Origin of the sequence: Stutzerimonas chloritidismutans (assembly GCF_038562055.1) — a bacterium.
GTDB lineage: Bacteria > Pseudomonadota > Gammaproteobacteria > Pseudomonadales > Pseudomonadaceae > Stutzerimonas > Stutzerimonas chloritidismutans_A.
In genome coordinates this window covers 685,563-742,006 of record NZ_JBCFXD010000001.1, presented here as the reverse complement: position 1 = coordinate 742,006, position 56,444 = coordinate 685,563, and the positions used below count along the sequence as shown (strand labels likewise).

Genomic DNA, 56,444 nt, shown 5'->3' with positions numbered 1-56,444 from the left:
AGTTCGGCGCAAGCAGCGCGCAATGCCGTGCGCTCCCTTCAGGGTGATTTCTCCCGGCGCGTGCATCACCTCACTGAAAGCCTGGTGCAGCTGCGCATCTACGTCGAAGCCGCGATCGATTTTCCAGAAGAGGAAATCGATTTTCTCGCAGACGGCAGAGTGCTAGCGCTGCTGGAGCAAGTTCGCGACGAGTTATCCACAGTTCTTCGGGAGGCAGGGCAGGGCGCACTGCTGCGTGAGGGTATGAACGTGGTCATTGCAGGCCGACCCAACGCCGGCAAATCGAGCTTGCTCAATGCTCTGGCAGGGCGTGAGGCGGCAATCGTGACCGACATTGCCGGCACCACAAGAGATCTACTCAAAGAGCATATCCAGATTGATGGGATGCCGTTGCACGTCGTCGATACCGCCGGGCTGCGTGATACGCAGGACCAGGTGGAACGAATCGGCGTGGATCGGGCCATCAAAGCCATAGAGGATGCCGACCGGGTACTGCTGGTTGTCGATGCAAGTGCGGCGTCTACTGACGATAATGAAGCGCTGTGGCCGGGTCTGCTTCTAACCAGACCAGACCCAGCGAAGACAACAGTGATTCGCAACAAGGCCGATATAACGGGTGACGCCGTCAGTATCTCAGTCGCCCCAGATGGGCATACCACGCTCAGCCTGTCGGCTCGCTCAGGTGACGGGCTTGAATTGCTCCGTGGGCATCTCAAGCACTGTATGGGCTATGACCAAACCGCGGAGAGCGCATTTAGCGCAAGACGCAGGCACCTGGACGCGCTGCGCAAGGCTGCCGAGCACCTTGACCATGGTCATGCTCAGTTAACGCTGGCAGGCGCAGGTGAGCTCCTGGCTGAAGACCTTCGTCAAACTCAGCAGGCACTTGGCGAGATCACCGGGGCATTCAGTTCCGACGATCTGCTTGGCCGTATCTTCTCCAGCTTCTGCATCGGCAAATAGTCGGTCTCTAGCCACGCTGTGGCGTTCAAACCTTACCTGAACGCTATCCGGTCCTGAGGGGGCGACCTCCCACAGCCACCCCCAGCATTCCAGTTCGACATCAGCCCTTCAGTTGGAGGGCATGTCCGCCTGCTCCCCTAAAATCCTCCCCATCCCTGCCATTTTGTTGTTTTCAGCGCAGCGTGTCTGGCAGTTTGCACAAAGAGACGATGCTTAAGCTCTGTGGAAAACCCTGCCTAAGCTCGGTCAATAAGCAGTGCGTAAAGCGACTGCTACAGGCGCCTGTGGATAAAGTCTTATTCCATACACAGGGTGTCAACCGGGGTTCCACCGCTTGTACGGCTGCTGAACACAGCATTTCTTCCGGCTGTAACCCTCGTCACATAGGCGTTTCAGCGTTCTATCCACAGATATGCGCTGCGTATTTATAAACATAAAAATAAGCTTTAAATCATTTCTCTTTTTTATCTATTAAGGCCGTCTCTTGAGCAAGGGGCGCTGCAACTGATCATTTTTTGTTCAGAGGCCTTCTTTCGCGCTCTCCTAGTGCCTATACTGGCGAGCTTCCTGAGACTCAACCAAACAGGCACGAGGTGCGTGGTGGATTTCCCTTCCCGTTTTGACGTCATCGTTATCGGCGGCGGCCATGCCGGTACCGAAGCTGCGCTCGCAGCAGCTCGAATCGGCGTAAAAACACTCTTGCTGACCCACAATGTCGAAACGCTGGGACAGATGAGCTGCAATCCAGCCATTGGTGGCATCGGCAAGAGTCATTTGGTGAAGGAAATCGACGCTCTCGGTGGCGTCATGGCAACTGCAACCGACCTGAGCGGCATTCAATTCCGGGTGCTCAACAGCCGCAAAGGGCCGGCCGTACGGGCGACGCGCGCTCAAGCTGATCGGGTGTTGTACAAGGCTGCTGTGCGCGAAGTGTTGGAAAACCAGCCGAACCTGTGGATATTTCAACAGGCAGCCGACGACCTGATCGTTGAGTCCGATCAGGTCAAGGGTGTCGTTACCCAGATGGGACTGCGCTTCCTAGCTGAATCGGTTGTCCTCACAACCGGCACCTTCCTTAGTGGACTTATCCACATTGGTTTGCAGAATTACTCTGGCGGTAGGGCCGGCGATCCCCCTTCGATAGCCTTGGCCAAACGTTTACGCGAGTTGCCCCTGCGGGTAGGCCGTCTTAAGACCGGAACGCCTCCGCGAATCGATGGCCGCAGCGTCGATTTTTCAGTAATGACCGAGCAACCAGGCGATACGCCGATTCCTCCCATGTCGTTTCTGGGTGAGGCAGCGCAGCATCCACGGCAGGTGAGTTGCTGGATCACGCACACCAATGCCCGCACTCACGAAATAATCGCCGCCAACCTTGATCGATCACCGATGTATTCTGGTCTTATCGAGGGTGTCGGCCCGCGCTACTGCCCGTCGATTGAGGACAAGATTCATCGTTTCGCCGACAAGGACAGCCATCAGGTCTTTATCGAGCCGGAAGGCCTGACGACCCATGAACTCTATCCAAACGGCATCTCGACGTCGTTGCCTTTTGACGTGCAGTTGCAGATCGTTCAAAGCATTCGTGGCATGGAGCAGGCGCACATCGTGCGGCCCGGCTACGCCATCGAATACGACTATTTCGATCCACGTGATTTGAAATACAGCCTGGAAACCAAAGTGATTGGTGGGCTGTTCTTCGCAGGGCAGATCAACGGCACCACCGGTTACGAAGAAGCTGGTGCCCAGGGGCTGCTCGCTGGCGCCAACGCTGCGCTGCGCGCGAAAGGGTTGGACAGCTGGTGTCCTCGTCGGGACGAAGCGTATCTCGGCGTGCTGGTCGATGACCTGATCACGCTCGGGACGCAGGAGCCGTATCGGATGTTCACCTCACGCGCCGAATACCGGCTGATTCTGCGGGAGGACAACGCTGATTTGCGGTTGACCGAAAAAGGCCGCGAGTTGGGCTTGGTCGACGACGTGCGTTGGGCTGCATTCGAACGCAAGCGCGAGAGTATCGTGCAGGAAGAACAACGTTTGAAGGGCACCTGGGTTCGCCCGGGAACCGAGCAGGGCGATGCGATTGCCGAGCGATTCGGGACCCCGCTTACCCATGAGTACAACCTGCTGAACCTCTTGGCGCGGCCGGAAATCGATTATCGGGGCCTCATGCAGCTCACCGGCGGCGGAGCCGAAGATCCTCAAGTCGCCGAACAGGTTGAGATCAAGACCAAGTACGCCGGCTACATCGACCGCCAGCAGGACGAGATTCTCCGCATACGGGCCAGCGAATCCATCGCGCTGCCAGCTGAGCTGGATTACTCAGGTATTTCCGGACTTTCCAAAGAGATCCAGCACAAGCTTTCGCAGGCACGGCCTGAAACCCTTGGGCAAGCCTCTCGGATTCCTGGCGTCACGCCGGCAGCGGTGTCGCTACTCATGATTCATCTGAAAAAGCGCAGCGCTGGGCAAAAGCTGGAGCAGAGCGCTTGATGGCTATGGATCTGGTTGATCATGCCGATGAGCTCAGACTAGGGGCGTTGCAGCTGGGGCTCGACCTGAGCAGCGCTCAGCAACAGCAGCTAATGGCTTATCTGGCACTGCTGAACAAGTGGAACAAAGCTTACAACCTGACCGCCGTGCGCGACCCGGCCGAGATGGTCTCTCGCCACCTGCTCGACAGCCTGAGCGTTGTGCCCCACGCCGAACAGGGCGGCGCCCGCTGGCTCGATGTCGGAAGCGGGGGCGGTATGCCTGGAATTCCTCTGGCGATCATGTTTCCCGAGCGCAACTTCACCCTGCTTGACTCCAACGGCAAGAAGACCCGCTTTCTCACCCAGGTGAAGCTGGAGTTGAAACTCGCCAATGTCGATGTTGTCCACAGCCGCGTCGAGCAGTTCAGACCGCCGCAGCCGTTCACTGATATCACCTCGCGGGCGTTCAGCTCCCTAGAGGATTTTGCCAACTGGACTCGCCATCTCGGCGATAAAGATTCCCGCTGGCTCGCCATGAAAGGCGTGCAACCGGACGATGAGCTGCAGGCGCTTCCGACGGACTTCCAGCTGCAGAGCTGTGTAGTACTGAAGGTTCCAGGTTGCCAAGGGCAACGCCATCTGCTGATACTGCGGCGCACTTCATGACCCGGACAGACACTGACCATGGCTAAAGTATTTGCCATCGCCAACCAGAAAGGCGGTGTCGCCAAGACCACCACTTGTATCAACCTGGCGGCTTCGCTCGTGGCAACGCGTCGTCGCGTGCTGCTGATCGATCTTGATCCACAGGGAAACGCCACCACCGGCAGCGGTGTGGATAAGTTGGCATTGGAGTATTCGATTTACGACGTGTTGATTGGTGAGTGCAGCTTGGTCGATGCCATGCAGTTCTCTGAGCACGGCGGTTATCAGTTGCTACCAGCCAACCGCGACCTGACGGCTGCTGAAGTTGCCTTGTTGAACCTCCCGGCCAAAGAGCACCGCTTGCGCGAAGCGCTGGCCCCGGTGCGCGAGAATTACGACTACATCCTCATCGATTGCCCACCCTCGCTCTCGATGCTGACGATCAACGCGCTGACGGCCGCCGATGGTGTGATCATTCCCATGCAATGCGAGTACTACGCGCTCGAAGGCCTGTCAGATCTGGTCAATTCGATTCAGCGTATTGGTCAGGCGCTGAACCCGTCGCTGAAGATTGAGGGTTTGCTCCGCACCATGTATGACCCCCGCAGCAGCCTGACCAACGATGTCACCGAGCAGCTGAAAGCGCACTTCGGTGAGAAGCTCTATGACACCGTGATTCCACGCAATGTACGCCTGGCAGAAGCCCCCAGCCATGGCATGCCGGCGCTGGTCTATGACAAGCAATCCAAGGGCGCCTTGGCTTACCTGGCGCTGGCGGGCGAGTTGTCGCGCCGTCAGCGTCGAGCCGCCCGCAGCGCAACCGCATAAGGAAACTTCATGGCGACCAAAAAACGAGGCCTAGGACGGGGTCTGGATGCCCTGCTCGGTGGCGCCAATGTGGCGGCCATACAAGAGGATGCTGCTCAAGCTGATGTGCATGAGCTGCAACATTTGCCGCTCGACGTTATCCAGCGGGGCAAGTATCAGCCTCGCCGCGACATCGACCCGGTCACCCTCGACGAACTGGCGAACTCGATCCGTACCCAGGGTGTAATGCAACCCATCGTGGTTCGCTCGATTGGCTCTGGCCGCTACGAAATTATCGCTGGAGAACGGCGCTGGCGTGCGAGTCAGCAGGCTGGCCTGGACAAAATACCTGCCATGGTTCGGGAAGTCTCCGACGAAGCAGCCATCGCCATGGCACTGATCGAGAACATTCAGCGCGAGGACCTCAGCCCTATCGAGGAAGCCGTTGCGCTTCAGCGACTGCAGCAGGAGTTTCAGCTGACACAGCAGCAGGTCGCGGACGCGGTGGGTAAATCCCGTGTGACCATTAGCAACTTGCTGCGTCTGATTGCACTGCCGGAGGAAATCAAGACGCTCCTCGCGCATGGCGATCTGGAAATGGGGCATGCCCGGGCTTTGCTTGGACTGCCTGCCGACCAGCAGGTCGAAGGCGCGCGGCATGTTGTCGCACGCGGTCTGACCGTACGCCAGACCGAAGCGCTGGTAAGGCAGTGGCTGAGCAAGCCGGAAAGCACCAAAACCGAGCCAAAAAGCGATCCCGATATTGTCCGTTTGGAACAGCGCCTGGCTGAACGTCTGGGCTCACCGGTGCAAATCAAGCACGGTGAGAAGGGCAAGGGGCAGCTGGTAATCCGTTACAGTTCGCTGGATGAGTTGCAGGGCGTACTTGCGCACATTCGCTGATACAAAGTTTATGTAGTGCCGGTCAGAAAGTGCTACCTGAAGGTTGAACGCGGAATGGGCTGCTCCTATACTCGCGGCGCTTTTTTGACCGCGGTCGAGCTGAACAGCTAACGATCTTTTTCGATGGATGCACGGTGAATATACGCAACAAGACACCTCTCCATCGGTTGCCTGTAGTACGTGTGTTAGCCGTACAGGCGTTCGTTGCGTTAGGCGCAGGCGTAGCATGCGGTCTGTTTTTTGGTATGGTTGCCGGCTATTCGGGATTGTTGGGTGGCCTGATTGCATTACTGGCCAACCTGTACTTTGCGTTTAAGGCGTTTCGCTATTTTGGCGCGCGCTCGACCACAGCCATTGTTCAGTCCCTGTGGGCTGGAGAAATGGGTAAGCAGATTCTGGCAGCAGCGTTGTTTGCGCTGGTGTTTGTAGGAGTGAAACCGCTGCAACCGGGGGCATTGTTCGTCGGTTACCTGATGGTTCTGGGCGCTGGAGCGAGCGCCCTCCTGCTGATGAAAAATAATCCGAAGCATTGAGCACTGAGGCGTTTATGGCGAGTACCCCGGCGGAATACATCCAGCATCACCTGCAGAATCTGACCTACGGAAAACTGCCGGAAGGTTACGTACGCGCAGACGGCTCGGTCGTCGACCAGGCTACTTGGACCATCGCTCATTCGGGCGTGGAAGCGCGTGATATGGGCTTCATGGCCGTCCATCTCGATACGCTCGGATGGTCGCTGTTCATGGGACTCATCTTCGTGCTGGTGTTTCGTATGGCGGCCAAGGGTGCTACTGCGGGTACCCCAGGCCGTTTGCAGAACTTCGTCGAGATGTGCGTGGAGTTTGTCGAAGGCGTGGTGAAAGATACCTTCCATGGTCGCAACGCGCTGATCGCGCCGCTGGCCCTGACCATCTTCGTTTGGGTGTTCCTGATGAACAGCCTGAAATGGATTCCGGTCGACTACATTCCGGGTCTGGCGAGCATGTTGGGCCTGCCGTATTTCAAGATCGTTCCGACTGCGGACCCGAATGGTACGTTCGGTCTGTCGCTTGGCGTGTTCATCCTCATCCTGTTCTATAGCTTCAAGGTCAAGGGCTTCGGTGGCTTTACCAAGGAACTGGCTTTCACGCCGTTCAATCACTGGTCGCTTGTGCCGTTCAACCTGTTCCTCGAAATCCTCGGTCTGCTGACCAAGCCGTTGAGCCTGGCTCTGCGACTGTTCGGCAACATGTATGCCGGTGAGGTGGTATTCATCCTTATCGCGCTGCTGCCGTTCTACGTGCAGTGGACCCTGAATGTACCCTGGGCGATCTTCCACATTCTGGTGATCCCGCTGCAGGCGTTCATCTTCATGGTTCTGACCGTGGTGTACCTGAGCTCTGCGCATGAAGACCACAGTCATGCCGAACTCACGCCGTAACAGTTAAAACCGGTTCTACGCGTTTCGTTTTACCAAGAAAACCTTAACCCTTAGCTTCAGGAGCTTTACATGGAACTCGTCTACATCGCCGCCTCTCTCATGATCGGTCTGGGTGCCCTGGGCACTGGCATTGGCTTCGCTCTGCTGGGCGGTAAGCTGCTGGAATCCACTGCTCGTCAACCCGAGCTGGCTCCTCAGCTACAAACCAAGACCTTCCTGATGGCAGGTCTGCTCGACGCCGTACCGATGATCGGTGTTGGTATCGCGATGTACCTCATCTTCGTTGTCGCTGCTTAAGACTTTTCCGGTTCCTGATGGGGTTCGCTTGGCGAGCCCCGTTGCCGTGGAATTGACAACCGCGTCGAACGAGATAGCACGAGGTATATCGCTGTGAACATTAACTTGACGCTGTTCGGTCAAACGTTCGCCTTCGCTATTTTCGTCTGGTTCTGCATGAAGTACGTATGGCCGCCGATCACCAAGGCCATGCAAGAACGCCAGAAGAAAATTGCCGAAGGACTGGACGCCGCAGGCCGTGCGCAGCAAGACCTAAAGTTGGCTCAGGAAAAGGTTTCCAACACTCTCCGTGAGACCAAGGGGCAAGCTGCCCAGATTCTTGAGCAAGCCAATAAGCAAGCCAACGCCATCGTTGAGGATGCCAAGCAACAGGCGCGCGCCGAAGGCGAGCGACTGGTAGCCGGCGCCCGCGCCGAGATCGAGCAGGAAGTGAATCGTGCCAAGGAGCAACTGCGTAACCAGGTAGCCGTGTTGGCTGTCATGGGTGCGGAGAAGATTCTGGAGTCCCAGGTGGACGCCAAGGCACACAACGATCTGGTCGAAAAACTGGCCTCCCAACTCTAAGCGAGGCAAGCGATGATCAATACCCAGACGCTTGCTCGGCCATATGCAAAGGCCGCTTTCGAGTTTGCCAGCGCGACTGGCCGGATTGATGCCTGGTCGGGCATGTTGAGCCTGGCTGCGGTCGCTGTTGACGTTCCCCAAGTTACCGAACTGCTTAAGAACCCACGTCTGACCAGCGAAAGCAAGGTCCAAACATTGGTTCAGCTGTTCGGTAGCGATATCGATGAAGCATTCCGAAACTTCGTCTCCACACTCGGCGATAACGATCGTCTGGATGTGTTGCCGACTATTCGGGAGCTGTTCGAGGAACTCAAGGCTGAGGCCGAAAAGACACTCGACGTTGAAGTGCAGACGGCCTTCGAGCTGACCTCTGTGCAACTCCAAACTTTGGCTGCCGCCTTGTCGAAGCGGCTAGATCGTACCGTCAACCCCCAGCAGGTCGTGAACCCTGCGCTGATCGGCGGCGTTGTTATCCGCGCCGGCGATGTGGTTGTCGACGGTTCGGTCCGCGGCAAACTGAGCCAGTTGGCCGAATCGTTGAAATCCTGATTTGAGGGTCGTGGCATGCAGCAACTGAATCCTTCCGAGATTAGTGAAATCATAAAGCAGCGCATCGGCAGCTCCGATGTGTCTGCTCAAGCACGCAATGAGGGTACCGTCGTCAGCGTTTCCGACGGTATCGTGCGCATTTACGGCCTGGCCGACGTGATGTACGGGGAGATGATCGAATTCCCCGGTGGCGTATTCGGCATGGCCCTGAACCTGGAGCAGGACTCTGTAGGTGCCGTTGTATTGGGCGCGTACCAGAGCCTGACCGAAGGCATGAGCGCCAAGTGCACAGGTCGCGTGCTGGAAGTTCCGGTTGGTCCGGAACTGCTGGGTCGCGTCGTTGACGCTCTGGGCAACCCCGTTGACGGCAAGGGCCCGGTCAATGCTCAGGCAACTGACGCTGTCGAGAAAGTCGCACCGGGCGTGATCTGGCGTAAGTCGGTCGACCAGCCGGTTCAAACCGGCTACAAGTCGGTCGATGCGATGATCCCGGTCGGTCGTGGTCAGCGCGAGCTGATCATCGGCGACCGTCAGATCGGTAAAACCGCTCTGGCCATCGACGCGATCATCAACCAGCGCAACAGCGGCATCAAGTGCGTCTACGTGGCCATCGGTCAGAAGCAGTCGACCATCGCTAACGTGGTGCGCAAGCTGGAACAGCACGGTGCACTGGCCAACACCATCATCGTCGCCGCTTCGGCTTCCGAATCCGCTGCGCTGCAGTTCCTGGCACCTTACGCCGGCTGCACCATGGGCGAATACTTCCGCGATCGCGGCGAAGACGCACTGATCGTTTATGACGATCTGTCCAAGCAGGCTGTCGCCTATCGTCAGATATCCCTGCTGCTGCGTCGTCCGCCAGGACGCGAAGCCTATCCAGGTGACGTTTTCTATCTCCACAGCCGTCTGCTGGAGCGTGCTTCGCGCGTTTCCGAAGAGTACGTCGAGAAGTTCACCAATGGCGCCGTGACTGGCAAGACAGGTTCCTTGACCGCTCTGCCTATCATCGAAACCCAGGCTGGTGACGTATCTGCGTTCGTTCCGACCAACGTGATTTCGATCACCGACGGCCAGATCTTCCTCGAGTCGTCGATGTTCAACGCTGGTATCCGTCCGGCCGTTAACGCCGGTATCTCGGTATCCCGCGTCGGTGGCGCCGCTCAGACCAAGATCATCAAGAAGCTGTCCGGTGGTATTCGTACCGCACTGGCTCAGTACCGTGAACTGGCGGCCTTCGCCCAGTTTGCCTCTGACCTGGACGAAGCGACCCGCAAGCAGCTCGAGCATGGTCAGCGTGTCACCGAGCTGATGAAGCAGAAGCAGTACGCGCCGATGTCCATTGCCGACATGGCGGTGTCCCTGTACGCAGCCGAGCGTGGCTTCCTGCAGGACATCGAAGTAGCCAAGGTTGGTGCCTTCGAGCAGGCGTTGATTGCCTATTTCCATCATGAGCATGCTGCTCTGCTGGACAAGATCAACGTGAAGGGCGACTTCAACGACGAAATCGATGCAGGCATCAAAGCCGGTATTGAGTCGTTCAAGGCCACCCAATCCTGGTAAGCCGCAGCGGGAGCCGCGAGGCTCCCGCTTGCTAACCCGATAGGTGTCAAATGGCAGGCGCAAAAGAGATTCGCAGCAAGATTGCGAGCATCAAAAGCACGCAGAAGATCACCAGCGCCATGGAAAAGGTGGCGGTCAGCAAGATGCGCAAGGCACAGATGCGCATGGCTGCCAGCCGTCCCTATGCGGAGCGGATCCAGCAGGTTATTGGCCACCTGGCCAATACCAACCCTGAATACCGTCATCCGTTCATGGTTGAGCGCCCGGTCAAGCGTGTCGGCTACATCGTTGTGTCGTCCGATCGTGGCCTATGCGGCGGCTTGAACACTAACCTGTTCAAGGCGCTGATCAAGAACATGAAGGAATGGCACGACAGTAAAGTCGAAGCTGACCTGTGTGTGATCGGTAACAAGGGTGCGAGCTTCTTCCGCAGCTTTGGCGGCAACGTGGTCGCGGCAGTCAACGGACTTGGCGAAGAGCCGTCGATCAATGATCTGATCGGCAGCGTCAAAGTCATGTTGGATGCTTTCGATCAAGGCCGTCTGGACCGTCTCTACCTGGTGTCGAACAAGTTCATCAACACCATGACGCAGAAGCCGACCGTAGCTCAGTTGCTGCCGTTGGCCGCGAGCGACGATCAGACCGCGCCGAAAGGTAAGTGGGACTATCTGTACGAACCCGACGCTCGCGTGTTGTTGGACGCGCTGCTGGTTCGCTATGTCGAATCCCAGGTCTACCAGGCCGTGGTCGAAAACGGTGCCGCCGAACAGGCTGCCCGGATGATCGCCATGAAGAACGCAACCGACAACGCCGGTGAGCTGATCAGCGACCTGCAACTGGTCTACAACAAGGCCCGTCAGGCTGCGATCACGCAAGAAATTTCGGAAATCGTCGGCGGCGCTGCCGCGGTTTAAGAACGGTTCAAATATTCAGAGGAACCAAACATGAGTAGCGGACGTATCGTTCAAATCATCGGCGCCGTTATCGACGTGGAATTTCCGCGCGATCTGGTACCGAACATCTATGACGCGCTGAAAGTCACTGGCGCCGAAACCACCCTGGAAGTCCAGCAGCAGCTGGGCGACGGCATTGTCCGTACCATCGCCATGGGTTCGACTGAAGGCCTCAAGCGTGGCCTGGACGTCAGCAACACAGGCGCTGCCATCTCCGTACCGGTGGGCACAGCCACACTCGGCCGGATTATGGACGTGCTGGGCAACCCCATCGACGAAGCCGGTCCGATCGGTGAGGAAGAGCGCTGGGGTATCCATCGCGCGGCGCCGAGCTATGCCGAGCAGGCTGGCGGTAACGAGTTGCTGGAAACAGGCATCAAGGTTATCGACCTGGTTTGCCCGTTCGCCAAAGGCGGTAAGGTCGGTCTGTTCGGTGGTGCCGGTGTGGGCAAGACCGTAAACATGATGGAACTGATCCGTAATATCGCGATGGAGCACAGCGGTTACTCCGTGTTCGCCGGTGTGGGTGAACGTACTCGTGAAGGTAACGACTTCTATCACGAGATGAAGGACTCCAACGTTCTGGACAAGGTTGCACTGGTCTACGGCCAGATGAACGAGCCACCAGGAAACCGTCTGCGCGTGGCACTGACCGGCCTGACCATGGCCGAGAAGTTCCGTGACGAAGGTAAGGACGTTCTGCTGTTCGTCGACAACATCTATCGCTACACCCTGGCCGGTACCGAAGTGTCCGCGCTGCTGGGTCGTATGCCGTCCGCGGTGGGCTATCAGCCAACTTTGGCCGAGGAAATGGGCGTTCTGCAAGAGCGCATCACCTCTACCAAGAGCGGTTCTATCACGTCCGTTCAGGCCGTCTACGTACCTGCGGACGACCTGACCGACCCGTCCCCGGCGACCACCTTCGCCCACTTGGACGCCACCGTGGTTCTGTCGCGTGACATCGCCTCTCTGGGTATCTATCCGGCGGTAGATCCGCTCGACTCCACGTCGCGCCAGCTCGATGCCAACGTGATTGGCCAGGAGCACTACGACACCGCTCGCGGCGTCCAGTACGTGCTGCAGCGCTACAAGGAGCTGAAGGACATCATCGCGATTCTCGGTATGGACGAACTGTCCGAAGCCGACAAGCAGCTGGTATCCCGCGCTCGTAAGATCCAGCGCTTCCTGTCCCAGCCGTTCTTCGTTGCCGAAGTCTTCACCGGTTCGCCAGGCAAGTACGTTTCGCTGAAAGAAACCATCCGTGGCTTCGCCGGCATCCTCAACGGTGACTACGATCACCTGCCGGAGCAGGCGTTCTACATGGTTGGCGGTATCGACGAAGCCATCGAGAAAGCCAAGAAACTGTAACTGGCGCGCCCGCTTGCGGGCGCCAATAAGCTCTGCTCGCGGCGAAGGCTTCCAGCAGAGCTCATTACCGAGGCATAAGTATGGCTATGACAGTCCACTGTGACATCGTCAGCGCGGAAGAAGAGCTGTTCTCGGGGCTGGTAGAGATGGTCATCGCCCATGGTCACCTGGGTGACCTGGGCATTCTGCCGGGCCACGCTCCTTTGCTGACTGATCTCAAGCCCGGTCCGGTGCGTGTGATCAAGCAGGGCGGCGAAGAAGACATCTTCTACATTTCTGGCGGCTTCATTGAAGTCCAGCCGAATATGGTGAAGGTGCTTGCCGATACTGCGACTCGCGCCAAGGATCTGGACGAGGCGGCGGCGAAAGCTGCAGTTACAGCCGCTGAAAAAGCGTTGCACGAGAAGGGTGCCGAGTTTGACTACGGCTCCGCTGCTGCGCGTCTCGCCGAGGCTGCAGCCCAGCTGCGGACCATCGAAGCGATGCGTAAGAAGTACGGTCGCGGTTGATCCGGTAACGGCTTCATCGCGAACGAGTAAAAGGGTAGCCTTGGCTACCCTTTTTCTTTTTCTGCCACTTGGAAATAACCCAGCGTTGGCCTGCGGCTACGTTTGTTCAGGATCTGCCATGTCTCTCGATATCGTCATTCTCGCGGCTGGTCAGGGTACGCGCATGCGCTCGGCCCTACCGAAAGTTCTCCATCCCGTAGCTGGTCGTTCCATGCTTGGGCATGTCATCGATACCGCTCGCTCACTCGCGCCAAAGGCCATCCACGTGGTCATCGGCCACGGCGCCGAGCGGGTTCGCGAACAGCTGGCCGCGGATGATCTGAATTTTGTGGTGCAGGCTGAGCAGCTGGGAACAGGACATGCATTGGCGCAAGCGCTCCCGGCACTTTCGGCCGAACGTGTGCTGATCCTTTATGGTGATGTGCCGCTGATCGAGGCGGCGACGCTGGAACGTCTCCTGCAGCAGGTCACCCCACAACAGCTAGCACTTCTCACTGTCAACCTGGCCGATCCCAGCGGCTATGGACGGATCGTTCGCGATGGGCAAGGGGTGGTGCAGGCGATCATCGAACACAAGGATGCATCCGCTGCGCAGAGGCTCATCACTGAAGGCAATACCGGCATCTTGGCCGTGCCTGGTGAGCGGCTTGCCGACTGGCTGTGCCGGCTGTCGAACAGCAACGCCCAAGGTGAGTACTACCTGACCGATGTGATCGCCATGGCGGTCGCCGATGGGCTGGTGGTCGCCACCGAGCAGCCGCTGCATGCAATGGAAGTTCAGGGCGCCAATGACCGCATTCAACTGGCTGAGCTTGAGCGACATTATCAGCAGCGCGCCGCTCGCCATTTAATGGCACAGGGCGTGACTTTGAGAGATCCGGCGCGTTTTGATCTGCGCGGCGAGGTTACTGCGGGTCGCGATGTGCTTATTGATGTGAACGTGATTCTCGAAGGCAAGGTTGTGATCGAGGACGGTGTGGAGATCGGCCCGAATTGCGTGATCCGCAACAGCACGCTACGCCGCGGTTCGGTGGTCAAGGCCAACAGTCATCTTGAAGGCGCGGAATTGGGTGAAGGCGCTGATTGCGGGCCGTTTGCCCGTTTGCGTCCCGGCGCGGTGTTGGGCGCCAAAGCGCATGTTGGCAACTTCGTTGAGGTAAAGAACTCCAGCCTGGGTGAGGGCGCCAAGGCCGGGCACCTCGCCTATCTGGGCGATGCGGATATAGGTGCACGGACCAACATCGGGGCCGGCACCATCACCTGCAATTACGACGGTGCAAACAAGTTCCGCACAGTCATGGGCAAGGACGTCTTCATTGGCTCCAACAGTTCGTTGGTGGCTCCGGTGACCTTGGGCGATGGCGCAACCACCGGCGCGGGCTCGGTGATCACCGCTGACGTCCCGGCTGAAACTCTGGCCCTGGGACGAGCGCGACAAGCAGTGATCACAGGCTGGCGGCGGCCTCAGAAAGGCCAGAAGTAGCAGCGAAAGACGTCGTCGTGGGTCTGCGGCTCTGGCTCTCCTGTACCAGTGGCGTCAGAGCGTCGCGCTGGTGAGCTGCTCAATCACGACCCTTTACCGCGATTTGGACTCGAAGGATTGGGGAGTGGAGCTGTAAGCCAGGTGCTAAACAGTTGACCAGTCAATCCTTATGGTCTGGCGCGCTATTTACGCTTTTATGCGTCTCCTCAGTTGACCGTTGCGCAGATATAGGTTTTGATTCGCCAGCTCTTCTTTCGAACCGAAACTTAAATATGTCGAAACGCAACACCCCGCAGCGACGTCACGCGATACTTGCCCTGCTAAACGAGCAGGGCGAGGTCAGCGTCGACGAGCTGTCCAGGCGTTTCGAGACCTCTGAGGTGACCATCCGCAAGGACCTCGCCGCGCTGGAGAAAAACGGTCTGCTGTTGCGTCGCTACGGCGGTGCGGTGCCCCTGCCACAGGAGCTGATTGGTGATAATGCGCAGCCGGTATCGCTTTGCAAGCAAGCCATCGCCCGTGCCGCTGTGGCATGCATTCGTGAACATGCGCGAATCATCATCGACAGCGGCACCACCACCGCAGCCATGATCCCGCAGCTGGGCCACAAGCATGGTCTGTTGGTCATGACCAATTCGCTGAGTGTGGCCAATGCGTTGCGCGAGCTGGAACACGAGCCGACACTGTTGATGACAGGGGGTACCTGGGACCCGCATTCCGAGTCGTTCCAGGGACAGGTGGCCGAACAGGTGCTGCGTTCTTACGATTTCGATCAGCTGTTCATCGGTGCAGATGGTATCGATCTGCAGCGTGGCACCACCACCTTCAACGAGCTGCTCGGCTTGTCGCGGGTGATGGCCGAAGTCGCGCGAGAAGTCATCGTGCTGGCCGAGTCCGACAAGATCGGCCGACGTATTCCCAACCTGGAGTTGCCCTGGGGCGACATCCAGACCCTTATCACGGACGACCGCCTCACCTCCGAGGCGCGTTCAAGCATTCAGGCCCGCGGTATCAAGCTGATCTGCGCGCCCGTCGAAACCCATCAGGAGTCCTGACCATGTGTGGCATCGTTGGCGCCGTCGCTGAACGTAACATCACCGCAATCCTGCTCGAAGGGCTCAAGCGCCTGGAGTACCGGGGCTACGACAGCGCCGGTGTCGCCGTGCTGGATGCCAGCGGCAGCCTGCATCGCCTGCGCCGTTCCGGCAAGGTCGCCGAGCTGGAACAGGCGCAACAGGACGAGCAACTTACCGGTCGCCTTGGCATTGCGCACACCCGCTGGGCCACTCACGGAGCACCTTGCGAGCGCAACGCTCATCCACATTTTTCGGGCGACGACCTCGCCGTGGTGCACAACGGCATCATCGAAAATCATGAAGCGCTGCGCCAGCAGCTGAAAGGGATGGGTTATGTTTTCGTGTCCGATACCGACACCGAAGTCATCGTTCATCTGTTGCATCACAAACTCGGCGAGGTTGGCGACCTGACCGTCGCGCTCAAGTCAGCGGTAAAGGAGTTGCACGGAGCTTACGGCCTGGCGGTAGTCAGCGCGCAGCAGCCAGATCGTCTCCTCGCGGCTCGCAGCGGTAGCCCGTTGGTGATAGGCCTGGGCCTGGGTGAGAACTTCCTCGCCTCCGATCAGCTGGCACTGCGTCAGGTCACTGATCGCTTCATGTACCTGGAAGAAGGTGACATTGCCGAGATCCGCCGCGACAGCGTGAAGATCTGGAACGTCGATGGCGAGCCTGTCGAGCGCGAAAGCGTGCAATACCATGAAGGCGCCGAAGCAGCGGACAAGGGCGAATATCGCCATTTCATGCTCAAGGAAATTCATGAGCAGCCCAAGGTCGTGCAACGTACCCTCGAAGGCCGTCTTGGCGACCATCAGGTACTGGTGCAGGCGTTCGGCCCGCAGGCCGCCGAGCTGTTCGCCAAGGTGCGCAATGTGCAGATCGTCGCCTGTGGCACCAGCTATCATGCCGGGATGGTCGCCCGTTACTGGCTGGAAGAGCTGGCCGGCATTCCGTGTCAGGTAGAGGTGGCCAGCGAGTTTCGCTACCGCAAGGTGGTGGTGCAGCCGGATACGCTGTTCGTCACCATTTCTCAGTCTGGCGAAACGGCCGACTCTCTCGCCGCGCTGCGCAACGCCAAGGCGCGGACGGAAGGGGAAGGGCGATATCTTGCCAGCCTGGCTATTTGCAACGTCGGCATCAGCTCGTTGGTGCGTGAGTCCGATCTCACCCTGCTGACGCAGGCCGGGCCTGAAATCGGCGTGGCTTCGACCAAGGCCTTCACCACGCAACTGGTCGGCCTGTTGCTGCTGACCCTGTCACTGGGACAGGTACGCGGCACCTTGACGCCAGCCCTGGAAGCGGAGCTGATCGACGAACTACGTCGTCTGCCGACACGTCTCGGCGAGGCGCTGGCTATGGACACCACGGTAGAAAAGATTTCCGAACACTTCGCCGAGAAGCACCACACACTGTTCCTCGGCCGTGGCGCGCAATACCCGGTGGCTATGGAAGGGGCGCTGAAGCTAAAGGAAATTTCCTACATCCACGCCGAGGCTTATCCGGCCGGTGAGCTCAAGCATGGCCCGTTGGCGCTGGTCGACGCTGACATGCCGGTGGTCACGGTAGCACCGAACAACGAATTGCTGGAAAAGCTCAAATCCAACCTGCAGGAAGTACGCGCGCGTGGCGGTGAGCTGATCGTCTTCGCTGATCGTGAAGCAGGCATCGAGAACGGGGAGGGCACCTTTATCGTCAGCATGCCGCACATCCACGATGTGCTGGCGCCGATCCTCTACACGATTCCCCTGCAGCTGCTTTCCTATTACGTTGCCGTGCTGCGCGGTACCGACGTTGACCAACCACGTAACCTGGCTAAATCAGTCACCGTCGAATAGGACGTTCGATGTTCCTAAGCGCGCGTGGCTTCTCGGAATAAAGATTGACACAAAATAATAAAGTCTGACACAAGCTATTAAAGTCTGACACAATACGTAAACCCCTGTATCTACAGGGGTTTTCTGTTTATGGGCTAGGCCGTTTGTCAGGGGCCGCCGCCTTGATTTTTAGCAGGAGTAATCTGGAAGGCCCTTTAACATGGCTGCTTGGCAGCCTGTGTTTTCCTAGAACTATTTTCTTGCCGATAGAGGGGAGTGGTCCGGACGTACTGAGGAGGGAGTGTGCGAGGTCGTAGGTTTGCTTCATCTGAGGACATTGAGCGGCACATCGCCAATGGTTTTGGTGCAGGTGCCGGAGCTGACTACGTGCCTTGGCTGCGTGTTCAGGATGTCCCTTCAATGGGGCGTTCCTGGAAAATCCAGGGCGTTAAGATTGATCGAATTCATCACCTCCTATCCGATCTTGAACGAGCGTACTTTCTACTCTGTGAGTTTTCAGAGGATGTAGTCGACATCCGCGAGCAGTATCCCCTACTGCCGGTGGAAAGCACCCAGGCGATCGCCAGAGCTACCGGTGTTCGGTACCCAAGGTACAAATCCACCTCTGTCCCTCTGGTAATGACCACTGACTTCTTGCTGACTGTTAAGCAGCCAAACGGGGATCTCAAGTCGATTGCTAGGACGATCAAATATCAACAAGATCTTCAAGGCAAAGACTGTACTCGTACTTTGGAGAAATTAGCGGTCGAGAGACGATTCTGGATGAGTCAAGGAGTAGATTGGACCATCGTAACGGAGGAGCTATTTACGCCCGACTTGGTCCAGAATCTAGTATTCCTTCGCAAGCATGCAAAATTGCCTCGCGCCCTAATGGATGTCTCGTTGCAATCGGAATTTATCGAAATTCTTGAATCCATAAAGGTTTATCCTTGGTCGACCTCAGAGGTTTTGAGAAGAGTTGGCAATCGGTTATCTATACCGTATAGCGAGGCCCGCGACATTTTCTTTAATTTGATCTGGCGAAAAATTATTAGGCTTGTTGTGGTCAACGAAAACTGGACACTGGTTTAGGTTTATCCGGCCAGTGATTCGGTTTCCGCTGGCGTTCTGTATCCGTTGTAGCTGTGTGGTCGTTGATGGTTGTAGTAATTCGTCAGGTAGCGCAGCACATCAGCCTCAGCTTGCCCCTGGTTGGCATAGCCATGCTCCGGCATCCATTCCGTTTTCAGGCTTCTGAAAAAACGCTCCATCGGCGCGTTGTCCCAACAGTTGCCGCGGCGGCTCATGCTCTGCTTGATACGGTAGCGCCAGAGCATCTGGCGGAATTCAATGCTGGTGTAGTGGCAACCCTGGTCAGAGTGAAACATCAGCTGTTCCGGGCAACCTCGGGACTCGTAGGCCACGCGTAACGCGCGTGTCGTGAGCTGCGAGTCAGGTCGATTGGACAGTGCCCAACCGACGATGCGGCGCGCATACAAATCCATGACTGCTGCCAGGTAGATCCAGCGATTACCCACCCAGATGTATGTCACATCACCGCACCACACTTGGTTGGGGCCGCTCACTGTGAATTGCCGATCCAGTGTGTTGGCCGCAATGGCGCTTTCACCATCAGCCTTGCGGTAGCGATGCTTACGACATTGCGAGCTGAATAGCCTGGCTTCTTTCATCAGGCGTCCAGCCAGAAAGCGACCAACCTGCACACCCTGTATTCGCAGCGCTGCCGATAATGTTCTGGCTCCTGCGGAGCCACGACTTTGTGCATGAAGCTCGGCAGCTAGCTGACGCAAGGCAATTCGCCTGTGATCAACTCGGCGACGGCGTTTGCATGCTTCGTAAACGCTACTGCGCTGCACATCAAACACTCGGCACAGTTCGGCTCGTGGATACCGCTCACCCAATGCCTCAATCAGCGCTACTGATCGAGGGAGTCCGACATCAAGAGAGCGGTAGCCTTTTTTAGGATCTCTTTCTCCCGCTCCAGGCGCCGAACCTGGGCTTCCAGTTCCTGCATGCGCCTTTGTTCAGGAGTCAGGGCTTTGCTGCGTGGCGGTGTCGTGCCGCCACGCTCGCTGCGCAGTTGTTCTACCCAACGACGCAATGCAGTCGGGCCTACACCTATCGATTTGCAGGCTTCAGGAATGGTGTACCCCTGATCCAAAACCAGGCCGGCTGCTTCGAGCTTGAAATCTGTACTGAATGATCTTCTGGTCACGCAAACACCTCATGGCTGGGCGAAGCTTAACGCCCTATCGGGGTGTCCAGAATCATTGAGCCACAACACACTGCGGGTTCTGGGTGGCGGATGAGGATGAGATGCGCGTCCTTCGCAGGCAAAACCATGAGAGAACCCAACATCGAAGAAATTGATCCCTTGGAGGAATAGATACCCAAACTCGCTGCAGGCGCCACTAAGGTTGGGGCTGGAAGCATCCTTCATGTCAGGCCTCCATCCAGCAGCAAGGACCAATACACATGGCACGCGCCTGATGACAACGCTGACGCGGTCGCACCCGATAGCAGCTGCTCTACAGACCTCATCCGTAGCAGCCTTATGTGGTCCAATCGACCTTTGTTGAATCAAGCGGCTCGATCTTCGGATAATCGAACAGTCGCTCTGCGTAGGATCTAGCGTTTCCAGCTCGACCCCGAATTTGTGGAAGGGCCGCACCTACGAGCATGACTGGCAAAGCCAGTTGCGACACTCGGTGTAGCGCCGAGATCAACGCACCCAACTGGGTCTGTTCGATGTACTGCATGTCGTCCACAAAAATGATCAACGCTGTATCCGCAGCTTTGGCTGCTGCTCCTATCTGAATAAACAGTGCCGTCAGATCACCATCGAGATCACCATTGTCAGCCAGTCCGGCTTCAGGCTCGTAGTTCACTTCGATCTCAATGTCGGAAAACTTAGCCTTCAGACCCTTGGCAAAGCTAGACAGCGCTCGTAGAGCTCGACCAGCGGACGCCTTTGCTGCATCCACCGCGCTCATACGTAGCAAGGCGAGATGTAAGGCCGGGATAAGTATCGATGGCAGCGAGCGTGACTCCGCCGCATCTACTCGCACACAGTGGGCATGGGATTGATCCGTCTCGTGAAAAAACATGTTGAGCAGCGATGTTTTGCCGACACCATGTTGGCCGATGATGATCAAGCCTTTAGCAGGCCGTCCGGTGCGAAGGCGCTCAATCGCAGAGTGAACACGCTTGCGTAGGTCATTACGGCAAGAGAGTCCTGGTGCCTGTACCTGGTTTCTCATTGATAAAGCCCACTATGTTGGCTTCGCCCTAAGCTCGGCACGGCACCTGTTCGGGTGATACCGCAACAATTAGCTCGCCTTACTACGAGTCTTCTCGATCTGGGATGTAGCGTGCTCGAGCTTCTCTGGGAAATCATGCTCCCCTCAGCCATGATGTCCAGCGGTTTCATCCGCTGAAGATCTTGTGAATTTTATTATCGAGGCCGTAGCGATTTCTGATGCTGTCGAAACCTATGCACAGCGCGGGCAGGATGCTCAGCACGAGAACCTAGGCCAACGGCCCATCCCGAGCCGCATGGAACCTGAGACTAACGGGCATGAGCGAGCCCTCTAGAAATTAGTGAAATTGATACTAGTCTTTAAACATCAGATTCGTGCCTCGGGGGCTATTACATGAAAAAACTCAGCATCGAAGAGATTGACCCTCTCGAAGGACTGATACCCCAGCTCGCAGCAGACGCCACTCATGCTGCGTACCTGCGTGCGGTTGCGGCGGGCTATACGCTGGTTGTGGCGAGGGGTGGCTCGCTCGTTCGAATTGATCCGGACGGCTCGGAGACACCGCTTCGCGCCTTACGCGGCAAGCACAACGTTAAAGTTGGAGACGTCTTTCCTCTAAGGTCGCTACCTCTCAGCTAGGCTCTTCGGAGCTTGAGTTACCGGAAGAATTTGCTATACGACAGTCAGAATAACTTGGTTCGGGCTGTTCACTGTGAGCTGCCGATCCTGTGTATTCGCCGCAATAGCGCTACACCATCGGCTTGCGATAGCGAGTTTGCAATACTGCGAGCTGAACAGCCGAGCCTCTCTCACCAAGCGCCCAGCCAGAAAGCGACCAACCTGCACTCCCTGCTTCGCAGCGCTGCCGATAATGCCTGGCTCCTGCGGAACCGCGACTTTTACATGAAGCGGGGTAGCAAGCTGACGCAGGGCGAGTCGCCTGTGATCAACTCGGCGACGGCGTTTACAGGCCTCGTAAACGCTGATGCGCTGCAAATCAAACACGCGGAACAATTCGGCTCGTGGATACTGCTCGCCCAATGCCTTGATCAGCGCTACTGATTGAGAGAGTCCGACATCAAGAGAGCGGTAGCCTTTTTAGAATCTCTTTCTCCCGCTCCAGGCGCCGAACTTGAGCTTCCAGTTCCTGTATACGCGTTTGCTTTAGGAATCAGGGCTTTGCTCCGTGGTGTATCGTGCCGCCACGCTGTCCCGTTCAACGGGCAGTTCCGGGTCGGTAGCGGCCGGAACCAGCCCAGGCTGTGAAAAAAATCGAGCACTGGGCTTTGATCGTTTGGCGATCAATTTCGGCGTCTCCTAACTAATTCTTAGCACTCCACTCGGCCAGTACTCATGCCGCCGGGCAGGCGGTATTCTGGGCAGAGCAGAATGTTTGGAGCATGGGGATATCTCGCCGATTGGGGTGAATGGTGGTTGTGGGGTAGGTTGCTATCGAAGCGGCTCGCAAAGGGCTCTGGACATGACGACAGAGGGAGTCGAAGAGTGTGGGTGGTTAACGATTATCCCGACACCAGTAATGATGGTCTGGTGTATGGCCATGTCGTTGAGATATCTGGTGACGCTCCACCGGATTTGGGCGAGCGGCTAGGTGGAACGTCGCTGAACATAGGGCCTATCGACGCCGACGAAGAATAACGCTCATTGGGGCGGGGCATCTGTCTCGTAATGTTGAGAGACATAATTTATCTAGGAGAACAAGAAAGGGATCGACAGATGCCTGTATTTATCAGTTATTCCCACGCTGACAAACAGAAGATTGACCTTATTGCTGGCATGCTTGTGAGAAAAAGAGCAAGTGTTTGAGTTGAACGCTGGGAGTTAAAGCCTGGTGATTCAATACTTAATCGAGTGCAAGAGGCAGTCGAGGGCTCTAGCGCAATGCTCGTGATGCTCTCGCCGGCCTCCGTTGAGTCTGAGTGGTGTAAGAAGGAACTGACTGCGGGGCTTATGCGTGAACTTGATGAAAAGAGAGTGGTTGTAGTCCCGGTTCTGTTAGAGGATTGCAAGATACCTATGTACTTGCGGGATAAAATGTACGCCGATTTCCGGACTGACTTTGATGAGGGTATGCATTCTCTGATTGAGGCCGTCGCCGGTCATACAAACCCCAATCAATCTCGCATTGAAGATGTGGATGGTTTTCTAGACCAGGCAACCGATTGGGGCGAGATCGGTGACAAAATATTCATTAATTACACAATAGTGCAGGCTTCGTCGCCCTACGTCCGAAACGCGTGGTGGTTTCGCTTGCCGCTGAGAGGCGGCGCTTACTAGGTGCCTTGCTCTACAGTGACTGTCCCATCTTCCTTGATACCAATATCTTGCTTTGGAGTTTCGGGCTAAATGAGGCCACCTCTGAGGTCTGGCAAAAATGGCTGCGAACGTTGGATGAGCGCCTTGTCATTCCAGCGGACAGTGTGGCGGGCATTCGAACATGACTAGAACTATACGTATTGATGTAAAGGAGGACACGTATTCGCACTGGCGAAGGTCTTGCAGCAGCATCCCTGGCGCAGGCACAGCGTAAGTAACCAGCTTTAAATCTGCTCGAGCGTTTCCCTGCCATCATAGCGGCTGTTCTCTCCCACGACTTCGAAGCAAGCATAATGGGCATTTGCTATCGGTAGTTACCCGCTTTCTTGAAGCCAGCGGCGATCGCATCTGATTCTGTTTCGAATGAAACACGATTCTTGGACGAAACCTGGTTGTAACCCGCGGGACAAGAAATCGATCATTGGATACAGGTGCGATTTCGCCCTTCGTTTTTGGCTCGGTACAGCTGCTCGTCCGCCCATTTCAGGTGTTGTTCAAGGCTGGCCGTCGAGCTGGGTAAGCGAACTGCCGCACCGATGGACAAGGTTACGATCTTGGCTGCGTCGGAGGCGTGATGTTCGATACTGAGCTGTGCTATCGCTGCGTGCAGCTTTTGGGCCACCTTCAAAGCCCCGGCTTCATCGGTATCCGGTAACAACACGGCGAACTCTTCGCCACCGAAGCGGCAGGCCTGGTCATGGGGGCGACACACTGCCGCTTTGATGGCCTGTGCTACATCACGCAGGCACTGATCGCCTTGTTGATGACCGTAGAGGTCGTTGTACTTCTTGAAGTAGTCGATATCGATCATCAGCAGTGATAGCGGGCGCTGCTCACGTCTGGCGTGGGCGCGTGCGGCTTCGAAGCGCTCGTCGAAACCGCGGCGGTTGGTAATACCGGTCAGCCCGTCGACCATGGCCATTTCACGCAGCAAGTCGCTCTGCAGCTTCAGCTTGAGGTGATTCATCACTCGGGCGCGCACAACCACTGAATTGAAAGGCTTGCGAATGTAATCCACTGCGCCCAGTTCGAAGCCGATAGCTTCGTCATCCACGTGGTCCTTGCCGGTGACGAAAATTACCGGGGTATCTTTTGTTTCAGGCGCCGCTTTCAGGCGGCGGCAGACTTCGTGGCCATCCATGTCCGCCATGATCACATCGAGCAGAATAAGATCCGGGGCGAGGTCGCGGCTCAGCTGCAGCGCCTGCTCGCCACTGGTGGCCATGTAGACCTCGCAGTCGCTGCGAAAGAGTTCGCGCAGCACGCGGATGTTCAGTGGTTGGTCGTCAACGATCAGCAGCTTCGGATGAGCTTTCAGAAAATGTTGCATGTGCTCCAATTCAGTCCCCTTTTACAGCGTGCTGTAGTGCATGAAGCAGATGCTGTGCGCGTTGGAAGTCCAGCGCATTGACTGCCTGATGGATCGCGTCGAAGTCGCTGCGCAGCTCATCCGGTAGCTGCGTGATCAGGGTCTGCACCGATTCGAGAGCGCTCAGGTTGCCCTCGTGAAGTTGCACGTTAAGAGTTTGGAAGGTCTTCGTCCACTGTATGGAAGGGGGGGCTGTGATCGTTGTCTGTTTGTTGTCGGCACTCGAGGGCGCAAACATCGCTTGCAGGCGCTCGCAACTGTCAATGAGTTGCTGGCGCACGGCATCCAGCCAGCTACTATCTTCGAGCAGCGGGCCAGCCTCTTCGCTCATCTGTTTCTCCAGTTCGGCAAGGCGCAACGAGACCTGGCGAGCGCCAATGGTGCCGGCACTGCCCTTGAGAGTGTGCAGAATTCTGAGCATGGCTTGGCTATCACCTCGCTGCAGGTGCACTCGCAACTGTTCCAGTTGCAAGTGCAGGTCGGCTGGGGAGGCCTGCAGAATCGAGCGCAGTAGCGTCAAGTTGCCGCCGAAGCGTTTGAGGATGGCAGTCTGATCTTCGAGGCGCTCATCCTGATTCGTGCTGGCGCGCTGTGCAGTAGCCAGGCCGCACCATTGGCGCAGCACCGCGACAAGCTTTTCGAGGTCGATAGGTTTGCCGACATGCTCGCTCATTCCGGCGGCCAGGCACAGATCGCGGTCGGTGTGGGAGGCGTTGGCGGTCATGGCAATGATCGGTAGTTTCTGGTGTGCCGGGCTTTGGCGAATGCGCCGTGTGGCTTCCAGGCCGTCGATATCCGGCATCTGGATATCCATCAGGATGGCGTCGAAGGGGGGCAGCGTGGCCAGCGCCAGTTTTACGCCTTCCAGCCCGCCCTCAGCCAGGCTGACCTCGGCACCTTCCCCGGCCAGCAGTTCGCGGGCGACCTGACGGTTGAGAGCGTTGTCCTCGACTACCAACAGGCGTAGCCCCTGCAGTCGTTGTCCCAGCTGGTAGCCTGGCACTGGTACTGGTGCTTCGCCGCTGTCGCCATGATGCGCCTTGCGGATGCAGGCAACCAGTTGGCGTGGTGTGACTGGCTTAGTGAGGAAACCCGCGAAGGGGGCGTCGGCTTCGCTATCGCGATCGGCCAATACTTCGCGGCCGTGGGCGGTGATCATGACGACTGTCGGCGCAGTGCGGCCCTGCGTGGCACTCTCTTTTATTCGTTGCGCCACCTCCAGCCCGTCCATCCCGGGCATGCGCCAATCAAGCAGTACGATGTCGTAGGGTTGTTGTGCCTGGCGCACGTGCAGCAGCGCGCCCTCGCCACTGTCTGCCGTTTCGGCATGCCAGCCAAGGTCGAGGAGGGTCTGCTGTAACAGCTGTCGTGCGACCGGATTGTCATCGACTACCAGCAGGCGCAGGTGCCGCGGCTCGTTGTCGACAGGTATCAGCGCGGCGGTACCATCGTCCGTTACCAGTTCGATCTCGAACCAGAAGCGGCTACCCGCGCCGATCTCGCTCTCCACATGCAGCGTGCCACCCATCGACTCCACGAGGCGCTTGCAGATCACCAAGCCCAGTCCGGTGCCGCCGTAGCGACGGGTCGTGGAGGCTTCCGCCTGGGTGAAACCGTCGAAGATACGCTGCAACTGTTGCTCGCTGATCCCTATGCCGGTATCGCTTACGGCAATACGCAGTCTGACGTGTTCGCCTGTGCGTTGCAGTTGACGCAGGCTGACCACCACCTGGCCGCTGTGGGTGAACTTCAGGGCATTGCCCGCCAGGTTGATCAGTACCTGTTGCAGGCGCAGACTGTCGCCGTGCAGCGAGGCGGGCAGGGCGGTGTCGACGTCGAACATGACCTCGATGTCCTTGTCGCCCTGGTTGCCGGCCAGCACCACGGCGAGGCTGCGCAGCAAGGGCTCAAGCTCGAAGTCGTGAAGGTCCAGTTGCAGTTTGCCGGCTTCGATCTTCGAGTAGTCGAGAATGTCGTTCAGCAGGCCGAGCAGGGAGTGCGCGGCGCCTTGCGCCTTTTGAATGTAGTCGAGCTGCCGGGCGCTAAGCTCCGTGCCTTGTACCAGTTGCAGCATGCCCAGCACCGCATTCATCGGGGTGCGAATCTCATGGCTCATGTTGGCCAGGAAAGCGCTCTTGGCCGTGCTGGCGGCATCGGCCTGCTCCTTGGCATGGCGCAGGCTGGTTTCGAGCTGCAGTTGCGCGGTGATGTCACGGTTGATCCCGGTGATCTTGATGGGGTTGCCCTGCTGATCGCGCTCGACGTAGGCACCAGGCTGGATGTGCAGCACCTGCCCGTCGGGCCTAACGATGCGGAATACCTGGTCGAAGCTGGCCTTGCCAACCATGAAGTCGCGCAGATTCGCTTCGGTGGCTGGCAAGTCGTCGGGGTGTAAGCGAACCCGCCAGCTGCGGTAATCGATGCTCTGCTCACCCATCTCGGGCGGATAGCCGTAGAGCTCGAACATCCGTTCGTTCCACTGCAAGCGATTATCCGTGGGGCTCCAGGACCAGATGCCGAGCTCCGCGACCCTGGCAGCCAGCGCTGCCTGGTCACGGGCTGCCAGCGCTTCGCGGCGCAGCCGTACTTCTTGGGACAGGTCCAGGGCAATGCCCAGATAGCCGATGACAGCCCCTTCCATATCGCGCATCGCCGTGACCAGCAGCGTTACCGAGAGGTGCGAGCCGTCCTTGCGCACGTAGGTCCATTCACGGCTTTCAGCGCCTTCGAGCTCTGATTTGTGGACGAATACTCGAAAGCCTGTGATGGGCTGGCCGTATTCCTGGCTGAGCTCCTCGCTACGGGCTTGAACCTCTTCGGGGAGGTGGATGAGCGCTGGTGTTTGCACGCCGAGCATCTCTTCGGCGCCATAACCCAGCAGGCGTTCGGCACCTCGGTTGAACACCCGGATCATGCCGTCGAGGTCGGTGGCGATGATCGAAACTTCGGATGCGGACTGCAGCACGTTGTTAAGCAGTACGTTGAGCTCGCGCAGTTCCAGCGTGCGCTCGCTGACTTGCTCTTCGAGGCTGGCATTGAGTTCCAGAATGCGGGCTTCGGCTGCCTTCTGCGCGGAAATATCGCGCACGGTTTTCGACAGGCCGATCAGGGCACCGGCATCGTCGAGCAGTGGCGATACCGAGATGGAGACGTGAACTAAATGGCCATCCTTGCGGCGACGCAGAGTGTCGAAGTTCTCCACCGTCTCGTGCGTGGCGATACGCTGCAAGGCCGTGTGTTCTTCGTGAGCCAGGTGTTCGGGGATGGTCTGGTTGAACAGCGTGTGGCCGATGGTTTCGGTCGCGTTGTAGCCGAAGATACACTCGGCACCTCGGTTCCAGCTCAGCACTCTACCCTCGAGGTCTTGCCCGATTATACCGTCGCTCGAGCTTTCCACGATGGCGGCCGAACGGGCTTGCTCGACCACGATCTGGCGATGGCGCTGGCGGTTGATCAGGATTACTGCCGTCAGCGCGGCCAGCAACAGGCTGAGCAGCGTACCGACCAATGCAGTCAGGCGTGGCGAGAGCAGGTTCAACTGGTTGACGAATGCCTGCTGGGCATGCAACTCGACTTGCCAGGTTCGCCCGTATACGTGCCGTGACAGTGCATATTGCAAAAGATCTGGATTGGTGGCCGAATCGGTGTGCTGGCCCATGAAAACCACTGGCTCGTGGGCATCGGTGATGTCGGAAAGTTGCAGGTGCAGGCCTTCCCGGTCGAGCTTCAAGCCTTTCAGCACTTCTTCCGTGAGCAGGGGGGCGTAGCTCCAGCCTATGGCCTGCGCCATGCGCGCCTCTGGGGAGTCTGGGGTGACCGCGCCATGGTAGATAGGCAACAGGATCAGAAACGACTGTAGCGGGCTGCCAGTGGCCTGAACCAGAGTTATCGGGCCAGTGATACGCACCTCACCGCTGGTCATGGCCGCAATGGCCGCGCTACGCCGGTTATATTCCGAGGCGATGTCCAGGCCTACGGCCTGGCGGTTACTCTCCACAGGCTCGATGTACTGGATGACAAAACGCTCGCCGTCGTGCGGCGCCAACTGGCGAATCTGGAAGTCCGGCATGCCATCGGCACGAGCAAGAGCGAGAAAGCTGTCCTGCCGATTGGCCGGCACCCTGCGAATGAAGCCGAAGCCGCGTGCGCCGGGGAATTCCTGGGTGACGTCGCGTGTCTTGCTGTAGTTGAGAAAGCCCTCGCGGGAGATGGCGTTCTCCCCGCTGGCCAGCACGGCGCCACGTGCGCCACGTAAACCGTATTGGTACATTTCGATGCGTTTGACGACGGCGTCCGCCGCACGCTCAGTCGCGTTGGCTAATGCGCTTTGCACCCGCTCTTGATTACTGTGGTGCTGCACACCGGTTATCAGGGCCGTTGCGGCCATGCTGGCGATGAAGGTGAGCAGAACGATCAATTGCACCGTGGTTGCTTCCTTTGTTTTATTGGTGTTCTGTGATGGTCAGGCCCATGCCGGCGCACAGTTGTTTGAAGGGCATAGGGTGACAATAGTGGAAGCCTTGCATCAACTCGCAGCCCAGGTTGAGCAGGCCGTTTGACTGTTCCTGGCTTTCTACCCCTTCGGCCACTAGCTCCAGCCCCAATGCCTGGCCCATGCGCACAATGGCTTCGATGATCGCTGCATCGCTAGGGTCGCTCAGCATGTCCCGTACAAAGCTCTGATCGATCTTCAGTATGTCAATCGGCAGTGTCTTGAGATAAGAGAGGCTCGAATAACCAGTACCGAAATCATCAATGGCGATGCGTACCCCCATCTGTTTGAGCGATTCGAGCAGGCAACGTGCCTGATCAACGTCGCGTGCCAGTACGCCTTCGGTTATCTCCAGTTCGAGCAGGTCGGCGGGCAGGCCCGTTTCGCGCAGTGCCTCCTTGACCATATCCAGAAAGGATTCCTCGCGAAATTGCACCACCGAGATATTCACCCCTACGCACAGGCGCTTGCCCATGTCGAACAGGGCCTTGGCATCGCGGCAGGCCTTGTGCAGAACCTGCTTACCAATCGGCACGATCAGGCCGGTTTCTTCGGCCAACGGAATGAAGTCAGCCGGGCTGACCAGCTCGCCATCGGCGCGGCGCCAGCGGATCAAGGCTTCCATGCCAAAGGCTTGTGCTTGGCGAACATCAACGCGCAATTGGTAGAACACCTCGAAAACGCTGGCCTCCAAGGCGCTGCGCATATGACTTTCCAGCATATGCCGGGCGTTTGCATCGCTTTCGAGGTTTTGGGAGAAGGAGCGGTAGCGATTGCGGCCGTCCTGCTTGGCCTTGTGCATGGCCGCGTCGACCTGGCGATAGAGGGTTTCGATATCTTCGCCGTCGTCGGGGAACACGCTGACGCCAATGCAGGCGGTAAGGTCGTAGCGATTTCCTGCAACGGTCATGGGGCGCGAGATGATTTCCAGCAGCCTTTGCGCAAAATCGCTGATGGCTTCGAAGTGCTGGATGTCGGTCATCAGGATCACGAACTCATCGCCGCCCTGACGGCTGACGGTATCGCCATTGTTTGCGCCTTCGCTCAGACGCCGGCTTACTTCCTGGAGGATCAGATCGCCTGTTGAGTGTCCCTGCGAATCATTGATCCCCTTGAAGTTATCCAAGTCCAGCAGCAATAGGGCAAGGCGGGAGCCTTCGCGACGCGCTTTCTGCAACATCTGTTCGGCTCGGTCGCGCAGCAGCATACGGTTGGGCAGGCCGGTCAGCGCATCGAAATAGGCCAGGCGCTTGGCTTCGGCACGAAGATTTAGGTGTGCACGCACATGGGCACGAGTCACCGGAATGCTCAGGGGTTTCTGGAGGAAATTGATGCCGCCGTGCTCCAGAGCCTGTATCTCATTTTCTGGATGTGTGTGGGCAGTCACAAACAGGATCGCCGTATCGCACAGCTTGGCGTCGGCCTTGATCCGGCGGCACAGTTCGAACCCGCCCATGCCGGGCATTTCGATATCAAGCAATATCATGTCGGGTCTGCAGAAGCGCGCGCGCTCCAAAGCCATCTTGCCGTCGCAGGCGATGTAAACCTGCGCCAGATCGCCTACGGCTTCTTGCAGAATCATCACGTCCGCGGGGTGGTCATCGACGATCAGGACCACGGGTGTGGGATCGAATAGGTTTTCAGGCATTTCTACCTCGGACATCTTATTTCCTGAAGTTGAGAGTAGCTCAGTGTGACGGTTGCTGACCTCGACAACGAAGATGCTCAGCGCTACACCCAGATCCAGGCCGTGATTGCACAGCAGACTGAGATTCGGGAGCGGCAACAGGCTGAGCGTCTGCAGGTCCGACGGTAGTCACGATGGAGCGTCATGACTGCTGGAACAAGCGGCTCCAATCCCTCGTGGCGAGCTCGCGACACGCCTCTGGCGCGCCGCCAAAGCAAGGCGAGCAAACCTCCCTCATCCGGTCTTCGGATTCATAAGAGACCGGTTCACCATCCTGATTAAGTAGCACGCCATCCGCACCGATTAGCAACGCGTGTCCTCCGACCACATCGTGGGCGGACACGGGGACTAAAGATGTACCAACTAAAGCATCACCTGCAGTAGCGCGGGCAAGACGATAGGCTCCGCTGGGCATCGGTATGAAATCTGCTGGGGCACAGAACTCTGCGTTGAGCTCTGGTTTGCCGGCGGCGGCAGTGCTCACTAGCACTGCATTACCAGGCTCCAGCGTTAATCGGCCGAGTGGAGCGTGAACTGATTGCCCGTTACGCATCAGCCCCCTTTGCCCCTTTGCTCAATAGATACAGTCCTCACAGAGATCTGGCGTTATCGGCGCGTAAACGACCCCGAGAACTGGTTTTGCATTATGGAGGAGCCCAACTGAGATCGCGAACCAGGGATCTTCAGCAAGAAATCTCGCGTTCCATCATTTGGATCGACTACCCAGCAAAACTCATGGCCCGCCATGTGGGAACCGGTTTCCTCGCTCCGGAAGTCACAATTTAGGAGGTTGAGTAGGTCCAAACGTAGCTAAACTTCAATCTGGGAATCGATAACTGCCTTGTCCCCGTGTCCTCTAGGGCCACCGGTGCGATGCCATTCAGCGGACAGCAGTTCGCCGGCGCGATGAACCCTGTCAACAGCAGGGGTGAGCAAGTCCAAGACGTTCATGAAGGACCCCTTGCGTTTGTCGATCAACCCCTGAAGATTAATCGCTTTTGCCAAAAATGCTTTTGGAGCGGAGTCTGATAGTCGGAAGACAAAAACTTGATTGCTCTTGGTAGCTGAGCGATCAGTCGAGCGGTCGCTGGCAAGCTTGTGTCAATCTTTATTGTTTGCATGATCTGCTCGTATTCGATTCAGGCCATGGCGTGTGTCAAACTATATTATCTAAGTTAGGGTTGAAGAGAGCGCTCAAGCCCAGTGTTTCCAAGGGCTCTTTTGTCAAACTATATTCTTGCCAGCTAGCGCGCGTGCGTGCGTGTTGAACAAGGCAAAAAAGCCCGTCAGGGCTTTTTTGCTTTATGACCTGTTCGACCGGGCTGCGCCCAGAAAACGCTCGAACGTGTCATTCGCTCCGGTAAGTACCTCCGACCAGTCACATGCCGAGCCCTGCTGTTCGAGCTTCTGTAGAAAACTTGGCCACAGTCGCGTCGCGCTGCCATGGTTCAGATAGCGTAGCGGGGCAGACGGATTGGCGTCGGCAACGCGACGCGCCAGCACACGACCACCCAGGCGCGAGCCTTCGATCACATAAGCCGCGCCCCAGCTCCAACCGGGCGAGGGTGCCATGCCAGCCGGCGTCAACGGCGGTTCCGCGCAGCCCAGTGCCTTGAGGTCTGCGAGCAATGCTTGACGTCTGCAACGCAGCGGCCAGTCATCGAGCATCGTTTCGATACCGGCCTGCTCCAGCTCGATTTCCAGCGGAATGAGCACCTGTGCATGGGCCTGTAAAAAAGCGCGGTAGCCTTCGGGCTGATCCAGCCGATAGGCTGAAAAGGCCGCGTCGACGCGTTCATGTTGCGCCGCAGTGGCTGAGCGCAACTGATTTCGCAAAGTGTCCATCAAGCCGGGTAACTTTCCTTTAGGACCATGCTTAGCTTTCGCACCAACTGTTCCTCACGAAAGGGCTTCTGAATGATAGTCGAGCTGCCCATTCCCAGTTCGCCAAGCTCGGCGTAGCCGGTGATGAATACCACGGGCAACTTTGGGTAGCGAGACGAGACAGCTCGCGCGAGTTCACCTCCGTTCATGCCCGGCATCGCGAAGTCGGCTAGTACCAGATCCACTGCCGCACCTTGTTCAAGCAGCTCCAAGGCCGACCGACCGCCGTCGGCTTGCACTACTGCGTAGCCCAGGTTGCTCAGCATCTGTGCGGTTACTTCGCGCACGGCGGGGTCGTCATCGACCAGCAGTACCTTATGCGAGGCTTCGTCGATCGGCGTGCCCTGCTCATGGTCCGCTAGGCCGAGACTGCGTTCGGGGGCAGTCACCCGAGGCAGGTATACCCTCACTGTGGTGCCCACGCCCAGCTCGGTCTCGATGCGCGCCCCGCCACCGGATTGCTTGGCAAAGCCGAACACCTGAGCCAAACCGAGCCCTGAGCCCTTGCCGACTTCCTTGGTGGTGAAGAAGGGTTCGAAAGCTTTCTGCAGCACCTCGTCTGTCATGCCGGAGCCGGTGTCTTTGACCGAAAGCACCACGTATTCGCCCGGCCCAGGCTCTTCAGCACGTTCTGCTGGCGCGCTGATCACTGCGTTGTCGGTACGCAGGGTCAGGCAACCACCGGAGCCCATCGCGTCTCGCGCATTAATGGCGAGATTGAGGATGATCATCTCGATTTGCGTAGGGTCAACCAGCGCGTGCCATAGCCCGGCACGGGTATCGGTTTCGATGGTGACGGAGCCACCCAGGGTGCTGTGTAGCAGGCTCAACAGGCCGACCAGGGTGTCGTTGAGATCGACGGCCTTTGGGGCGAGTTGCTGGCGGCGTGCAAACGCAAGCAGCTGACTGGTCAAGGTTGCACCGCGCTCGCCGGAATCCTGAATGTACTGCAGGCGGCTGAGTGATTTGGCCAGCGGTGCGCCGCGTTCCAGATCGTTCTTGAGAAAGCTGGCGCTGGTGAGGATCACCGTCAATAGGTTGTTGAAGTCATGCGCGACACCAGCCGTAAGCTGGCCGACGGCCTCGAGCCGTTGCATTTGCTGCAGCGTGGCTTCGATGCGTTCGCGTTCTTTAATCTGCTCAGTGAGCTCGCGGTTGGCGTCGGCAAGCTTGTCTACCGCCGCTATTTCGCTGGTGATGTCACGTGCAGCGGCGTACATCATTCCGGCCTCAGGTACGGCGGTCCAGGACAGCCAGCGATAGCTGCCGTCACGATGCTGCATGCGGTTGACGAAGCGATCGGTGACGTTACCGCAGCGAATGCGTTCGGTCTCCGCTTGGGTCGCGCTGAGATCATCGGCGTGGACCAGTGACCATAGCGGTGTGTTGATCAGGTCTTCGCGCGGCCAGCCAAGCGCTTCTTCCCAGGCGGGGTTGAGTGCAATCACTGTGGTGTCGAAACGCATCACGGCGAGCAGATCCCGTGACAGCTCCCAGGTCCGGTCTCGTTCCCGGGTACGTTCTTCTACGCGTTCACCCAGGGCTATATTCATGCGTTTGAGCGCTTCGGTCGCCAGCCGCTGCTCGGTGACGTCCATCACTACACCGATGAAGCGCTTGCACAGGCCTTCATCGAAAAACGCTTGGCCACGGGTTTCAAACCAGCGAACCTGACCGCTTTCGAGCATGATGCGGTAGTCGGTGGTGTACTCCTTGTCGCCCTTGTCGATGCTGATCGCTTCCCACACGTGTTCGCGCATGCGCTGAAGGTCGTCGGGATGGCACAGCGACTCGAAGACATGGATATCCACAGGCGCACGATCGGCCAAGCCGAACATGGCGCGGCAGCGACGATCGAGAACCAGCCTGTCGTGCTGTGGATCGTAGTCCCACATTCCGAGCCCCGCAGCGTCGATCGCCAAACGCGCCCGAACTTCCACCTCGCGCAGCGCCTCCTCTGCGCGCAACCGCCCGCATCGCTCCTGGACCTCGCTCAATGCCCGCTCGACAGCCTTCGGAAGAAAGCCGAGGTTTTGCTTGAGGACATAGTCCACGGCGCCGGAGCGCATCATGTTCACAGCATGCTCCTCGCCGAAGACTCCGGAGAGGAAGATGAACGGAGTTTCGGGTGCGAGCAGCCTGGCATCCTGCAGCGCCAGGCTGCCGGAATAACCGGGGAGAATGAAGTCGGAAAGAATCAGATCGAAGCTTCGGCGTTGCAGGGCTTCGACAACACCTGCCTGGTCGAAAACCACTTCGCTATCGATACCGTAGCCGCTTCTTTCGAGCGTGACGAGCGCTAGTTCAGCGTCGTGCGGGCTGTCTTCAACAAACAGGACGCTGATAGGTGTTGTCGCCGGCATAACCATCCTGTCGCGGATACCGCACTACTTGAAAGGAGTTCTGCTTTGGAGCCTTAAGCATGAGCGTTTAGCCCGGCTCCTCACTGTTCTTGCGATCCCGAAGTTGGCGCTGCAACCGCAGTGATCCGGGTGGCGGCTCATTCAGCACGGCCCAGAAAATCCCCAGATCGGAGATGGCGGCGACGAAATCTCGGAATTCGACCGGCTTGACCACGTAAGCGTTCACTCCGAGTTCGTATGCTCGAACCAGGTCGGGCTCTTCACGGGACGATGTGAGCATCACCACAGGAATGCTGCGCAATTCTGAGGTGTCCCGAACGTTCTTCAGCACCTCCAGGCCATCGACTTTTGGCAGTTTCAGGTCCAGCAGGAGCACAGCTGGATTGCCATCGGCGCGGCCTGAGTGGTCCCCGCGGCGGTGCAGGTAATCCAGGGCCTCGGCGCCGTCGCGCATGACAATGACGTCATTGGCCAACTGACTGCGCTCAAGCGCCACCAATGTCAGCTCGAGATCGTGTGGATTGTCCTCGACCAGCAAAATCGGTTTGAGCATTTAGAGTCCCGTACTAAATGGGTGAGGCGTAGGTAAGTCTGGGGAGCGAAAAGAAGAAGGTTGCGCCCTGGTTAACCTCGCCGTTGGCCCAGACCTGACCATCATGGCGTTCGATGATCCGGCGCACGCTGGCCAGACCAATACCAGTGCCTTCGAATTCTTCCATGCGATGCAGACGCTGAAAGACGCCGAACAGTTTGTTGGCGTACTGCATGTTGAAACCCACGCCGTTGTCGCGGACATAGACGATGATTTCCTCAGCACGCTCTTCAGCACCGACCTCGATGGTCGCGTGCTCGCGTTTGCGGCTGTACTTGATCGCGTTCGAGATCAGGTTGCGCAACGCCATGTGGATGAAAGCAGCGTCGGCGACCACGATCGGCATAGGATGGACCCGCCATTCTATTTCGCGACCTTCACAATCGGGTGCCATTTCCTGACGAATGGATTCAACCAGCGCGGAAAGATTCACATCGGACAAGCGCAACGCGGCGCGACCCATCTGGGAAAAGCTCAACAGATTGTCGACCAAGGTTCCCGCAAAGCGGGCCGCGTCGCCGATGTTGTCGAGAAAGCGCAAGCCACGTTCGCTGAGCTTGCTGCCTTCGAGCTCTCCAAGTAGCTCGGCGTACCCGGCAATGTGTCGCAACGGCGCACGCAAGTCGTGCGAGACGCTGTAGGAGAAAGACTCAAGCTCCTTGTTGCTTTCGCGCAATTCTCCAGCCAGTTGGGCCATTTCTTCGGCCTTGCGCAGAACGATACCGAGTACCGCTGTGCGCAACTCCAGCGCTCCCTCCAGCTCTACCTGCTGCCAAGGTGTCGCGAAACCACGGACTGTTTCCCGCCAGCTTTCAAAGCTGTGACGCGGCGAAAGACTGCCCTGACTGTCGATCCGCTTCTCTGGCTGTCCAGCCCAGTTGACTGTCTTGATTTGTTCGCGTCGAAACCAGATCAGGTAATGCGGATGCAGACGGGAGATAGAGATGGCCAGCAAACCGGCGCAATGCTCGGCAAGCTCGGGAATGGCCGGGATGTCGCGGCTGACACAGTCGGTGCTGAACACCAGTTGCTCGCGTTGCTTCGACAGCCACTGGGTCAGGCGCACAAGCAAGGCGGCTGGCGGCGTCTCGCCAATCGGTTCGGAGTGCTCGCCGGAGACAATCGCGCCGCCGACCGCACCGGCGAACTCCAGCACGACCTGTGGCAGACACTTGAAGCCTTCAATGACGCTGTCACGGTCTGCCATGGAGGAAAGCATCTCGACGATCTGCCGTCGCAGTTCGAGCTTGCGTTGCGCCAGGGTCGCCGCTTCTTTGGCTTCGATTTGCAGCGACAGAATGCGACCCAGCAGTTCGCAGGCTGTACGGGTATGATAGTTGACCTGGCGAGGCTCGGCGTCGTGGCAGGAAATCAGTCCCCAGAGGCGCCCCTGGATGACGATGGAGATCGACATCGAGGCCAACGTGCCCATGTTGCGCATGTATTGCAGATGAACAGGCGACACGCTGCGCAGCGAGGCGAAACTCAAGTCCAGCGGCTCCCCGTCAAGGGTGAGCGTGGGCACGATCGGAGAGGGTTGGTAATTGGCGTCCTGGATCACGCGGATCAGGTTGTTGCAGTAGAGCTGGCGCGCTTGCGGCGGGATATCCGAGGCGGGAAAACACAGACCCAGATAACTTGGATAGCCGTCGTCAGCCTGCTCTGCCAATACATGGCCGTTGCCCTGGGCGTCGAATCGATAGGCTTTGACCCGACCGAAGCCGGTGATGCGCTTGACCTCATGAACAGCCAGTTGGCAGATGTACTGAAGGTCTTGCGCCTCCTGCAGCTGTACGACGAAGGTCCGCATCAGCGGGTATAGCTTGTCGTATGCCGCGCTTGGGCTACCGGCCGATTCGAACTCGACGATCAGCTTGCCCTTGAAACGGTGCGCCATCAGGGCTAGCGGCGGATGGTTGCTGCGGCCCGGCAAGTTGAAATTGATGTCCCGCAGGTGAAGAGGGTTGTGGTCATCATCGGCTAATGAAGCCAACCCTTCAGCGAAACCGCATTCACCAATAAGGTCGGTCAGCGGCTGTCCCAGCAGCGCCTGCGCATCAACACCAAGCCATTCACGCACGTTCTCGCTGGCCTGGGTAATGGTCAGCTGGGGCTCGCTGAGCACCAGCAAAAAGCCATGAGGCTGAATGCTGCCGGGGATATGGATCGGCTCATCACCGCACTGGGCGATCGCCTTGGCGAGCGTGTCTAGATCTTCAATGGATGCCACAATTTCTCCTGTCCACCCCGTTACGGGCTGATGGCGACGAGCAGGCACCAATTGCGGTTGCTACCTAATGGTCTGAGACTGCAAGGCGGACCGTTCATTACCTGCGATACCTAGCGGTGCGCCATTTTTTCCAAACGGCAAGTACTTTAGCGCGACTGGTACTGGCTAGCCAATGCGCGGGCTTGTATAAACGCGCATTCTCAAGACCGTCGAAGGGGGACCGTCATGGAAGAAGTAATCGAGCAGCTGCGAGAGCTAAACGAACCGGTGCCGGTGCCACTGGAGTTGCCGGACGATGACCGGTTGGTCGAGGTTGAGGAGGAGTTGCTGATCAACCTTCCGTTTGGCCTGCGCGAGTTTCTGCTGACAGTCAGCGACGTGGTCTATGGACGTCTGGAGCCCGTGACAGCTTCTGATCCGCAAGCGCATACCTATCTGCCCGAAGTGGCCGCGAACGCCTGGGACGCCGGCGTGGAGCGAGACTTGCTGCCCATCTGCCAGGACGGGCCTGACTTCTACGTAGTGGATCTTGAAGGTGAGGTCATGCTGTTCGACGGCAGCGAGCATGAGATGACTGACGAAAGCTGGGAGTCGGTCTGGCATTGGGTACGCGACGTTTGGCTGGAGAGCTGATGCGCCGGGTCACCGTTTCGCCGCGCGCGAGGCCCGAAGCCCATCGCTGCTTGCAGGATTGCCGGCAGTGTCACGCATGGTGACCCTCGGCAATCTGTTTATCGTCTTGGTGCTGCTCAGCATCGGCGCCTGGCTGTGGCATTCCTATGGCATTCGCGAGCGGGCGCTGAGGGCGGTGCGGCAACACTGCAAGAAGATGGATGTAGAACTGCTTGACGGCAACGTAGCCTTTCGCCGACTCGGGTTGATCCGTGATACACGTGGCCAACGCCGCTTTGCACGGGTATATGGCTTCGAGTTCACCGTAACCGGGGAGCATCGCCATCAGGGCAGCATCGTGATGTTTGGCGGTCGTCCGGGCCCGATCGAAATGGAGGCCCATCCGTTTCCTGCTCGTCAGGATTCTGGCCAGGTGATTCAGATGGACGACTGGCGCCGCCGCGACGATTGAGCTGCTAGGTCATAGTCGACAGGCGACCACCGCGTCGTGCAGTTTTTTTTCATCCTGGGGCTCGGCGAAAATCAGTTCCAGGCGAGAATCCTTGCGCCATTCGCTGGGGTTGAATGCCAAGGTCCGGCCATTCAGCGCGTTGAGCGATTGCCAGCCCTGCGGACCCTGCATGACCAGCTTCGCGCGGCGCCAGTCCAGCGATTCCAGCCATGCCTTTACCTGCTGCAGATCGAAGCGCTGGCTTGGGTGCCAGCGCCAGCCGATGCTCCAGCCATCGGCGTTACCCTGGCTCTGGCACAGTGGTTGACGCGGGTCCAGCCAGACACTGCCGAGGCTTGCCGTTAAAGAGGGCAGCGATGATGGCGCTGTTTCAGCATTTCCTGCGTGCTGGTCGATGCCGGGCAGCTTCCCGAGCGGCAGCTGTCCATGTTGTGTCCAGCAGACCGGTATCGACGGCAGCAGCGCTTGAAGTGCAAGCCGTTCGGTTTGACCCAGGCGATCGCTCTTGTTTATCACCAACAGACCACAACGGTTCATTGACTGCTGCTGGCTCTCCGGAAGCGGTTCGCCGCGTAGCAGCCCCGGCCCGTCGACGACTGCCACGCAGGGCTGCACAGCGAGCACGCCGAGCCAGGGTGCGCGTGAGAGTTGATCAAGCAGCTCGGCGGGATGACCCAGGCCGGAGGGTTCGATGAACAGCCGGTCCGGCTTCGTCTTGCGCAGCAGCCGGCTCAAACCCACCTGGAAGGGCACACCGTTTACGCAACACAGACAGCCGCCGGCGACCTCCGCCAAGCTGACGCCTGAGTCGTCGGTGGTCAGTAGCGCAGCATCAAGTCCGATCTGTCCGAACTCGTTGATCAGCACCGCCCAGCGCTCAGTGGCAGGGCGTTGCGCCAGCAGCGCACGTATCAGGCTGGTCTTGCCGGCGCCGAGTGAGCCGCTGATGAGGTGTGTCGGGATATTGGAAAGCATGGCGTTATGGTGCGCATTCTACTGAACGGAGGAAAGCGGTTTTCAGACCTGCATGCTAGAGTCGCGGCGTTCGATCCGGAGGGACTGGTGATGCGTTCGCAGTATGGGCTGCTGTTGATGGTAGGGCTTTGCGCCGAGGCGCTTGCAGAAGGCTGCATCGTTCATAGTCAGGATGATCGGATCGAAGTAAAAATCTGTCAGGAGAATCGCAGCATCCCTGGCGAGCTCTTCCGCAGCGGATTCTGCCAGCCAGCCCTCAAGGACCAAAAGGTCGAGGTGACCTTCGTTGAGCAGTGTCCGACTGGCGCCTTTGGCATTTGCCGCAACGCCCAGGTTTCGAACATGCCATATCGCCAGGACATCCACTACTACGGCGTCGCCAGCGATGCCCGTTACCTGCAACCTGCGTGCGAACAGAACAGTGCGGGTGAATGGGTCACCGAGTAATCGCAAGTCTTGCGTCACGTTCCACGTGAAACGCCGCGCTGGTTAGCGCTGAGGCTTCAGTGCGCCGCAGTCCTCACCAATCCACTGACCGCGTGACTGCATCCGACTGGTGCCCTGTTGCTCGCCCGTGGTGTAGGTGGTCTCGATGGTGCTCGCTACCTCCCGCTCGCTGATGACCTTGGTCTCGCCCTGGCCTTTTGCATCCGGACATTCGAAACGGAATCGCCACAGGCTTTCCGTTTGTTCAAGAACCTCTTGCTTGCAACCTGGCTCGTCCTGAAAGGGCAGCTTGCGTGATTTGACCTGTGCTTCGCTCAGACAGATGCGGACGCCCCCGGAGCCCAGCTCAACGCCCTGTTCGGCGAGCATGCTCTCCATCATTTTGCGCTGCTCGGGAGGCAGCTGGTTCATCTGCGCCAACATTTCGGACATGCCAGGCATCTGCATGCCGTCGACGACCAGTTTCTCGCTACTGAACTCCCAAAGCCCGGGGAGTAGCTGCGCTGCTTGAACGGGGAGAGAGGCGGCGAAAAGCGCAGCTACGGTGAGTCTGGTGATGGGGATCATTACAGTCTCCTGCGATGGGAATGCTGGAAGACTAGCCGAGAACTTGCATACGGTGGCGATGAAGGTCTGTTCAAGTTCGCCAATGCTGGGGTGTGAGCTGGCGCAGCGAAAGCAGAGGCGGAGCTAAGGTGGCCGGCATAGCAGTTGAAACGCCGGCCGAGGTTTAGCTGGAGCCGTCCGCCGAGGCGGTACAACTCCAGAGTTCCAGCGCGGGCTGGGCCGCTTTTGGCGGGCCTAGCCATTCGCTCAAGGCGTGGCAACGCTGGTCGAAACACAGTTGGTAATCCCCTGCTTCGGGGGTTCGCCCCACTCGCAGCGGTTGCAACGGCGGCATCTGACGCTGGTAGTGCCAGGCCCCGTCACGCAGTTCGGCGCCATCCGGGATTTCCATCCCGGCACCTGAACCCTTGACCCTCGCTTCGCCGAGCAGCAGCCCGTCCGGCGTCACGCGGTAATCCTCTTCCCAGCGGATCTTCTCGATGGTGTGGTTCCAGGCCAGGGTGAAATCGGTGACGGGCACCTGCGCCCACACCGCCCCGGCCACCCCCAAACAGAGTCCGATCACGCCAGTACTGGTCCGGCACGACGCGCGCGCACGATGTGCTGAGCCAGCAACAGGATCCCAATCCCGAAGCCGATCTCATCGGTGATCGGCATGGCCATGATCAGCGTCGCGCCAGCGGCAAACCCAAGCACACGCTCCCACCAGGCGAGCGGGCGCTGCAGGTAGCCAATCGTGGCGATGCCCCAGAGCCCAATGGCGAAGGCGGCCTTGATCACCATGTAAGCGGTCATCCACAGGCTGTCGCCCTGCATCATCAGTGAGGGGTTGTAGACCGCCATGAACGGCACCACGAAGCCGGCAACGGCGATGCGCACCGCCCACATGCTGATCTTCAGTCCGGTTTCCTTGGCGATCGGCGCCGCCGCGAAGCATGCCAGTGCCACGGGCGGCGTGAGGTCGGCGAGGATGCCGAAATAGAACACGAACATGTGCGAGACGAGCAGCGGAACACCGAGGTCCAGCAGCGCGGGCGCGGCGATCGAGCTGGTGATGATGTAGTTGGGGATGGTCGGTATGCCCATGCCCAGCACCAGGCAGGTCAGCATGGTCAGAATCAGCGAAAGGAACAGATTGTTCTCACCGACCGCGAGGATATAACCGGCAAAGGTCGAGGCCACGCCGGTCAGCGAGACCACACCGATGATGACGCCAACCAGGGCGCAGGCAATGCCCACCGGTACCGCATGGCGTGCGCCCTCGACCAGCGCGTGCAGGCAGACCACCAGGGTGTCGCGTCCGCCTTTGATGAACCAGCAGATCGCCACCAGCACCGCGATGACCGCGAAGATGACCCCGATACCGAGTTGGAAGAATCCGGCACAGAGCACGCCCAGTGCGATCCAGAAGGCGATGCGCAGGCCGAATGACGAGACCCTGAGGATGATTGCCGAGCCAAGGATGACGATCGCTGTCAGCGCCAGGCCGACCATTCCTGAGAACAGCGGCGTGCGTCCGGAAAACAGCAGATAGACCAGTACACCCAGCGGAATCAGCAGGTACCAGCGCTGCTTGACCGCGGCCATTGCGCTGGGGCACTCCTCTTTCGGCAGGCCTTTGAGGTTGGCGCGCTTGGCTTCGAGATGAACCATCCAGAACACCGAGCCGAAGTACAGCAGGGCTGGAATCAGCGCGGCCTTGGCGACTTCGATGAAGGGCACGTTGATTGTTTCGGCCATGATGAACGCCACGGCGCCCATCACCGGCGGCATCATCTGGCTGCCCATCGAGGAGGTCGCTTCGACACCGCCCGCAAAAGCGGCCTTGTAGCCGAAGCGTTTCATCAGGGGGATGGTGAACTGGCCGGTGGTCACCACGTTGGCGACGCCGGAACCGGTGATGGTGCCCATCAATGCCGAAGACACCACCGAGACCTTGGCCGGACCGCCCAGCTTGTGGCCGAACAGGCCCATGGCGAAGTCGGTGAACAGCTTGATCATCCCGGCCTGCTCAAGAAAGGCGCCGAACAGGATGAACAGAAAGATGTAGGTGGCCGAGACGTAGGTCGGCGTGCCGTACAGACCTTCGGTGCCGAAGGCGAGCTGGTTGACCATCTGGTCGATACCGTAGCCACGGTGCGCAAGATCCCCGGGCAGATACTGTCCGAGTAGCCCGTAGGCGAGGAAGATGGCGCAGATGATCGGCAGGGCGATGCCCATGACCCGGCGGGCCGCTTCAAACACCAGAGCGATCAGCAGGACGCCGACAGCGAAGTCCAGGGTGGTGAGGTCACCGGAGCGCTGGATCAGATCAGCTTCGAAATACCACTGATAGAACGCCGTGCCCATGCCGGCCAGGGCCAGTACCCAGGCCAGCGGCTGCCATGGGCGACCCTTGCCAGCAGCGGGAAAGTACAGAAAAACGACCATCAGCAGGAAGCCGACATGCCCCGCCCGCAGTACCTGGCTCGATACCGGGTGAAACGCCGCCATGACAATCTGGTAGATGGAAAACAGCAGGGCCACATAAAACAAAGCTTTTGGCCAATCGGCTGCGCTACCTGCCAGGCCTTCCTCTTGTTGTAGTTCGCTCATGAATTGCCTCGAGCCGATAAAGCGTGGTCGCGTAGAGCCGCTAACAAAACCTGCCGTGATTACACGCTGGTTTTACTAGCGCCTCTTCAGATTCGGATTGGCGAGCCGCAAGCGTCAGCTCCGACGCCTGCGGTTCAGGTTGGGCAGCACATGGGCTGCCCAGGGCGTAATCAGAGTACGCCGGCTTCCTTGTAGTAACGCTCGGCACCCGGATGCAGCGGGATCGGCAGCGCCTTGGTCGCGTTTTCCAGTTTGATGTCCTTGGCAGCGGAGTGCGCATTGCCCAGCTGATCGAGGTTCTCGAACAGCAGTTTGGTCATCTGGTAGGCAATGTCATCCGGCACGTCCGAATGGGTCACGAGGATGTTGGTGATGGCCACGGTCGGCACATCGGCTTCTTGGCCGTCATAGGTTCCTGCCGGGATCTTGGCCGCTTGGTAGGCATCGTTGCCGATCTTGGTGACCACGTCTTGCGGGATTTCCACGTAGTTCAGCGGCATGGTGGAAGCCAGGTCGCGAATGGCCGCCATGCCCAGTCCGGCGGACTGCAGGGTCGCATCCAGCTGGCGGTTCTTGATCAGTTCGACGGACTCGGCAAATGGAAGGTATTCCACCTTGCCCATATCTTCGTAGCTCAGGCCTGCAGCCTTGAGGATGGCACGGGCGTTGAGTTCGGTACCGGATTTCGGCGCGCCGACGGAGAGCGACTTGCCCTTCAGGTCAGCCAGCGTCTTGATGCCGGACTCCTTGCTGGCAACGATCTGGATGTAGTTCGGGTAGCTGCCGCCGATGGCGCGCAGTTTCTTCAGGGGCGCCTTGAAGCCGGCGTCCTCGACGCCATTCCAGCCGTCGGCCACGGAATCGCCGAGGGCAAAGCCCAGCTCGCCACGGCCGGCTTGCAGCAGGTTAAGGTTTTCGACCGAAGCCTTGGTTGCCTGCACGGAGGTTTTCGCGCCGTCGATGCCTTTGCTGTACAGCTGGGATATGCCCACTCCGATCGGGTAGTACACACCGCTGGTGCCGCCCGTGAGGATGTTGATGAAGGTCGGGGCAGCGACTGCGGCGGTGCTGGCCGTAAAGGCTGCTGCGGCAGCGAGCAGGCTGAAGCGTTTGGTCAATCTCATGGTGTCTCTCCGTTTCGTTGTTATTGGTCTTGCAGAACTGACGATAGACGATCAGCTACTGCAGCCAGGGCTGCATGCAAGGACAAGAAAAGGGAGACGGCGTCGGACGTGCTTTCACGGAGGAAGGCAGAAGCGCTGTGCGGCTTTTCTTGTCATTGGTCGTCGCATCGGGCAGATCAGACCAAGCACGAGCTGTGCCATAAGCGCTGAAGGCTCTGTTCCAGCCTTTCCGAACCGGCAGCCTGTCGCCATTGGCAAGAAGTCGCTCATGATTAAGGGGGTATCGGCGGATTCTTGCCGATCACTGCAGATGCTAGCGGCGAACCCTTAAGCCTGACTGGCGTCGCAATGAGGTGAATTCACCGCGAACGAGACAGGGCAATGGCCAGCGAAATCAGTGCGAAGCAACTCGGGATCGATATCAGTCAGGGCGAAGGCGATCTGTTCAAGTGGTTCATCGCCAGCTTCCTGTTCGGCAAGCGCATCCAGCAGGACATTGCTGCCGACGCCTATCGTGTCATCGTCGAAAAGCACAAACGCGACACGCCGAGAAAGATCGGCAACTGCAGCTGGCAAGAGCTGGTGGACATGCTGGGGGAGGGTCACTACGTGCGCTATGACGAATCGACCGCCGAACGGCTGCTCAAGCTCTGCGACAAACTCAATAGCGAATACGGCGGCAAGCTCGGCAACATTCGCGAAAGGAGCAAGGACCGCAAGGACCTGAAGAAGCGGCTGGGCGAGTTCGAAGGAATCGGGCCGAAGACTGTGGAAATCTTCATGCGCGAGGCGGAAAAGGTCTGGTATTGAGGCGTGCCGACCGGGAGCGCTTGCGCTGAGAAACGATACGGCTAGAGTGGAAGCCCCGAATTATGCGTGCGGCAATCCTTGCAATCAGCTTGCTCCTTCCTCTGTTGGCCTCGGCCGGCCCTGCGCCGTATTACCAATGGCAGAGCAAGGCCGATGGCACAGTCATTTGTCGCCAGACTTCGCCGGGGCATGGCTGGGAGCTTCTCAACGGGCAGCCTTTTCGCGACCTCAACTGCAGCATGCCGGCCGGCCGCATAGATCGGCCCAACGCAGTGCCGGGCTTTCATCCGCAACCGGGCCGATGAAAGCCTTTAGCGGTCGATGATGCGCAGCAGCTTGTCGACCGTCTCTTGAAGATCGCCTGAATTGTCCAGCAGGAAGAGTTCGTCCAGCGAATCCTCGAAACGCGCATTACGCGCCAGCCGCGCCTCGATCTGCTCGGGTGTCTCGCGGTTGCGCTTGAGCAGGCGTTGGCGCAGTACCTCCGGCCGCACGCTGAGCAGCACCACCAGCAGGTCCGGATAACGCTGGCGCGCCCGCTCCAGATAGCCACGCGATCCGTTGACCAACACATCCTCACCGGCGGCCAGCCACTGGTCGATCTGGATCGGGATGCCATAGGCCAGCTCGTTGGCGCGCCAGCTCATGGCAAAGGCACCGGCGCGTTCCAGGCGGTCAAACTCGTCATGGGTGACGGCCTCGGCGGACTCGCCCACAGCCTCGGCCGAGCGGGTAATGACCCGCCGTGCGATTCGAACGCCGCGCTTGGCCAGGGCCTCGCGTGCCGCATCGAGCACGCTGTCCTTGCCCGAACCGGAGGGGCCAATGAGGTAGATCAACCTGCCTTCCATCAAAATCCTCGGTAACCTTGCATCTGTGAAGCCAACGCTGCAGCCTGCCAGATTTTCGCCGAGCCTTCTCATTATCTCGCCGCCCGCGATACCTAAACCCCAGATCCCGCAACCCACATGTTCGACCTGACTGCCTACCTTGGCCTGTTTGGCGCCGCCTTCGCCGCGGCCACGCTGGTGCCCGCTCAGTCCGAGGCTGTATTGGTCGGGCTGTTGCTGCATGGCGGTTATTCAGCGACGGGGCTGCTGCTGGTGGCCACGCTGGGCAACGTGCTGGGCTCCTTGGTCAACTGGTTGCTCGGCCGCTCCATTGAACGCCTGCGCCACAAGCGCTGGTTTCCGGTCAGCGAGCAGCAGCTGGAGCGTGCCCAGCGGCGTTATCACCGCTTCGGTCGCTGGTCACTGCTGCTGAGCTGGGTGCCGATCATCGGCGACCCGCTGACAGTCGTCGCCGGTATGCTGCGGGAGCCGCTGTGGAGCTTCCTGTTGCTGGTAACGCTGGCCAAGGGTGGCCGCTACTTGCTGCTCGCCAGTGTGACGTTGGGCTGGTTCTGAGCGCCGCTGTACTCAAATCGTTAACCTCAGCGTAACGAAACGCCTCCGCGCTTGATTGATGACCTCCCGTTCATACTTCTACTGTGCGCTCCACATAGCGGAAAACCTGTGGAGTCAGCATGACAACAACAATCTCCCCACCGCCGCAGTGGTCGCGCCGCCGAGCCGAAAAAGCTCGCCGTGTCGATCAGGTGCGCAGCCTTGCCGACGGCGTGGTGCTGCCGGGCGAGCGGATCGTCGAGGCCCTGGAACTGCTGATCGCCCCTGGTGATCGGGTGGTGCTCGAGGGCAACAACCAGAAGCAGGCGGATTTCCTCTCCCGTTCGTTGGCCAAGGCCGACCCCGGCAAGCTGCATGACCTGCACATGATCATGCCGAGCGTCAGCCGCGCCGAGCACCTGGATCTGTTCGAACGGCAGATCGCGCGCAAGCTCGACTTCTCCTTTGCCGGGCCGCAGAGCCTGCGCATCAGCCAGCTGCTGGAAGACGGCCTGCTGGAAGTCGGCGCCATCCACACCTACATCGAACTCTACTCGCGCCTATTGGTGGACCTGATCCCCAATGTCGCGCTGGTGGCCGGCTTCCAGGCCGACCGCCACGGCAACATCTACACCGGCCCCAGCACCGAAGACACCCCCGCACTGGTCGAGCCGACCGCCTTCAGCGACGGCATCGTCATTTTCCAGGTCAACGAGATCGTCGACGAGCTGCCGCGCGTGGACATCCCGGCCAGCTGGGTGGATTTCGTCGTGGTGGCGGACAAGCCGTTCTACATCGAGCCGCTGTTCACCCGCGACCCCCGCCACATCAAGCCGGTACACGTGTTGATGGCGATGATGGCAATCCGCGGCATCTACGAAAAACACAACGTGCAGTCGCTCAACCACGGCATCGGTTTCAACACCGCCGCCATCGAGCTGATCCTGCCGACCTACGGCGAATCCCTCGGCCTGAAAGGCAAGATCTGCCGCAACTGGACGCTCAATCCGCACCCGACGCTGATCCCGGCCATCGAGACCGGTTGGGTCGAGAGCGTGCACTGCTTCGGCACCGAGCTGGGCATGGAGAACTACATCGCCCAGCGTCCGGACGTGTTCTTCACCGGCCGCGATGGCTCGATGCGCTCCAACCGCATGATGTGCCAGCTGGCCGGGCAATACGCGGTGGACCTGTTTATCGGCGCCACCCTGCAGGTTGATGGCGACGGGCATTCCTCCACCGTGACCCGTGGCCGCCTGGCGGGCTTCGGCGGCGCACCGAACATGGGCCACGACCCGCGCGGTCGCCGTCATCCGACCCCAGCCTGGCTGGACATGGCCATGCCCGGCGGCGAAGCCCCGGTGACGATGCTAGAGCGCGGCAAGAAGCTCGTGGTGCAGATGGTCGAGACCTTCCAGGAAGGCGGCAAACCCACCTTTGTCGAGCAGCTCGACGCGGTCGAGGTGGCGAAGAAGAGCGGCATGCCGCTGGCGCCGATCATGATCTACGGCGACGACGTCACCCACCTGCTCACCGAGGAAGGCATCGCCTACCTGTACAAGGCTCGCTCGCTGGAGGAACGCCAGGCGATGATCGCCGCGGTGGCCGGCGTCACCAGCATCGGCCTGCGACACAACCCGAAAGACACCGAGCGCATGCGCCGCGAAGGCCTGATCGCGCTGCCGGAAGACCTCGGCATCCGCCGCAACGACGCAAGCCGCGAGCTGCTGGCGGCCAAGAGCATCGCCGAGCTGGTCGACTGGTCCGGTGGCCTTTACAGCCCGCCTGCTAAGTTCAGGAGCTGGTGATGAGCGCACTCATTGCAAGACAGGCGCAGCCGACACTGGCCGAGCGCCTGGCGGACCTGGCAGTGCAGGTGCTGATCGACGAGGCCGATCTGTCGCCCAAGCCGGGGCTGGTCGACCGGCGCGGCAGTGGCGCCCATCAAGACTTGCACCTGGGGCTGATGCACGCCTCGGCGCAGTCGCTGTGGCCGGCCTTCGCCGCCATGGCCGATGCCGCGCGGAGCGAAGGCCGGGTCAGCCAGGCGCTGCGTGAAACCCTCGGCCAGCTGGGCCGCGACGGCGAAGCGGAGATGCTGCGCGTCACCGCCGGGGTCAACACCCATCGCGGCGCGATCTGGGCGCTGGGGTTGCTCAGCGCGGCGGCGATGCTGGAAGGCGGGGCTTCGGCTGGCGAGATCGCCGCCAGCGCGGCCGCCCTGGCGCGGCTGGACGATCCGGCCGCCCCTTGCAACCCGGACAGCCATGGCGCGCGCGTCTGCCGTCGCTACGGCGTGCTCGGCGCCCGCGAGCAGGCGCAATACGGCTTTCCTGCGGTCATCGAGCGTGGCTTGCCGCAGCTGCTGGCCAGCCGCCGCGCTGGCGCTGGCGAGCAGAACGCCAGGCTCGATGCATTGCTGGCGATCATGAGCACCCTGACCGACACCTGCGTGCTGCACCGCGCCGGTCTTGAAGGGCTGAACCGCATGCAGGCCGGCGCCCGCGCCGTGCTCGACGCGGGGGGGGCCGCGAGCCTCGCCGGTCGCCGCCAGCTGCGCGCACTGGAAGGCGAGATGCTGTCACTGCGAGCCTCGCCGGGCGGCGCCGCCGACCTGCTCGCCGCCACCTTATTCCTCGACCGTTTGACGCCTTCGCTGGCGCCGACTGGGAGCTACTGAACATGGAAACCCTGTCTTTCGAATTCGCCGCCGGGCAACCCGCCCGCGGCAAGGCCCTGGTCGGCGTGGTCGGCTCGGGCGATCTGGAAGTGCTGCTGGAACCCGGCCAGGCCGGCAAGCTGGCGATCCAGGTTGTCACCTCGGTCAATGGGGCCGAACAACGCTGGAAGAGCCTGTTCGAGCGGATGTTCCGCGAGCAGACGCCACCGGCATTGAACATCGATATTCACGATTTTGGGGCCACGCCCGGCGTAGTGCGTCTGCGTCTGGAGCAGGGACTGGAGGAGGTCGGCCATGACTGATGTGTCCGCTAACACCGTGGCCCGTTTACTCGAGTCGCGCAGCTTCGTAGAACTCGGTGCCCGCCAGCGTGCCCGCGCACTGCTGGACGAAGGCAGCTTCCGCGAACTGCTCGACCCGTTTGCCCGCGTCACCTCGCCCTGGCTGCCGAAGCAGGGCATCGTTACCCAGGCCGACGACGGCGTGGTGGTCGCCAAGGGCACCATCGACGGCCAGCCGGCGGTGATCGCCGCCATCGAAGGCGCCTTCCAAGGCGGCAGCATGGGCGAAGTCGGCGGCGCGAAGATTGCCGGCGCGCTGGAACTGGCTGCCGAAGACAACCGCAACGGCATCCCGACCCGCGCCGTGCTCCTGCTGGAAACCGGCGGCGTGCGTTTGCAGGAGGCCAACCTGGGCCTGGCCGCCATCGCCGAGATCCAGGCGGCCATCGTCGAGCTGCGCGACTACCAGCCGGTGATCGGAGTGATCGCCGGTTCCGTCGGCTGCTTCGGTGGCATGTCCATCGCCGCCGGGCTGTGCAGTTATCTGGTCGTCACCCGTGAGGCCCGCGTCGGCCTCAACGGCCCGCAGGTGATCGAGCAGGAAGCGGGCCTCGACGAGTACGACTCGCGTGACCGCCCGTTCATCTGGAGCCTGACCGGCGGCGAGCAGCGCTACGCCTCGGGTCTGGTAGACGCCTACGTCGCCGACGACACCGATGCCATCCGCGCGCAACTGCACGAACTGTTCGCCCTCGGCAAACCCGTTCAACCGCGCAGCCGCCGCCACGCCTGGTTCCTCCAGCGCCTGGCCGACGTCGACACCCGCACGCAGCTCGATGCCGCCGCCGTGCGTGCCCTCTACGAAGGAGATGCCCAATGAGCCGTGGACTGAACTGGTTGCAAGCCCTGGCCGGCGGTCAGGTACTGGCGGGCTATCCGGCCTCGGTGAAGGTGGTCGACGGCACGCTCGGTGAGCGCGCCGCCCGCTATATCGCCGTGGTGCCGGACGCCGAGAATCCCTTCCCGCGCGCGCGCAATGGCGAGGTCGGTCTGCTCGAAGGCTGGGCCCTGGGCCAGGCGCTGGACGAGGCGATCGCCGCCGATCGCGACAAGGCGGACAAGCGTGTGCTGGTCGCCGTGGTCGATGTGCCGAGCCAGGCCTATGGCCGCCGCGAGGAGGCGCTGGGCATTCACCAGGCGCTGGCCGGTGCGGTGGACGGCTATGCCCGTGCGCGGCTGGCCGGGCATCCGGTGATCGCGCTGCTGGTCGGCAAGGCCATGTCCGGCGCCTTTCTCGCCCACGGCTACCAGGCCCAGCGGATCATCGCCCTGCGCGATCCGGGCGTGATGGTGCACGCCATGGGCAAGGCCGCCGCGGCGCGCATCACCCTGCGCAGCGTCGAGGAGCTGGAAGCCCTGGCCGAATCGGTGCCGCCAATGGCTTACGACATCGACAACTACGCGACCCTCGGCCTGCTCTGGGAAACCCTCTCGGTGGACAGCATTGAGCAGCCCTCGGCGGACGACCTGCAGCGTGTACGCGACTGCCTGAACAAGGCTGTGGCGGACATCGGCGGCAGCTGCGATCTGCGCGGCCGTCTCGGCGCGCCGAACCGCGAGGCGTCGTCGCGGGTGCGCGAGCTGCTGCGCGCGCAGTGGTAGCGAACACCTGACGCGGCCCTATTCGCCACACCGATCAGCGACTCGACAACAACAATCACGAGGAGGCTGTAGATGCACGACACTCCACGCCCCCACGACCTGCTCTGGGGCATGACTCCAGCACAGCTGCAGGCCGATGCGCCCGCCTGGGCGCATGAGGTGCTCATTGCCGGCCAGCCGGTAGTAGTGCGCCGGGCCATGGTAGAGAACGGTCAGCTTGCGGTGGGCCTGCGCGGCTCCAGTCGTGATCAGCGCTATGCCGCGGTGATGCCGACCAGCTCGGTGCTGCGCAAGGTGCGTCCGGAGCAACTGGTCGAGCGGCTACCGGTGAGCGACCTACCTGCGCTCCATGCGCTCAAGCAGCTGAAACCGAACATGGATGCGCTCGGCCTCTGCTGGGGCGTGACCGGTTCGGTCGGCTTTCAGCTGGCGACAGGGTTGCCAACGGCCCATACCGACAGCGACCTCGACCTGCTGCTGCGTACGCCCATCGAGCTGCCAAGGCATAAAGCGCGCACGCTGCTGGGGTTGTTGGACGAGGCCGCCTGCCGCGTTGACCTGCAACTGGAAACGCCATCCGGCGCCATTGCCATGCGCGAATGGGCGGGCAGCGCCAGCCGGGTTCTGCTCAAGTGCGTAATCGGTGCACGCTTGGTGGAGAATCCTTGGGATCAGGCGGAGATGGTCGCATGAGCAGCCTGTTCGCCTTTCCCGGTCAGGGGGCGCAAAAGCCCGGCATGCTGCATCGCCTGCCGCAGGCGCCCGAGGTCCTCGAATGCCTCGCTGAGGCTGGCGAAACCTTGGGGGAGGATGCTCTCGGTCTGGACAGCGAAGCGGCGCTGAGTTCCACCCGCGCCGTGCAGCTATGCCTGTTGATTGCAGGCGTCGCCGGTGCACGTCTGCTGATGAGAGGCGGGGAGTCCCCGGATTACGTGGCGGGGCTTTCCATTGGCGCCTATGCGGCGGCGGTGGTAGCGGGTTCGCTGGACTATCAGGACGCAGTCCGGCTAGTCGCCCTGCGCGGCGAGCTGATGCAGAACGCCTACTCCGAAGGCTTCGGCATGACCGCCGTGATCGGATTGGATCTGGGCTCGGTCGAGCGGCTGCTGGCCGACATGCATGACGAGAGCACGCCGGTGCATCTGGCCAACATCAACGCCGACAACCAGATTGTCATCGCCGGTGCGGACGCTGCCATGGCGGCTGTCGCCCAACGTGCCAAAGCACTGGGCGCGTCGTGCGCCAAACGTCTCGCGGTGAGCGTGCCGTCGCACAGCGCCTTGCTGGAAGCACCCGCCGCGAAGCTGGCTGAAGCCTTCGCTGATGTCGAGCTTCGCGCCCCCCGCATTCGCTATCTGAGCAGCACAACAGCGCGCCCCATCGCTGACCCCGAGCGGCTGCGTGACGACCTCGCCTACAACATGTGTCGCGTAGTCGACTGGCACGGCACGCTGCGCACCGCTTACGAGCGCGGTGTGCGACTGCACATTGAACTGCCGCCTGGCTCGGTGCTCACCGGGCTGGCGCGACGGGTTTTTGAACAAGCTACGCTGATCGCCTTTGACGGCGCCCGGTTGGACACACTGGACGCCTTGCTGCGTCAGGAGGGCCGCCAGAGCCGATAGACCGCGTGCAATTCAGAGCGAGATGAACTCGCCGCTGTTCGATGGATAAAAACAACGACCTCGACAACACACGCGCATTGGAACCGGCACCGCCGGGCTGAGCGCAACCCAAAAGGACAATAACAATGATTATTTTCGGTGTGGCCTTCCTGGCCTTGTGCACGCTGACGGGCATCTTCGTCGGTGAATTGCTCGGCAAGCTCATCGGCGTCCCAGCCAACGTCGGCGGCGTCGGCATCGCCATGGTGCTGCTGATCCTGCTTGGCAGCTATCTCAAGACGCGCGGCCTGTTCACGATGGATTCGGAGCAGGGCATCAAATTCTGGAGCGCCGTGTATATCCCGATCGTGGTGGCCATGGCTGCGCAGCAGAACGTCTATGGCGCGCTGAGCGGCGGCCCGATGGCGATTCTCGCCGGCATCGCGGCGGTCGCTATCGCCTTTGCCCTGGTGCCTGTACTCGACCGGATCGGACGAAAAAAGCTTGAAGCCGATGAAGCCAAACCACTGACCAACGAGGGCTGAGCCATGTACGAATCTCTACTCAAGGTCGTCTCCGGCTACGGACTGATCAGCGGCTTCGCCATCATCGGCGCCACCATGTGGTTCTCCTACTGGCTGTCAGACAAGCTCACCAAGGGCCGTCTGCACGGTTCGGCGGTGGCCATCCTCATCGGCCTGTTGCTGTCTTATATCGGCGGTGTGGTGACTGGCGGGCAGAAGGGCCTGGTCGACATCGCCCTGTTTTCCGGCATCGGTTTGCTCGGTGGCTCCATGCTGCGCGACTTCGCCATCGTCGCCACCGGCTTTGGCGTCAGCGTCGAGGAACTCAAGCGCGCCGGGATGGTGGGCGTGCTGGCCCTGTTCGTCGGCGTGTTCTCGTCGTTTATTGCGGGCGTTTCGGTGGCCATGGCTTTCGGCTACACCGATGCGGTCAGCCTGACCACCATCGGCACGGGTGCGGTGACCTACATTGTTGGCCCGGTCACCGGCGCGGCGATTGGCGCCAGCTCCGAGGTCATGGCGCTGTCCATCGCCGCGGGCCTCGTCAAGGCGATCCTGGTGATGATCGCGACGCCGTTCTTCGCTCCGATGATCGGGTTGAACAATCCGCGCGCGGCGGTGATCTTCGGCGGGCTGATCGGTACTTCCAGCGGTGTAGCCGGCGGCTTGGCGGCGACCGATGCCAAGCTGGTGCCTTACGGCTGCCTTACAGCTGCGTTCTATACCGCGCTGGGCTGTCTGCTTGGCCCGTCACTGTTGTTCTTCATCATGCGCGGGCTGCTGGGTTGAGGGCTCTCAAGGTGGAAAAGGCGATGCCGTTTTCCACCCTAGGGCTCCACATTGCCTGCCGTAGAATCTTCAAGCGACAGGTGATGGTTCCGTAGGTCTCAACTGGGATGCTTGAGGCTGTACATGCGGCATTCGGCCAGGAGCGCGAGCAGGTTGGGATCGCGCTCCTTGGCCTTCAGAAACACCACCCCGATATGCTGCTGCAGGTGATAACGCGCCTGCAGCGGCACCAGTTTGACCCGCGACTCGTAGACCATCCCCACCCGACCCGGCAGCAGCGCATACCCCACGCCTGAATTGACCATGCTCAGCAGGGTGAAGATGTCATTAACCTGCATCGCGACCTTGGGTTCGAAACCGGCCTGCTGGAACACCCGATTGCCGTCCTGGTGCGTCGCAAAGCCTTGCGTCAGGGTAATGAAAGTGGCGTCGCGCAGGTCGCTCAGGTCGACTTCCGCCTGTTGCGCGAACGGGGAATCCGCCGGCGCGGCGAGAAAGATGTCATCGGCGAACAGCGGCAGCTGCGCGCAATCCTGGTCATGGCTGACGCTTTCGTTCAGCGACACCAGGATGGCGTCCAGCTCCATGTTTTTCAGCTTGTAGAACAGGTCGATATTGGAGCCGAGAATGAGGTCGATGTTGAGTTCGCTGCGGCGCAGCTTCAGGCCCATGATCAGCTGCGGCACGGTTTTAACCGTCAGCGAATAGAGCGCCCCGAGCTTGAACCGCTCGGCCGAGAACCCTGCCGCTTCGCGGGTCTGGCGGACGGTTTCAAGCACGTCCTGCACCAGCTTCTGCGCCTTTTCTTCCAGCACATAAGCGCTTTCCAGCGGAATCAGATTGCGTCCCTCGTGCTTGAACAGCGGGCAGCGCAGCGCACTTTCGAGCGAATGGATCGCACGGTGCACGCTGACATTGCTGGTATTCAGCTCGGCGGCCGCCTTGCTCAGATTGCCGCTGCGCATGAAGGCCAGAAACACCTCCAGCTTTTTCAGCGTGAGTTCTTCATCGATCTGCATGGCGCTTGCTCAAGGACGGGTGGTCAAGTATGCCCAAAGGCCGGATTGTGCATTCACCGTTGGCGAACGTTGGCGGCTGTGTGCTCGAACATGAGCTCGTCTACATTCTGTGACCCGCAACACAGAAACGCGAACTTGCACATCGCAAGGGTACAGTAGGGTAATCGTGCATCTTGCAATACTTAAAGTTTGTACGGTTAAAGTTAAATTACTGATTTAAAACAACAAAATCTGTTTCATGTGTTGGCACGCAGGATGCTGCAGCTCCGTATCGCCAACAGGCGTAGCGCAACAATTCGAACGCACGGCCGAGTGGGCGCACCGGCCTAGGATATGGAAAGCATGGATAACAGACTGAACGGCAAGACTGAAATATGGGCCGATGGCTATTCATTCATGGAAATGAGCGAGACGTTGTTGATTGCGTTAGGTATCCGCACAGAAGAACCTAAACCTCCCGAGCCAAATTCGCGCCGTGCCGACGTGGCGTCTTCAACGGCTAAAGAAGCCTGCCCTGGTGTGGGGATCGAACGGTAGCGACGCCCGTTTCGTTGCTGTTTCTGTAGTCGGATTCAAGCTGCTCGCTACCCTATGCTAGCGAGCGGGGGCTGCTGTTGTTTCGTTACCCTATGCACAAGCACAACGAGTCGAACCGTGCACCGCGAAGCTGCGATCAGCGCGCTGCGGTGCCTCTGTGTTTACTTAACAGTTCAGAGCACATGTTTGGATATGTACTTCGAGATTTCAACGATCGAAGTCCTGCCGGTGAACTCGAACCTGACCTTCCCCAATGACGAGAAATACACCTCCAGCTCCGAGTCCAGATCGAAGGTCCCGGACGTCTCCACCGAATAAGCGACGATGTTGTTGTAAGGCAGGGAGGTGAAATCCTTCTTGCTGCCGGTGATGCCCTGCACGTTGACGGCAATGATCCGCTTGTCCGTAAACACCACGCCGTCGCGCATGGACTTGTAGGAATCGATCACCTGTTCGTCGTCCAGTAGCAGCGAGCGGACCCGCTCTGCGTATTCATCGTTCTGCTTCAGCTTGAAGAAACCCTTGTTATCGAAATCGATCATCGCTGCGTTCCTCATCATGAATCGTTGTCGCTGCATGCTGCCCTAGCTGAACGCGGCTTGCCAGAGCGCCTGCGGCCTTGACAGTTGCAGACAGCTTCCGATCAAATGTTACGGTATAACATCTTATCGGAAGCGGGCATGAACAGCAGTAGGGTTGCAGCAAGCATATTGGGCATTGCCGCCGCGGCAGGTTTGGGCAGCATGC

The 56,444-nt window shown here is 59.5% G+C and carries 54 protein-coding genes and 1 pseudogene (2 of these 55 cut by a window edge); 37 read left to right on the top strand and 18 right to left on the bottom strand.

Features of this window, described 5'->3' with window-relative positions; genetic code table 11:
• The 18 genes from mnmE to AAGW23_RS03220 all read left to right on the top strand — a co-directional run.
• Nucleotides 1-963: the 3' portion of a tRNA uridine-5-carboxymethylaminomethyl(34) synthesis GTPase MnmE gene (gene mnmE / locus AAGW23_RS03305; RefSeq protein WP_342404919.1), read on the top strand. It extends 405 nt beyond the left edge of the window; 963 of the gene's 1,368 nt are visible here — the last part of the coding sequence; its start codon lies beyond the left edge, outside the window; it ends in the stop codon at nucleotides 961-963.
• 600 nt (nucleotides 964-1,563) lie between these two features.
• Nucleotides 1,564-3,456, top strand: a complete 1,893-nt coding sequence (mnmG, locus tag AAGW23_RS03300) for a tRNA uridine-5-carboxymethylaminomethyl(34) synthesis enzyme MnmG (RefSeq protein WP_342404918.1) — start codon at nucleotides 1,564-1,566, stop codon at nucleotides 3,454-3,456.
• Nucleotides 3,457-3,461: 5 nt separating this feature from the next.
• Nucleotides 3,462-4,103, top strand: a complete 642-nt coding sequence (gene rsmG / locus AAGW23_RS03295; RefSeq protein WP_425540806.1) for a 16S rRNA (guanine(527)-N(7))-methyltransferase RsmG — start codon at nucleotides 3,462-3,464, stop codon at nucleotides 4,101-4,103.
• Nucleotides 4,104-4,121: 18 nt separating this feature from the next.
• Nucleotides 4,122-4,910 carry a ParA family protein gene (locus tag AAGW23_RS03290; RefSeq protein ID WP_159969473.1) on the top strand — a complete coding sequence of 263 codons (789 nt, stop codon included), beginning with the start codon at nucleotides 4,122-4,124 and terminating at the stop codon, nucleotides 4,908-4,910.
• 9 nt (nucleotides 4,911-4,919) lie between these two features.
• Entirely contained in the window at nucleotides 4,920-5,792 is an 873-nt protein-coding gene (locus AAGW23_RS03285) for a ParB/RepB/Spo0J family partition protein (RefSeq protein WP_342404916.1), read from the top strand.
• 134 nt (nucleotides 5,793-5,926) lie between these two features.
• Nucleotides 5,927-6,325, top strand: a complete 399-nt coding sequence (locus AAGW23_RS03280; RefSeq protein ID WP_342404915.1) for an ATP synthase subunit I — start codon at nucleotides 5,927-5,929, stop codon at nucleotides 6,323-6,325.
• A 14-nt stretch (nucleotides 6,326-6,339) separates the two neighbouring features.
• Nucleotides 6,340-7,212, top strand: coding sequence for a F0F1 ATP synthase subunit A (atpB, locus tag AAGW23_RS03275; RefSeq protein WP_102837651.1), 873 nt, complete (start codon nucleotides 6,340-6,342; stop codon nucleotides 7,210-7,212).
• 69 nt (nucleotides 7,213-7,281) lie between these two features.
• Nucleotides 7,282-7,509: a F0F1 ATP synthase subunit C gene (gene atpE, locus AAGW23_RS03270; protein WP_102837650.1), complete on the top strand. Its 228-nt coding sequence runs from the start codon at nucleotides 7,282-7,284 to the stop codon at nucleotides 7,507-7,509.
• 93 nt (nucleotides 7,510-7,602) lie between these two features.
• Complete coding sequence (locus AAGW23_RS03265; RefSeq protein ID WP_102837649.1) at nucleotides 7,603-8,073, top strand: F0F1 ATP synthase subunit B; 471 nt, start codon at nucleotides 7,603-7,605, stop codon at nucleotides 8,071-8,073.
• Nucleotides 8,074-8,085: 12 nt separating this feature from the next.
• Nucleotides 8,086-8,622 carry a F0F1 ATP synthase subunit delta gene (locus AAGW23_RS03260; RefSeq protein WP_342404914.1) on the top strand — a complete coding sequence of 179 codons (537 nt, stop codon included), beginning with the start codon at nucleotides 8,086-8,088 and terminating at the stop codon, nucleotides 8,620-8,622.
• Between the two features lie 15 nt (nucleotides 8,623-8,637).
• A complete protein-coding gene (atpA, locus tag AAGW23_RS03255; RefSeq protein ID WP_045422988.1) occupies nucleotides 8,638-10,182 on the top strand; it encodes a F0F1 ATP synthase subunit alpha in 1,545 nt (514 codons plus the stop codon).
• Between the two features lie 50 nt (nucleotides 10,183-10,232).
• Entirely contained in the window at nucleotides 10,233-11,096 is an 864-nt protein-coding gene (gene atpG / locus AAGW23_RS03250; protein ID WP_319300416.1) for a F0F1 ATP synthase subunit gamma, read from the top strand.
• Nucleotides 11,097-11,126: 30 nt separating this feature from the next.
• Entirely contained in the window at nucleotides 11,127-12,503 is a 1,377-nt protein-coding gene (gene atpD / locus AAGW23_RS03245; RefSeq protein WP_102837646.1) for a F0F1 ATP synthase subunit beta, read from the top strand.
• 80 nt (nucleotides 12,504-12,583) lie between these two features.
• A complete protein-coding gene (locus AAGW23_RS03240; RefSeq protein WP_046163281.1) occupies nucleotides 12,584-13,012 on the top strand; it encodes a F0F1 ATP synthase subunit epsilon in 429 nt (142 codons plus the stop codon).
• Nucleotides 13,013-13,130: 118 nt separating this feature from the next.
• Nucleotides 13,131-14,495: a bifunctional UDP-N-acetylglucosamine diphosphorylase/glucosamine-1-phosphate N-acetyltransferase GlmU gene (gene glmU, locus AAGW23_RS03235; RefSeq protein ID WP_342404912.1), complete on the top strand. Its 1,365-nt coding sequence runs from the start codon at nucleotides 13,131-13,133 to the stop codon at nucleotides 14,493-14,495.
• Between the two features lie 272 nt (nucleotides 14,496-14,767).
• Nucleotides 14,768-15,550: a DeoR/GlpR family DNA-binding transcription regulator gene (locus AAGW23_RS03230; protein WP_200640205.1), complete on the top strand. Its 783-nt coding sequence runs from the start codon at nucleotides 14,768-14,770 to the stop codon at nucleotides 15,548-15,550.
• A 2-nt stretch (nucleotides 15,551-15,552) separates the two neighbouring features.
• The gene (gene glmS, locus AAGW23_RS03225; protein WP_200640203.1) at nucleotides 15,553-17,403 is read left to right on the top strand and encodes a glutamine--fructose-6-phosphate transaminase (isomerizing); all 1,851 of its coding nucleotides are present in this window, start codon (nucleotides 15,553-15,555) and stop codon (nucleotides 17,401-17,403) included.
• 282 nt (nucleotides 17,404-17,685) lie between these two features.
• Nucleotides 17,686-18,474, top strand: coding sequence for a TnsA endonuclease N-terminal domain-containing protein (locus AAGW23_RS03220; protein ID WP_342404911.1), 789 nt, complete (start codon nucleotides 17,686-17,688; stop codon nucleotides 18,472-18,474).
• Nucleotides 18,475-18,476: 2 nt separating this feature from the next.
• On the opposite strand, the gene AAGW23_RS03215 is transcribed toward AAGW23_RS03220, so the two are convergent.
• Nucleotides 18,477-19,618 (bottom strand): IS3 family transposase gene (locus AAGW23_RS03215; protein ID WP_342404910.1). Its coding sequence is split into 2 segments (ribosomal slippage): nucleotides 18,477-19,366 and nucleotides 19,366-19,618, totalling 1,143 coding nucleotides; the frame shifts between segments, so codons are not numbered across the junction.
• 337 nt (nucleotides 19,619-19,955) lie between these two features.
• Nucleotides 19,956-20,663 carry an ATP-binding protein gene (locus AAGW23_RS03210; protein ID WP_342404909.1) on the bottom strand — a complete coding sequence of 236 codons (708 nt, stop codon included), beginning with the start codon at nucleotides 20,661-20,663 and terminating at the stop codon, nucleotides 19,956-19,958.
• A gap of 1,839 nt (nucleotides 20,664-22,502) precedes the next feature.
• On the opposite strand from AAGW23_RS03210, the pseudogene AAGW23_RS03200 reads away from it, so the two are divergent.
• Nucleotides 22,503-22,958, top strand: a pseudogene (locus AAGW23_RS03200) (toll/interleukin-1 receptor domain-containing protein); the annotation flags it as partial.
• A gap of 457 nt (nucleotides 22,959-23,415) precedes the next feature.
• Here AAGW23_RS03200 and AAGW23_RS03190 read toward each other — a convergent pair.
• The 3 genes from AAGW23_RS03190 to AAGW23_RS03180 are packed head-to-tail and all read right to left on the bottom strand — an operon-like array spanning nucleotide 23,416 to nucleotide 30,521.
• The gene (locus tag AAGW23_RS03190) at nucleotides 23,416-24,327 is read right to left on the bottom strand and encodes a diguanylate cyclase (RefSeq protein ID WP_342404908.1); all 912 of its coding nucleotides are present in this window, start codon (nucleotides 24,325-24,327) and stop codon (nucleotides 23,416-23,418) included.
• Between the two features lie 10 nt (nucleotides 24,328-24,337).
• Complete coding sequence (locus AAGW23_RS03185) at nucleotides 24,338-28,789, bottom strand: CHASE domain-containing protein (RefSeq protein ID WP_342404907.1); 4,452 nt, start codon at nucleotides 28,787-28,789, stop codon at nucleotides 24,338-24,340.
• Nucleotides 28,790-28,808: 19 nt separating this feature from the next.
• Nucleotides 28,809-30,521, bottom strand: coding sequence for a GGDEF/EAL domain-containing response regulator (locus AAGW23_RS03180; RefSeq protein ID WP_342404906.1), 1,713 nt, complete (start codon nucleotides 30,519-30,521; stop codon nucleotides 28,809-28,811).
• A gap of 30 nt (nucleotides 30,522-30,551) precedes the next feature.
• On the opposite strand from AAGW23_RS03180, the gene AAGW23_RS03175 reads away from it, so the two are divergent.
• A complete protein-coding gene (locus AAGW23_RS03175) occupies nucleotides 30,552-30,674 on the top strand; it encodes a hypothetical protein (protein WP_342404904.1) in 123 nt (40 codons plus the stop codon).
• 445 nt (nucleotides 30,675-31,119) lie between these two features.
• Here AAGW23_RS03175 and AAGW23_RS03170 read toward each other — a convergent pair whose 3' ends face one another.
• From AAGW23_RS03170 to AAGW23_RS03150, 5 genes are all read right to left on the bottom strand, one after another.
• Entirely contained in the window at nucleotides 31,120-31,212 is a 93-nt protein-coding gene (locus AAGW23_RS03170; protein ID WP_342404950.1) for a hypothetical protein, read from the bottom strand.
• A 635-nt stretch (nucleotides 31,213-31,847) separates the two neighbouring features.
• Entirely contained in the window at nucleotides 31,848-32,390 is a 543-nt protein-coding gene (locus AAGW23_RS03165) for a biliverdin-producing heme oxygenase (protein WP_342404903.1), read from the bottom strand.
• The gene (locus AAGW23_RS03160) at nucleotides 32,390-34,792 is read right to left on the bottom strand and encodes a hybrid sensor histidine kinase/response regulator (RefSeq protein WP_200640194.1); all 2,403 of its coding nucleotides are present in this window, start codon (nucleotides 34,790-34,792) and stop codon (nucleotides 32,390-32,392) included. Before AAGW23_RS03160 ends, AAGW23_RS03165 begins: the two co-directional genes overlap by 1 nt.
• 67 nt (nucleotides 34,793-34,859) lie before the next feature.
• Nucleotides 34,860-35,345: a response regulator gene (locus AAGW23_RS03155; protein WP_200640193.1), complete on the bottom strand. Its 486-nt coding sequence runs from the start codon at nucleotides 35,343-35,345 to the stop codon at nucleotides 34,860-34,862.
• A gap of 13 nt (nucleotides 35,346-35,358) precedes the next feature.
• Complete coding sequence (locus AAGW23_RS03150) at nucleotides 35,359-37,614, bottom strand: ATP-binding protein (protein WP_342404901.1); 2,256 nt, start codon at nucleotides 37,612-37,614, stop codon at nucleotides 35,359-35,361.
• 225 nt (nucleotides 37,615-37,839) lie between these two features.
• Between AAGW23_RS03150 and AAGW23_RS03145 the strand changes: the two genes are divergently transcribed.
• Both AAGW23_RS03145 and AAGW23_RS03140 read left to right on the top strand, forming a co-directional pair.
• Nucleotides 37,840-38,247 carry an SMI1/KNR4 family protein gene (locus AAGW23_RS03145; protein WP_200640191.1) on the top strand — a complete coding sequence of 136 codons (408 nt, stop codon included), beginning with the start codon at nucleotides 37,840-37,842 and terminating at the stop codon, nucleotides 38,245-38,247.
• Nucleotides 38,248-38,323: 76 nt separating this feature from the next.
• On the top strand, nucleotides 38,324-38,698 hold the full coding sequence (locus AAGW23_RS03140; RefSeq protein ID WP_200640727.1) for a DUF3301 domain-containing protein: 375 nt from the start codon (nucleotides 38,324-38,326) through the stop codon (nucleotides 38,696-38,698).
• A 9-nt stretch (nucleotides 38,699-38,707) separates the two neighbouring features.
• On the opposite strand, the gene AAGW23_RS03135 is transcribed toward AAGW23_RS03140, so the two are convergent.
• Nucleotides 38,708-39,673 (bottom strand): CobW-like GTP-binding protein, encoded by a 966-nt coding sequence (locus AAGW23_RS03135; RefSeq protein WP_342404900.1) that lies wholly within the window; start codon nucleotides 39,671-39,673, stop codon nucleotides 38,708-38,710.
• Between the two features lie 90 nt (nucleotides 39,674-39,763).
• Here AAGW23_RS03135 and AAGW23_RS03130 point away from each other — a divergent pair, with 90 nt between their 5' ends.
• Complete coding sequence (locus tag AAGW23_RS03130) at nucleotides 39,764-40,120, top strand: NADH:ubiquinone oxidoreductase (RefSeq protein WP_200640723.1); 357 nt, start codon at nucleotides 39,764-39,766, stop codon at nucleotides 40,118-40,120.
• A 42-nt stretch (nucleotides 40,121-40,162) separates the two neighbouring features.
• Here the strand turns inward: AAGW23_RS03130 and AAGW23_RS03125 are convergent, their stop codons facing one another.
• The 4 genes from AAGW23_RS03125 to AAGW23_RS03110 form a co-directional block, all read right to left on the bottom strand.
• Nucleotides 40,163-40,687, bottom strand: a complete 525-nt coding sequence (locus AAGW23_RS03125) for a DUF3617 domain-containing protein (protein WP_200640189.1) — start codon at nucleotides 40,685-40,687, stop codon at nucleotides 40,163-40,165.
• 163 nt (nucleotides 40,688-40,850) lie between these two features.
• Complete coding sequence (locus AAGW23_RS03120) at nucleotides 40,851-41,252, bottom strand: DUF1850 domain-containing protein (protein WP_200640188.1); 402 nt, start codon at nucleotides 41,250-41,252, stop codon at nucleotides 40,851-40,853.
• The gene (locus tag AAGW23_RS03115; protein ID WP_200640187.1) at nucleotides 41,249-43,282 is read right to left on the bottom strand and encodes a TRAP transporter permease; all 2,034 of its coding nucleotides are present in this window, start codon (nucleotides 43,280-43,282) and stop codon (nucleotides 41,249-41,251) included. Before AAGW23_RS03115 ends, AAGW23_RS03120 begins: the two co-directional genes overlap by 4 nt.
• A 170-nt stretch (nucleotides 43,283-43,452) precedes the next feature.
• Nucleotides 43,453-44,406 (bottom strand): TAXI family TRAP transporter solute-binding subunit, encoded by a 954-nt coding sequence (locus AAGW23_RS03110; protein ID WP_200640186.1) that lies wholly within the window; start codon nucleotides 44,404-44,406, stop codon nucleotides 43,453-43,455.
• 381 nt (nucleotides 44,407-44,787) lie between these two features.
• On the opposite strand from AAGW23_RS03110, the gene AAGW23_RS03105 reads away from it, so the two are divergent.
• Nucleotides 44,788-45,216 carry a DNA methylase gene (locus AAGW23_RS03105; RefSeq protein WP_200640185.1) on the top strand — a complete coding sequence of 143 codons (429 nt, stop codon included), beginning with the start codon at nucleotides 44,788-44,790 and terminating at the stop codon, nucleotides 45,214-45,216.
• A gap of 62 nt (nucleotides 45,217-45,278) precedes the next feature.
• Nucleotides 45,279-45,521 carry a hypothetical protein gene (locus AAGW23_RS03100; RefSeq protein ID WP_234484686.1) on the top strand — a complete coding sequence of 81 codons (243 nt, stop codon included), beginning with the start codon at nucleotides 45,279-45,281 and terminating at the stop codon, nucleotides 45,519-45,521.
• Nucleotides 45,522-45,527: 6 nt separating this feature from the next.
• Here the strand turns inward: AAGW23_RS03100 and phnN are convergent, their stop codons facing one another.
• On the bottom strand, nucleotides 45,528-46,067 hold the full coding sequence (gene phnN, locus AAGW23_RS03095) for a phosphonate metabolism protein/1,5-bisphosphokinase (PRPP-forming) PhnN (protein ID WP_200640184.1): 540 nt from the start codon (nucleotides 46,065-46,067) through the stop codon (nucleotides 45,528-45,530).
• 117 nt (nucleotides 46,068-46,184) lie between these two features.
• Here phnN and AAGW23_RS03090 point away from each other — a divergent pair, with 117 nt between their 5' ends.
• The 10 genes from AAGW23_RS03090 (at nucleotide 46,185) to madM (ending at nucleotide 54,141) form a co-directional block, all read left to right on the top strand.
• Nucleotides 46,185-46,622 carry a YqaA family protein gene (locus AAGW23_RS03090; RefSeq protein WP_200640183.1) on the top strand — a complete coding sequence of 146 codons (438 nt, stop codon included), beginning with the start codon at nucleotides 46,185-46,187 and terminating at the stop codon, nucleotides 46,620-46,622.
• Between the two features lie 119 nt (nucleotides 46,623-46,741).
• Nucleotides 46,742-48,409: a malonate decarboxylase subunit alpha gene (gene mdcA / locus AAGW23_RS03085; RefSeq protein WP_200640182.1), complete on the top strand. Its 1,668-nt coding sequence runs from the start codon at nucleotides 46,742-46,744 to the stop codon at nucleotides 48,407-48,409.
• Nucleotides 48,409-49,281, top strand: a complete 873-nt coding sequence (locus tag AAGW23_RS03080) for a triphosphoribosyl-dephospho-CoA synthase (RefSeq protein WP_342404897.1) — start codon at nucleotides 48,409-48,411, stop codon at nucleotides 49,279-49,281. Before mdcA ends, AAGW23_RS03080 begins: the two co-directional genes overlap by 1 nt.
• Before the next feature lie 2 nt (nucleotides 49,282-49,283).
• Nucleotides 49,284-49,583 (top strand): malonate decarboxylase subunit delta, encoded by a 300-nt coding sequence (locus AAGW23_RS03075; protein ID WP_003281886.1) that lies wholly within the window; start codon nucleotides 49,284-49,286, stop codon nucleotides 49,581-49,583.
• Nucleotides 49,576-50,442, top strand: a complete 867-nt coding sequence (locus tag AAGW23_RS03070) for a biotin-independent malonate decarboxylase subunit beta (protein ID WP_342404891.1) — start codon at nucleotides 49,576-49,578, stop codon at nucleotides 50,440-50,442. The genes AAGW23_RS03075 and AAGW23_RS03070 overlap by 8 nt, the downstream gene beginning before the upstream one ends.
• The gene (gene mdcE / locus AAGW23_RS03065) at nucleotides 50,439-51,224 is read left to right on the top strand and encodes a biotin-independent malonate decarboxylase subunit gamma (RefSeq protein ID WP_342404890.1); all 786 of its coding nucleotides are present in this window, start codon (nucleotides 50,439-50,441) and stop codon (nucleotides 51,222-51,224) included. The genes AAGW23_RS03070 and mdcE overlap by 4 nt, the downstream gene beginning before the upstream one ends.
• 72 nt (nucleotides 51,225-51,296) lie before the next feature.
• Complete coding sequence (locus tag AAGW23_RS03060) at nucleotides 51,297-51,917, top strand: malonate decarboxylase holo-ACP synthase (RefSeq protein WP_342404888.1); 621 nt, start codon at nucleotides 51,297-51,299, stop codon at nucleotides 51,915-51,917.
• A complete protein-coding gene (gene mdcH / locus AAGW23_RS03055) occupies nucleotides 51,914-52,849 on the top strand; it encodes a malonate decarboxylase subunit epsilon (protein WP_342404887.1) in 936 nt (311 codons plus the stop codon). The genes AAGW23_RS03060 and mdcH overlap by 4 nt, the downstream gene beginning before the upstream one ends.
• 125 nt (nucleotides 52,850-52,974) lie before the next feature.
• Nucleotides 52,975-53,373, top strand: a complete 399-nt coding sequence (gene madL, locus AAGW23_RS03050; protein ID WP_159969501.1) for a malonate transporter subunit MadL — start codon at nucleotides 52,975-52,977, stop codon at nucleotides 53,371-53,373.
• Between the two features lie 3 nt (nucleotides 53,374-53,376).
• The gene (madM, locus tag AAGW23_RS03045) at nucleotides 53,377-54,141 is read left to right on the top strand and encodes a malonate transporter subunit MadM (RefSeq protein WP_148925683.1); all 765 of its coding nucleotides are present in this window, start codon (nucleotides 53,377-53,379) and stop codon (nucleotides 54,139-54,141) included.
• A gap of 98 nt (nucleotides 54,142-54,239) precedes the next feature.
• On the opposite strand, the gene AAGW23_RS03040 is transcribed toward madM, so the two are convergent.
• Complete coding sequence (locus tag AAGW23_RS03040; RefSeq protein ID WP_200640175.1) at nucleotides 54,240-55,160, bottom strand: LysR family transcriptional regulator; 921 nt, start codon at nucleotides 55,158-55,160, stop codon at nucleotides 54,240-54,242.
• A gap of 342 nt (nucleotides 55,161-55,502) precedes the next feature.
• Between AAGW23_RS03040 and AAGW23_RS03035 the strand changes: the two genes are divergently transcribed.
• Nucleotides 55,503-55,697 (top strand): hypothetical protein, encoded by a 195-nt coding sequence (locus tag AAGW23_RS03035; RefSeq protein ID WP_200640174.1) that lies wholly within the window; start codon nucleotides 55,503-55,505, stop codon nucleotides 55,695-55,697.
• Nucleotides 55,698-55,870: 173 nt separating this feature from the next.
• Here AAGW23_RS03035 and AAGW23_RS03030 read toward each other — a convergent pair whose 3' ends face one another.
• Nucleotides 55,871-56,239: a PH domain-containing protein gene (locus tag AAGW23_RS03030; protein ID WP_102837622.1), complete on the bottom strand. Its 369-nt coding sequence runs from the start codon at nucleotides 56,237-56,239 to the stop codon at nucleotides 55,871-55,873.
• A gap of 138 nt (nucleotides 56,240-56,377) precedes the next feature.
• On the opposite strand from AAGW23_RS03030, the gene AAGW23_RS03025 reads away from it, so the two are divergent.
• Nucleotides 56,378-56,444, top strand: the beginning of a protein-coding gene (locus AAGW23_RS03025; RefSeq protein WP_342404885.1) for a TonB-dependent siderophore receptor. It continues 2,054 nt past the right edge of the window; the window shows 67 of its 2,121 coding nt (coding positions 1-67); its start codon is at nucleotides 56,378-56,380; its stop codon lies beyond the right edge, outside the window.

Bases quoted from the DNA above. Each gene is read 5' to 3' on its own strand.
- AAGW23_RS03285 (WP_342404916.1), top strand. From the start codon at position 4,920: ATGGCGACCAAAAAACGAGGCCTAGGACGGGGTCTGGATGCCCTGCTC.
- AAGW23_RS03135 (WP_342404900.1), bottom strand. From the start codon at position 39,673: ATGCTTTCCAATATCCCGACACACCTCATCAGCGGCTCACTCGGCGCC.
- madL (WP_159969501.1), top strand. From the start codon at position 52,975: ATGATTATTTTCGGTGTGGCCTTCCTGGCCTTGTGCACGCTGACGGGC.
- AAGW23_RS03110 (WP_200640186.1), bottom strand. From the start codon at position 44,406: ATGAGATTGACCAAACGCTTCAGCCTGCTCGCTGCCGCAGCAGCCTTT.
- AAGW23_RS03075 (WP_003281886.1), top strand. From the start codon at position 49,284: ATGGAAACCCTGTCTTTCGAATTCGCCGCCGGGCAACCCGCCCGCGGC.
- AAGW23_RS03290 (WP_159969473.1), top strand. From the start codon at position 4,122: ATGGCTAAAGTATTTGCCATCGCCAACCAGAAAGGCGGTGTCGCCAAG.
- AAGW23_RS03125 (WP_200640189.1), bottom strand. From the start codon at position 40,687: ATGATCCCCATCACCAGACTCACCGTAGCTGCGCTTTTCGCCGCCTCT.
- AAGW23_RS03260 (WP_342404914.1), top strand. From the start codon at position 8,086: ATGATCAATACCCAGACGCTTGCTCGGCCATATGCAAAGGCCGCTTTC.
- AAGW23_RS03155 (WP_200640193.1), bottom strand. From the start codon at position 35,345: ATGCTCAAACCGATTTTGCTGGTCGAGGACAATCCACACGATCTCGAG.
- AAGW23_RS03140 (WP_200640727.1), top strand. From the start codon at position 38,324: ATGGTGACCCTCGGCAATCTGTTTATCGTCTTGGTGCTGCTCAGCATC.
- AAGW23_RS03130 (WP_200640723.1), top strand. From the start codon at position 39,764: ATGCGTTCGCAGTATGGGCTGCTGTTGATGGTAGGGCTTTGCGCCGAG.
- AAGW23_RS03070 (WP_342404891.1), top strand. From the start codon at position 49,576: ATGACTGATGTGTCCGCTAACACCGTGGCCCGTTTACTCGAGTCGCGC.
- glmS (WP_200640203.1), top strand. From the start codon at position 15,553: ATGTGTGGCATCGTTGGCGCCGTCGCTGAACGTAACATCACCGCAATC.
- atpB (WP_102837651.1), top strand. From the start codon at position 6,340: ATGGCGAGTACCCCGGCGGAATACATCCAGCATCACCTGCAGAATCTG.
- AAGW23_RS03160 (WP_200640194.1), bottom strand. From the start codon at position 34,792: ATGCCGGCGACAACACCTATCAGCGTCCTGTTTGTTGAAGACAGCCCG.
- glmU (WP_342404912.1), top strand. From the start codon at position 13,131: ATGTCTCTCGATATCGTCATTCTCGCGGCTGGTCAGGGTACGCGCATG.
- AAGW23_RS03105 (WP_200640185.1), top strand. From the start codon at position 44,788: ATGGCCAGCGAAATCAGTGCGAAGCAACTCGGGATCGATATCAGTCAG.
- AAGW23_RS03030 (WP_102837622.1), bottom strand. From the start codon at position 56,239: ATGATCGATTTCGATAACAAGGGTTTCTTCAAGCTGAAGCAGAACGAT.
- AAGW23_RS03035 (WP_200640174.1), top strand. From the start codon at position 55,503: ATGGATAACAGACTGAACGGCAAGACTGAAATATGGGCCGATGGCTAT.
- AAGW23_RS03090 (WP_200640183.1), top strand. From the start codon at position 46,185: ATGTTCGACCTGACTGCCTACCTTGGCCTGTTTGGCGCCGCCTTCGCC.
- mdcA (WP_200640182.1), top strand. From the start codon at position 46,742: ATGACAACAACAATCTCCCCACCGCCGCAGTGGTCGCGCCGCCGAGCC.
- AAGW23_RS03240 (WP_046163281.1), top strand. From the start codon at position 12,584: ATGGCTATGACAGTCCACTGTGACATCGTCAGCGCGGAAGAAGAGCTG.
- rsmG (WP_425540806.1), top strand. From the start codon at position 3,462: ATGGATCTGGTTGATCATGCCGATGAGCTCAGACTAGGGGCGTTGCAG.
- atpG (WP_319300416.1), top strand. From the start codon at position 10,233: ATGGCAGGCGCAAAAGAGATTCGCAGCAAGATTGCGAGCATCAAAAGC.
- atpA (WP_045422988.1), top strand. From the start codon at position 8,638: ATGCAGCAACTGAATCCTTCCGAGATTAGTGAAATCATAAAGCAGCGC.
- AAGW23_RS03040 (WP_200640175.1), bottom strand. From the start codon at position 55,160: ATGCAGATCGATGAAGAACTCACGCTGAAAAAGCTGGAGGTGTTTCTG.
- AAGW23_RS03080 (WP_342404897.1), top strand. From the start codon at position 48,409: ATGAGCGCACTCATTGCAAGACAGGCGCAGCCGACACTGGCCGAGCGC.
- phnN (WP_200640184.1), bottom strand. From the start codon at position 46,067: ATGGAAGGCAGGTTGATCTACCTCATTGGCCCCTCCGGTTCGGGCAAG.
- AAGW23_RS03165 (WP_342404903.1), bottom strand. From the start codon at position 32,390: ATGGACACTTTGCGAAATCAGTTGCGCTCAGCCACTGCGGCGCAACAT.
- mdcE (WP_342404890.1), top strand. From the start codon at position 50,439: ATGAGCCGTGGACTGAACTGGTTGCAAGCCCTGGCCGGCGGTCAGGTA.
- AAGW23_RS03060 (WP_342404888.1), top strand. From the start codon at position 51,297: ATGCACGACACTCCACGCCCCCACGACCTGCTCTGGGGCATGACTCCA.
- AAGW23_RS03210 (WP_342404909.1), bottom strand. From the start codon at position 20,663: ATGAGAAACCAGGTACAGGCACCAGGACTCTCTTGCCGTAATGACCTA.
- AAGW23_RS03115 (WP_200640187.1), bottom strand. From the start codon at position 43,282: ATGAGCGAACTACAACAAGAGGAAGGCCTGGCAGGTAGCGCAGCCGAT.
- madM (WP_148925683.1), top strand. From the start codon at position 53,377: ATGTACGAATCTCTACTCAAGGTCGTCTCCGGCTACGGACTGATCAGC.
- AAGW23_RS03180 (WP_342404906.1), bottom strand. From the start codon at position 30,521: ATGTCCGAGGTAGAAATGCCTGAAAACCTATTCGATCCCACACCCGTG.
- atpE (WP_102837650.1), top strand. From the start codon at position 7,282: ATGGAACTCGTCTACATCGCCGCCTCTCTCATGATCGGTCTGGGTGCC.
- AAGW23_RS03145 (WP_200640191.1), top strand. From the start codon at position 37,840: ATGGAAGAAGTAATCGAGCAGCTGCGAGAGCTAAACGAACCGGTGCCG.
- AAGW23_RS03230 (WP_200640205.1), top strand. From the start codon at position 14,768: ATGTCGAAACGCAACACCCCGCAGCGACGTCACGCGATACTTGCCCTG.
- mdcH (WP_342404887.1), top strand. From the start codon at position 51,914: ATGAGCAGCCTGTTCGCCTTTCCCGGTCAGGGGGCGCAAAAGCCCGGC.
- AAGW23_RS03190 (WP_342404908.1), bottom strand. From the start codon at position 24,327: ATGCAACATTTTCTGAAAGCTCATCCGAAGCTGCTGATCGTTGACGAC.
- AAGW23_RS03100 (WP_234484686.1), top strand. From the start codon at position 45,279: ATGCGTGCGGCAATCCTTGCAATCAGCTTGCTCCTTCCTCTGTTGGCC.
- atpD (WP_102837646.1), top strand. From the start codon at position 11,127: ATGAGTAGCGGACGTATCGTTCAAATCATCGGCGCCGTTATCGACGTG.